The 55914-nt window shown below is 67.0% G+C and carries 57 protein-coding genes, 1 tRNA gene and 1 pseudogene (2 of these 59 only partly in view); 32 read left to right on the top strand and 27 right to left on the bottom strand.

Going from position 1 to position 55914, the window contains the following annotated elements; genetic code table 11:
• Both SJY20_RS17730 and SJY20_RS17725 read right to left on the bottom strand, forming a co-directional pair.
• Positions 1-76 carry the start of an alkaline phosphatase D family protein gene (locus tag SJY20_RS17730; protein ID WP_380788490.1) on the bottom strand. 1520 nt of this gene lie to the left of the window's left edge, so 76 of the gene's 1596 nt are visible here — the first part of the coding sequence; the start codon lies at positions 74-76; its stop codon lies off the left edge, out of view.
• 227 nt (positions 77-303) lie between these two features.
• Positions 304-1002 carry a TIGR02281 family clan AA aspartic protease gene (locus tag SJY20_RS17725; RefSeq protein WP_380788488.1) on the bottom strand — a complete coding sequence of 233 codons (699 nt, stop codon included), beginning with the start codon at positions 1000-1002 and terminating at the stop codon, positions 304-306.
• A gap of 177 nt (positions 1003-1179) precedes the next feature.
• On the opposite strand from SJY20_RS17725, the gene SJY20_RS17720 reads away from it, so the two are divergent.
• The 7 genes from SJY20_RS17720 (at position 1180) to pal (ending at position 6775) form a co-directional block, all read left to right on the top strand.
• Entirely contained in the window at positions 1180-1938 is a 759-nt protein-coding gene (locus tag SJY20_RS17720) for a hypothetical protein (RefSeq protein WP_380788487.1), read from the top strand.
• A gap of 112 nt (positions 1939-2050) precedes the next feature.
• Positions 2051-2503, top strand: coding sequence for a tol-pal system-associated acyl-CoA thioesterase (ybgC, locus tag SJY20_RS17715; RefSeq protein ID WP_380788485.1), 453 nt, complete (start codon positions 2051-2053; stop codon positions 2501-2503).
• Entirely contained in the window at positions 2500-3192 is a 693-nt protein-coding gene (gene tolQ / locus SJY20_RS17710) for a protein TolQ (protein ID WP_380788483.1), read from the top strand. The genes ybgC and tolQ overlap by 4 nt, the downstream gene beginning before the upstream one ends.
• Before the next feature lies 1 nt (position 3193).
• Positions 3194-3640, top strand: coding sequence for a protein TolR (gene tolR, locus SJY20_RS17705; protein WP_380788481.1), 447 nt, complete (start codon positions 3194-3196; stop codon positions 3638-3640).
• A 13-nt stretch (positions 3641-3653) separates the two neighbouring features.
• Positions 3654-4718, top strand: coding sequence for a cell envelope biogenesis protein TolA (locus tag SJY20_RS17700; protein ID WP_380788479.1), 1065 nt, complete (start codon positions 3654-3656; stop codon positions 4716-4718).
• Positions 4719-4793: 75 nt separating this feature from the next.
• The gene (gene tolB, locus SJY20_RS17695) at positions 4794-6197 is read left to right on the top strand and encodes a Tol-Pal system beta propeller repeat protein TolB (RefSeq protein ID WP_380788478.1); all 1404 of its coding nucleotides are present in this window, start codon (positions 4794-4796) and stop codon (positions 6195-6197) included.
• A 53-nt stretch (positions 6198-6250) separates the two neighbouring features.
• Complete coding sequence (gene pal, locus SJY20_RS17690; RefSeq protein ID WP_380788476.1) at positions 6251-6775, top strand: peptidoglycan-associated lipoprotein Pal; 525 nt, start codon at positions 6251-6253, stop codon at positions 6773-6775.
• A 94-nt stretch (positions 6776-6869) separates the two neighbouring features.
• Here the strand turns inward: pal and SJY20_RS17685 are convergent, their stop codons facing one another.
• The 4 genes from SJY20_RS17685 to SJY20_RS17670 all read right to left on the bottom strand — a co-directional run bounded on the left by SJY20_RS17685 (position 6870) and on the right by SJY20_RS17670 (position 10492).
• Positions 6870-7721: a S1/P1 nuclease gene (locus SJY20_RS17685; protein WP_380788475.1), complete on the bottom strand. Its 852-nt coding sequence runs from the start codon at positions 7719-7721 to the stop codon at positions 6870-6872.
• 116 nt (positions 7722-7837) lie between these two features.
• Entirely contained in the window at positions 7838-8749 is a 912-nt protein-coding gene (locus SJY20_RS17680) for an isoaspartyl peptidase/L-asparaginase family protein (protein WP_380788473.1), read from the bottom strand.
• A gap of 10 nt (positions 8750-8759) precedes the next feature.
• Positions 8760-9905, bottom strand: coding sequence for an acyltransferase family protein (locus tag SJY20_RS17675; protein WP_380788471.1), 1146 nt, complete (start codon positions 9903-9905; stop codon positions 8760-8762).
• Between the two features lie 65 nt (positions 9906-9970).
• The gene (locus tag SJY20_RS17670; protein WP_380788469.1) at positions 9971-10492 is read right to left on the bottom strand and encodes a DUF1993 family protein; all 522 of its coding nucleotides are present in this window, start codon (positions 10490-10492) and stop codon (positions 9971-9973) included.
• Between the two features lie 122 nt (positions 10493-10614).
• Between SJY20_RS17670 and ispG the strand changes: the two genes are divergently transcribed.
• Positions 10615-11742 carry a flavodoxin-dependent (E)-4-hydroxy-3-methylbut-2-enyl-diphosphate synthase gene (gene ispG / locus SJY20_RS17665; RefSeq protein WP_380788467.1) on the top strand — a complete coding sequence of 376 codons (1128 nt, stop codon included), beginning with the start codon at positions 10615-10617 and terminating at the stop codon, positions 11740-11742.
• Here ispG and SJY20_RS17660 read toward each other — a convergent pair whose 3' ends face one another.
• From SJY20_RS17660 to SJY20_RS17650, 3 genes and pseudogenes are all read right to left on the bottom strand, one after another.
• Positions 11743-11919 carry a hypothetical protein gene (locus SJY20_RS17660; RefSeq protein ID WP_380788465.1) on the bottom strand — a complete coding sequence of 59 codons (177 nt, stop codon included), beginning with the start codon at positions 11917-11919 and terminating at the stop codon, positions 11743-11745. It abuts the gene before it with no gap.
• A 140-nt stretch (positions 11920-12059) separates the two neighbouring features.
• Positions 12060-13490, bottom strand: a complete 1431-nt coding sequence (locus SJY20_RS17655; protein WP_380788775.1) for a phage tail protein — start codon at positions 13488-13490, stop codon at positions 12060-12062.
• Positions 13491-13526: 36 nt separating this feature from the next.
• Positions 13527-13715: pseudogene (locus SJY20_RS17650) on the bottom strand (phage tail protein); the annotation flags it as partial.
• A gap of 508 nt (positions 13716-14223) precedes the next feature.
• On the opposite strand from SJY20_RS17650, the gene SJY20_RS17645 reads away from it, so the two are divergent.
• Both SJY20_RS17645 and SJY20_RS17640 read left to right on the top strand, forming a co-directional pair.
• Positions 14224-15135 carry a DMT family transporter gene (locus SJY20_RS17645; RefSeq protein ID WP_380788463.1) on the top strand — a complete coding sequence of 304 codons (912 nt, stop codon included), beginning with the start codon at positions 14224-14226 and terminating at the stop codon, positions 15133-15135.
• Positions 15132-15602 carry a GNAT family N-acetyltransferase gene (locus tag SJY20_RS17640; protein WP_380788461.1) on the top strand — a complete coding sequence of 157 codons (471 nt, stop codon included), beginning with the start codon at positions 15132-15134 and terminating at the stop codon, positions 15600-15602. The genes SJY20_RS17645 and SJY20_RS17640 overlap by 4 nt, the downstream gene beginning before the upstream one ends.
• Before the next feature lie 142 nt (positions 15603-15744).
• On the opposite strand, the gene SJY20_RS17635 is transcribed toward SJY20_RS17640, so the two are convergent.
• The 4 genes from SJY20_RS17635 to SJY20_RS17620 form a co-directional block, all read right to left on the bottom strand.
• Positions 15745-16404, bottom strand: coding sequence for a TIGR02466 family protein (locus SJY20_RS17635; RefSeq protein WP_380788459.1), 660 nt, complete (start codon positions 16402-16404; stop codon positions 15745-15747).
• Positions 16405-16408: 4 nt separating this feature from the next.
• Positions 16409-16987 carry an inorganic diphosphatase gene (gene ppa, locus SJY20_RS17630; RefSeq protein WP_380788457.1) on the bottom strand — a complete coding sequence of 193 codons (579 nt, stop codon included), beginning with the start codon at positions 16985-16987 and terminating at the stop codon, positions 16409-16411.
• An 89-nt stretch (positions 16988-17076) separates the two neighbouring features.
• Entirely contained in the window at positions 17077-18990 is a 1914-nt protein-coding gene (locus SJY20_RS17625; RefSeq protein ID WP_380788455.1) for a M61 family metallopeptidase, read from the bottom strand.
• Positions 18991-19227: 237 nt separating this feature from the next.
• Positions 19228-19878, bottom strand: coding sequence for a DUF1345 domain-containing protein (locus SJY20_RS17620; protein ID WP_380788453.1), 651 nt, complete (start codon positions 19876-19878; stop codon positions 19228-19230).
• Positions 19879-19927: 49 nt separating this feature from the next.
• Here SJY20_RS17620 and hisS point away from each other — a divergent pair, with 49 nt between their 5' ends.
• From hisS to SJY20_RS17585, 7 genes are all read left to right on the top strand, one after another.
• A complete protein-coding gene (gene hisS / locus SJY20_RS17615) occupies positions 19928-21172 on the top strand; it encodes a histidine--tRNA ligase (protein WP_380788451.1) in 1245 nt (414 codons plus the stop codon).
• Positions 21173-21275: 103 nt separating this feature from the next.
• On the top strand, positions 21276-22349 hold the full coding sequence (gene prfA / locus SJY20_RS17610; RefSeq protein WP_380788449.1) for a peptide chain release factor 1: 1074 nt from the start codon (positions 21276-21278) through the stop codon (positions 22347-22349).
• 37 nt (positions 22350-22386) lie between these two features.
• The gene (gene prmC / locus SJY20_RS17605; RefSeq protein ID WP_380788773.1) at positions 22387-23259 is read left to right on the top strand and encodes a peptide chain release factor N(5)-glutamine methyltransferase; all 873 of its coding nucleotides are present in this window, start codon (positions 22387-22389) and stop codon (positions 23257-23259) included.
• Between the two features lie 246 nt (positions 23260-23505).
• On the top strand, positions 23506-24597 hold the full coding sequence (locus tag SJY20_RS17600; protein ID WP_380788447.1) for a DUF4167 domain-containing protein: 1092 nt from the start codon (positions 23506-23508) through the stop codon (positions 24595-24597).
• 146 nt (positions 24598-24743) lie between these two features.
• Positions 24744-25172, top strand: a complete 429-nt coding sequence (locus tag SJY20_RS17595) for a CBS domain-containing protein (RefSeq protein WP_380788445.1) — start codon at positions 24744-24746, stop codon at positions 25170-25172.
• 145 nt (positions 25173-25317) lie between these two features.
• Positions 25318-25410, top strand: a tRNA-Ser gene (locus SJY20_RS17590).
• 520 nt (positions 25411-25930) lie between these two features.
• Positions 25931-26923 (top strand): MBL fold metallo-hydrolase, encoded by a 993-nt coding sequence (locus SJY20_RS17585; protein WP_380788443.1) that lies wholly within the window; start codon positions 25931-25933, stop codon positions 26921-26923.
• A gap of 22 nt (positions 26924-26945) precedes the next feature.
• Here SJY20_RS17585 and SJY20_RS17580 read toward each other — a convergent pair whose 3' ends face one another.
• A complete protein-coding gene (locus SJY20_RS17580; protein ID WP_380788441.1) occupies positions 26946-27107 on the bottom strand; it encodes a DUF1674 domain-containing protein in 162 nt (53 codons plus the stop codon).
• Positions 27108-27202: 95 nt separating this feature from the next.
• Here SJY20_RS17580 and SJY20_RS17575 point away from each other — a divergent pair, with 95 nt between their 5' ends.
• The 4 genes from SJY20_RS17575 (at position 27203) to purH (ending at position 32744) form a co-directional block, all read left to right on the top strand.
• Entirely contained in the window at positions 27203-28480 is a 1278-nt protein-coding gene (locus SJY20_RS17575) for an RsmB/NOP family class I SAM-dependent RNA methyltransferase (RefSeq protein WP_380788439.1), read from the top strand.
• 195 nt (positions 28481-28675) lie between these two features.
• On the top strand, positions 28676-29335 hold the full coding sequence (gene rpe / locus SJY20_RS17570) for a ribulose-phosphate 3-epimerase (protein WP_380788437.1): 660 nt from the start codon (positions 28676-28678) through the stop codon (positions 29333-29335).
• Positions 29332-31071 (top strand): heparinase II/III family protein, encoded by a 1740-nt coding sequence (locus tag SJY20_RS17565; protein ID WP_380788435.1) that lies wholly within the window; start codon positions 29332-29334, stop codon positions 31069-31071. The genes rpe and SJY20_RS17565 overlap by 4 nt, the downstream gene beginning before the upstream one ends.
• 110 nt (positions 31072-31181) lie before the next feature.
• Entirely contained in the window at positions 31182-32744 is a 1563-nt protein-coding gene (purH, locus tag SJY20_RS17560) for a bifunctional phosphoribosylaminoimidazolecarboxamide formyltransferase/IMP cyclohydrolase (protein WP_380788433.1), read from the top strand.
• A gap of 34 nt (positions 32745-32778) precedes the next feature.
• On the opposite strand, the gene SJY20_RS17555 is transcribed toward purH, so the two are convergent.
• From SJY20_RS17555 to SJY20_RS17530, 6 genes are all read right to left on the bottom strand, one after another.
• Positions 32779-34293, bottom strand: a complete 1515-nt coding sequence (locus SJY20_RS17555) for a lipopolysaccharide biosynthesis protein (protein ID WP_380788431.1) — start codon at positions 34291-34293, stop codon at positions 32779-32781.
• Between the two features lie 115 nt (positions 34294-34408).
• The gene (gene polA / locus SJY20_RS17550) at positions 34409-37168 is read right to left on the bottom strand and encodes a DNA polymerase I (RefSeq protein WP_380788429.1); all 2760 of its coding nucleotides are present in this window, start codon (positions 37166-37168) and stop codon (positions 34409-34411) included.
• A gap of 200 nt (positions 37169-37368) precedes the next feature.
• Entirely contained in the window at positions 37369-38427 is a 1059-nt protein-coding gene (locus tag SJY20_RS17545) for a serine hydrolase (protein WP_380788427.1), read from the bottom strand.
• A 158-nt stretch (positions 38428-38585) separates the two neighbouring features.
• Complete coding sequence (gene nadB / locus SJY20_RS17540) at positions 38586-40163, bottom strand: L-aspartate oxidase (RefSeq protein ID WP_380788425.1); 1578 nt, start codon at positions 40161-40163, stop codon at positions 38586-38588.
• Positions 40164-40386: 223 nt separating this feature from the next.
• Positions 40387-42165 carry a putative bifunctional diguanylate cyclase/phosphodiesterase gene (locus SJY20_RS17535; protein WP_380788423.1) on the bottom strand — a complete coding sequence of 593 codons (1779 nt, stop codon included), beginning with the start codon at positions 42163-42165 and terminating at the stop codon, positions 40387-40389.
• An 83-nt stretch (positions 42166-42248) separates the two neighbouring features.
• Positions 42249-42512 carry a hypothetical protein gene (locus SJY20_RS17530; RefSeq protein ID WP_380788421.1) on the bottom strand — a complete coding sequence of 88 codons (264 nt, stop codon included), beginning with the start codon at positions 42510-42512 and terminating at the stop codon, positions 42249-42251.
• On the opposite strand from SJY20_RS17530, the gene SJY20_RS17525 reads away from it, so the two are divergent.
• Positions 42502-42870 carry a lysozyme inhibitor LprI family protein gene (locus SJY20_RS17525; protein ID WP_380788420.1) on the top strand — a complete coding sequence of 123 codons (369 nt, stop codon included), beginning with the start codon at positions 42502-42504 and terminating at the stop codon, positions 42868-42870. The two genes, SJY20_RS17530 and SJY20_RS17525, sit on opposite strands and share 11 nt — an antisense overlap.
• Before the next feature lie 60 nt (positions 42871-42930).
• Here SJY20_RS17525 and SJY20_RS17520 read toward each other — a convergent pair whose 3' ends face one another.
• Positions 42931-43854, bottom strand: a complete 924-nt coding sequence (locus SJY20_RS17520) for an ABC transporter ATP-binding protein (RefSeq protein ID WP_380788418.1) — start codon at positions 43852-43854, stop codon at positions 42931-42933.
• 238 nt (positions 43855-44092) lie between these two features.
• Between SJY20_RS17520 and SJY20_RS17515 the strand changes: the two genes are divergently transcribed.
• Both SJY20_RS17515 and tldD read left to right on the top strand, forming a co-directional pair.
• Complete coding sequence (locus tag SJY20_RS17515) at positions 44093-44326, top strand: zinc-finger domain-containing protein (RefSeq protein WP_380788416.1); 234 nt, start codon at positions 44093-44095, stop codon at positions 44324-44326.
• 18 nt (positions 44327-44344) lie between these two features.
• Complete coding sequence (gene tldD, locus SJY20_RS17510) at positions 44345-45772, top strand: metalloprotease TldD (protein WP_380788415.1); 1428 nt, start codon at positions 44345-44347, stop codon at positions 45770-45772.
• On the opposite strand, the gene SJY20_RS17505 is transcribed toward tldD, so the two are convergent.
• Both SJY20_RS17505 and SJY20_RS17500 read right to left on the bottom strand, forming a co-directional pair.
• On the bottom strand, positions 45769-46065 hold the full coding sequence (locus SJY20_RS17505; protein ID WP_380788413.1) for a CcdB family protein: 297 nt from the start codon (positions 46063-46065) through the stop codon (positions 45769-45771). The genes tldD and SJY20_RS17505 overlap by 4 nt on opposite strands.
• Positions 46065-46304 carry a type II toxin-antitoxin system CcdA family antitoxin gene (locus SJY20_RS17500; RefSeq protein ID WP_380788412.1) on the bottom strand — a complete coding sequence of 80 codons (240 nt, stop codon included), beginning with the start codon at positions 46302-46304 and terminating at the stop codon, positions 46065-46067. The genes SJY20_RS17505 and SJY20_RS17500 overlap by 1 nt, the downstream gene beginning before the upstream one ends.
• A 46-nt stretch (positions 46305-46350) precedes the next feature.
• Here SJY20_RS17500 and SJY20_RS17495 point away from each other — a divergent pair, with 46 nt between their 5' ends.
• The 4 genes from SJY20_RS17495 (at position 46351) to SJY20_RS17480 (ending at position 48975) form a co-directional block, all read left to right on the top strand.
• Positions 46351-46899, top strand: coding sequence for a pyridoxamine 5'-phosphate oxidase family protein (locus SJY20_RS17495; RefSeq protein ID WP_380788771.1), 549 nt, complete (start codon positions 46351-46353; stop codon positions 46897-46899).
• A gap of 10 nt (positions 46900-46909) precedes the next feature.
• Complete coding sequence (locus SJY20_RS17490; RefSeq protein ID WP_380788411.1) at positions 46910-47107, top strand: DUF2007 domain-containing protein; 198 nt, start codon at positions 46910-46912, stop codon at positions 47105-47107.
• Positions 47108-47248: 141 nt separating this feature from the next.
• Complete coding sequence (locus SJY20_RS17485; RefSeq protein WP_380788409.1) at positions 47249-47587, top strand: P-II family nitrogen regulator; 339 nt, start codon at positions 47249-47251, stop codon at positions 47585-47587.
• Between the two features lie 26 nt (positions 47588-47613).
• On the top strand, positions 47614-48975 hold the full coding sequence (locus SJY20_RS17480; protein ID WP_380788408.1) for an ammonium transporter: 1362 nt from the start codon (positions 47614-47616) through the stop codon (positions 48973-48975).
• Between the two features lie 292 nt (positions 48976-49267).
• Here SJY20_RS17480 and SJY20_RS17475 read toward each other — a convergent pair whose 3' ends face one another.
• Genes SJY20_RS17475 through recQ form a run of 3 tightly spaced genes read right to left on the bottom strand, consistent with a single transcriptional unit; the run spans position 49268 to position 51836 of the window.
• Positions 49268-49648, bottom strand: a complete 381-nt coding sequence (locus SJY20_RS17475; RefSeq protein WP_380788407.1) for a hypothetical protein — start codon at positions 49646-49648, stop codon at positions 49268-49270.
• A complete protein-coding gene (locus tag SJY20_RS17470; protein WP_380788405.1) occupies positions 49645-50073 on the bottom strand; it encodes a TIGR01244 family sulfur transferase in 429 nt (142 codons plus the stop codon). Before SJY20_RS17470 ends, SJY20_RS17475 begins: the two co-directional genes overlap by 4 nt.
• A complete protein-coding gene (recQ, locus tag SJY20_RS17465) occupies positions 50070-51836 on the bottom strand; it encodes a DNA helicase RecQ (protein ID WP_380788403.1) in 1767 nt (588 codons plus the stop codon). Before recQ ends, SJY20_RS17470 begins: the two co-directional genes overlap by 4 nt.
• 125 nt (positions 51837-51961) lie before the next feature.
• On the opposite strand from recQ, the gene SJY20_RS17460 reads away from it, so the two are divergent.
• The 4 genes from SJY20_RS17460 to SJY20_RS17445 all read left to right on the top strand — a co-directional run bounded on the left by SJY20_RS17460 (position 51962) and on the right by SJY20_RS17445 (position 55132).
• Positions 51962-52921 (top strand): hypothetical protein, encoded by a 960-nt coding sequence (locus SJY20_RS17460; protein ID WP_380788401.1) that lies wholly within the window; start codon positions 51962-51964, stop codon positions 52919-52921.
• Between the two features lie 102 nt (positions 52922-53023).
• Positions 53024-54097: a type I restriction endonuclease gene (locus tag SJY20_RS17455; protein WP_380788399.1), complete on the top strand. Its 1074-nt coding sequence runs from the start codon at positions 53024-53026 to the stop codon at positions 54095-54097.
• Positions 54098-54200: 103 nt separating this feature from the next.
• Complete coding sequence (locus SJY20_RS17450; protein WP_380788397.1) at positions 54201-54500, top strand: autorepressor SdpR family transcription factor; 300 nt, start codon at positions 54201-54203, stop codon at positions 54498-54500.
• On the top strand, positions 54476-55132 hold the full coding sequence (locus SJY20_RS17445) for an SdpI family protein (protein ID WP_380788395.1): 657 nt from the start codon (positions 54476-54478) through the stop codon (positions 55130-55132). Before SJY20_RS17450 ends, SJY20_RS17445 begins: the two co-directional genes overlap by 25 nt.
• A 1-nt stretch (position 55133) precedes the next feature.
• Here SJY20_RS17445 and SJY20_RS17440 read toward each other — a convergent pair whose 3' ends face one another.
• Positions 55134-55914 carry the 3' end of an ABCB family ABC transporter ATP-binding protein/permease gene (locus tag SJY20_RS17440; protein ID WP_380788393.1) on the bottom strand. It continues 1040 nt past the right edge of the window, so 781 of the gene's 1821 nt are visible here — the last part of the coding sequence; its start codon lies off the right edge, out of view — the gene reads right to left on this strand; it ends in the stop codon at positions 55134-55136.

Raw genomic sequence — 55914 nt, 5'->3', positions numbered from 1 at the left:
GCCGCCCGGGCAGCAGGCCCGCGGCGGTCAGGCTTCCCAGCGCGGACAGGAGATAGCGGCGGTCGACTTCGTACATGGTAATTCCGTTCAGCGGATCAGCGCAGCATGATGAAAGAGAGGCGCCCCAGTCACCATCGTCGACTCCGCCGACGTAGCGAAGGCTGTTGCCGACCAGGGATTTCGGCGAGTCGTTCAGTAGGGCGGTGATCTCGTATCGGCGCGGCCGTTGTCGTCCTGCACGGTCTCGCCGATGCCTTCACGTAACTGATCCCGTGCTTATGGTCGGGCGACGACGCGATCGTGTCAGTTATGCTGATCTTTTATGACAGGGGGCAGTTTCCGCGCGCGCATGCGCGTGATCATCGAGCGGATTTCGGCTCCGGCGCTTTGCTCGATGGCCGCCTGGGGGTGGTGCGGAACAAGGATCAGCGTGCGGCCTTCGACCCGCCAGGATCGCAGCTGCGACAGGAAGTTCATGCCGAGGATGTCGGTCTCGCCCAGCGCGGGCGAGGTCACGACGCGGAGGTTGCGTGCGGTGATGCTGCCGAGACGCAGCGTATCGATGCGACCGGCGTCCGCGCGGACATTGCCGTTCGCGGTCTGCAGGATCAGCGGGACGACGCCAGGTCGCCGATCGATCGCAGCGGCGCTTGCGGTCCGTTCGGACAGGGCGGTGATGGTCGCGCCGCTGTCGACGAGCATCCGCCGTTCGGATCCGTTGATCGTCGCGCGTGCCCAGAAATGACCATCGGGCGACATGCGGATGCGGACGTCCCTGCCGTTGATCGTCTGGTCGTCGATGCCGAGGTTTTCGGTCAACCGCGCCAGCCCGGGGATGAACGGCGCCTGCTGGAAGACGAGGAAAAGGCACGAGGCGAGCAGCCCGATCGAGAACAGCGCCCGCAGCGCGCCGCCGAGATAGGGGATGCGCAACAGGATCAGGAGGACGAGCGCAGCGCCGATGGCATAGATGGCGAGGTGCTGCCATTCTGGATTGGTCACGATCGGCACAGTGGGATCTCAACCCCAAGACGTACCGATTCGATCCGAAACCGCCGCCATCGCGCCGACCGGTTTCCGCGCAATCGCGGCATTCCGCGGTCCACCGCACGGCTTACTCGCTGTTAACCTTGTGCTGGCTAGACCGATGCAGGCCGGGGGGCCAGCGAGGTGAAGTCGATGAACCGTGTGTTGCTATCCGTTTCCGTCGCGTCGCTGCTGGCGGGCTGTGCGTCGCACCGCGAGGTGGCGTCGGTGACGCCGCCGACGGTGATGGTGCCGGTCGTCGCGCCGCCGATGCCCAAAGGTGCGTTTCCGGGGATGGTGATTCCCGTCGCGCTGCCCGACGGATCCTATCCGACGCCGAACCGCAACCTGACGCCGGCCGCGACGATCTGGCATCTGCGCGCCGCGCTGAACGTCGCCGCGCTGGCGTGCCGCGGTCCGCAGGAGGCGACGATCATTGCCGGCTACAATGCGCTGCTCAGCAGCCAGAAGCCGGTGCTGACCAACGCCGAGGCGGCCTATGCCAAGGAATACAAGGCGGGCGGCGGCGACTGGCAGGACCGCTACGACGATTCGATGACGCGGCTGTATAATTTCTTCTCGCAGAGCCCGGCGCGCGATGCGTTCTGTGCATCAGCGGCGGCCGTGCTGGCCGATGGCGCGATGGTCTCGCCCGACCGCATGCCCGCGTTTGCCGCCGAACGGCTGCCGGCGCTGGAGCGTCCGTTCACCGAATTCTACCGTGCGTATGACGCGTGGCGCGGTGGGACGACGCCTGCGCGTGCGCCGGCTCCGGTATTCGTTGGCCGCCAATATGCCGCGAACACGCCGACCATGACGATCACCCAGGCCCGCCTGCAGCCGATCTCGCAGCCGAGCGTGCCCGTAGCACCGCGGCCGCGGCTGGAACTGGACCTCAGCGCTATCCAGTAATCTTTCGTCATCCCGGACCTGGTCCGGATCCAGGAACGCGCCCGGCATGACGGCTATGGCCGGCGAGCACTAACGCTTTAATCCGCCGCCCGCTTCGGTTAACGGGGCGGCAATGGGACAGGACTTACCGACCGGAGGACGCTTCGACGGCCGCGAGCACCGTTTCCCGGTGCGCGTCTATTTCGAAGATACCGACCTGTCGGGCGTGGTCTATCACGCCAATTATCTGCGCTACATGGAGCGCGCGCGCTCCGACATGCTGCGCGTCGCGGGGATCGACCAGCGTGCGGCCCACGAGGCCGGCGAAGGCGCCTATGCCGTCGCCAGCCTCGATATCCGCTATGCCGCGCCGGCGAAGCTCGACGACGCGCTGGTCGTGGTATCGCGACTGACGCAGGTTCGCGCCGCGAGCGTCTCCATTCATCAACGAGTCATGCGCGAGGGGGTTGTTCTGACCCAGGCGGACGTCGTGGCGGCCATGGTCGCTCCCGGCGGCCGTCCGAAGCGACAACCGCGCGCCTGGACCGACATCTACGAACGCCTCGTCTGGCAGGGGGAATCATGAATCCGGTGCTCAACATGGACGGAGCGACCTTGTCGCCGGTCGCGCTGTTCCTCCAGGCCGACTGGGTGGTCAAGTTCGTGATGCTGGGGCTGTTGCTCGCCAGCATCTGGACCTGGGCGCTGATCATCGCGTTCTGGCGGCGGATCGGGCGGACGCGCAAGTCGATGGTGCGGTTCGAACGCGATTTCTGGAAGGCCGAGGACATCGACGCCTTCTACAAGACCGAGGGCGAGAGCGACCTGCCATCGGCGCGGGTGTTCGCCGCCGGGGTGACCGAATGGCGGCGCTCGACCGCGGGCGGGACGATCGACAAGAACGGCACGCGCGAGCGGCTGGCGACGACGATGGGTGCCGCGACCGCGGGCGAGATCGACAAGCTGTCGGATCGGCTGAACATCCTGGCCACGGTCGGGTCGGTGGCGCCGTTCGTCGGGCTGTTCGGCACGGTGTGGGGCATCATGCGCAGCTTCACGAGCATCGCGTCGGCGCAGAATACCAGTCTTGCGGTGGTCGCACCGGGCATCGCCGAGGCGCTGTTCGCGACCGCGATCGGCCTGTTCGCGGCAATCCCCGCGGTGATCGCGTACAACCGCTTCAGCCACGGCATCAACCGGATCGAGGCAGCGCTCAACCGCTTCGCCGACGGCTTCCACACCACGCTGTCGCGCCAGCTGGACGGGTCTCGATAAGGTGGCGATGAACCTTCCCTCCAGCCGTGGGCGGGGACGGCGCGCGCCGATGGCGGACATCAACGTCACGCCGCTGGTCGACGTGATGCTGGTGCTGCTGATCATCTTCATGGTCACCGCGCCGCTGATGACCGCGGGCGTGCCCGTGAACCTGCCCGACGCGCGCGCCAAGGCGCTCGACCAGGAGCAGAAGCCGGTGGAAGTCTCGCTCGACGAGACGGGCCGCGTCTTCATCGACAAGGACGAAGTCGGCGAGGACGCGCTGCCGGTCCGGCTGGCTGCGATCGCTGCCAGCCGTGCGGTCGGGCAGGGACCGCAGATCTTCCTGCGCGCCGATCGTGCGCTCGATTACGGGCGGGTGATGCGGGTGATGGGCGAGCTCAACCGCGCCGGGCTCAACCGCGTCGCGCTGGTCACCGTCGAAGGCGGCGGGAACGCCGCGAAGTAATGGCCGCGCGCTGATGGACCGCACCGAGAAGATCGGCCTGGGCGTTGCGATCGTCGGCCATGCGGTCCTGTTCGGGCTGTTGTCGGTCGGCTTCCTGGCGACGCCCGAGCCCGCCAAGCTGCAGCAACAGCCGATCGAGATCAGCCTGGTGCCCGATGTCGCGCTGGAAGCGACCGCGCCGCAGAGCGTGACGCCGCCCGCCGAATCGATCGCGCCCGATGTCGGTGCGCCCGAGGATGCGGCGCCGCCCGAGCCGCAAGAGGCGGAGCCCGAGCCGAAACCGGCGCCGCCGCCGCCCGCGCCGGCCCCGGAACCGCAGCCGAAACCCAAGCCTGCGCCGGCCAAGCCGACGCCCGCGAAACCCGAGCCGAAACCCGAGCCGAAGCCGGTTCCCAAACCGACGCCCGCGCCGAAACCGAAACCGGTGCAGAAGCCGAGTCCCGCGAAGCCGACACCGGCCAAACCGGCTCCTTCCAAGCCGGCGCCCGCGAAGACCGCTGCGCCCGCGAAGGCTGCGCCGGCCAAGTCCGCGGCGAAACCGTCGGCGTCCGCTTCCACATCCAAGTCGCCGTCGCGCACTGCCTCTGCGTCGCCGTCCAAGGCCAAGCCCGCCGCGACCAAGGGTAGCGGATCGAGCGAGACGGCGACCAAGGCGCGCCCACGCGGATCGCGGCTGGGCGACAATTTCCTAAAGGGGCTGTCCGACCAGCCTTCGCCGAGCAAGTCGGACGCGCCGCGCGCCGCGAAGATCGATGCGCGTGCGATGGCGTCGATCGTGCAGGCGATCGCGCGGCAGATCCAGCCGTGCGCCGATCGGCAGGTCAATCCGGGGCCGGGTGCGAACCAGATCGTCACCAAGCTCAACCTGCGCCTCAACGAGGACGGCACGCTGGCCGCGACTCCGCGCCAGGTCGGCCAGACCGGCGTCGACGACGAGAACCGTCGCTATGCGCAGCGCGTCGCCGATCTCGGCATCGCGGCGTTCAAGGGCTGTTCGCCGCTGAAGCTTCCCGCCGAGTTCTATTCGACGCCGAACGGTGGGTGGAACAACATCAACTACAGCTGGCAGCTGCGGTGATCTCTTCTTCGCGGTGCTAGTGCGGACGGTGGATGCCGGAACAAGTCCGGCATGACGGTGGTGTGTGATAGAGGGATGCGTATGATTCGTTTCAGCATGGTCGCCGCCCTCGCGGGTCTCTCCCTTTCGGTACCTGCCTTCGCGCAGGATGCCGCGCCGCCGCCGCTCGATCCGCAGGCCGCGGCACCGCAAGGCGCCGCAGCTCCGCAGGGTTCGGCGCCGCTGGAAGTGTCGGTTACCGGCGGTATCTCGGCGCCGATGCCGATCGCGATTCCGGCGATGCCGACCGCGGCGGTGGCGTCGACTGCGGCGGGATCGACCGACGTGCTCGGGCGCCAGCTCGCCGAGATCGTCAACAACGACCTGCGCAATTCCGGGTTGTTCACCCCGCTGTCGGCGAGCCAGTTGCGTCCGGTCAGCTTCCCCGAAGTCACCGCGCCCGGGTTCGAATATTGGGGCGGGACCGGGGCGCAGGCGTTGGTCCAGGGCTTCGTGCGGGCCAATGGCGACGGCAATCTGACCGTCGGATGCTATCTGTACGACGTGTTCTCGAAGGTCGAGCTGACCCGGCAGGGCTTCGTGGTGGCGCCGTCCGACTGGCGCCGCGCCGGGCATAAATGCGCCGACATGGTCTACACCCGGCTGACCGGCGAGGGCGCGTATTTCGACAGCCGCGTGGTCTATGTCTCGGAGACGGGTCCGAAGGGTCGGCGTATCAAGCGGTTGGCGATCATGGACCAGGACGGCGCCAACCACCGCTTCCTGACCAACGGCCAGTCGATCGTGCTGACGCCGCGGTTCGCGCCGAACCAGCAGTCGATCGTCTATATGAGCTACGTCAACAATCGCCCTGCGATCTATGTCTACGACATCGGGTCGGGCAAGCAGCGACTGGTGGTGGCGAATTCCAGCCTGACGTTTGCGCCGCGGTTCTCGCCGGACGGCCGATCGATCCTGTTCTCGATGGCGCAGGGCGGCAACACCGACATTTATCGCGTGTCGTCGCAGGGCGGTGCCCCACAACGCCTGACCAATTCGCCCGGCATCGACACCGGCGGCAGCTATTCGCCCGACGGCTCGCGCATCGTGTTCGAGAGCGATCGTTCGGGTGGCCAGCAGCTGTACGTGATGAACGCGGACGGATCGAACCAGCAGCGGATCAGCTTCGGCGGCGGCCGCTATGCGACCCCGGTATGGAGCCCGCGCGGCGACCTGATCGCGTACACCAAGCTGGGCGGCGGGTTCCGGATCGGCATCATGAGCCCGAGCGGCGGCGGCGAGAAGCTGCTGACCGACGACTGGCAGGACGAGGGTCCGAGCTGGTCGCCGAACGGCCGCGTCATCAACTTCTATCGGTCCGGCCGCGGCAGCGCGGGCAAGGCGGACCTGTGGTCGGTCGACCTGACCGGGGTCAACGAGCGCAAGATCCCGACGCCGCTCGACGGCTCCGATCCGGCCTGGGGTCCGCTGCGTCCGTAAAGCTGCTATCAGCACCCACGAACGGTACCGACATCCACTACGGGAGATTATGAATGTCCAGGTTCACCAGCATTTTGCTTGCCGCGACCGCGCTCGTCGCCGTCGCCGGTTGCGCCAAGAAGCGTCCGCCTGTCCTGCCGCCCGCACCTGCCGAGGCCGGTCCGGTGGATCAGGGTAACGGCAGCATCGATGGATCGGCCAACGGCGCGATCGTGCCGGGGTCGGATGCCGACTTCAAACGGTCGGTGCAGTCGAACACGGTCAATTTCGCGCTCGACATGTACGATATCGATTCGACCGCGCGTGCGATCCTCGACAGTCAGGCGCAGTGGCTGGCGCGCTATCCGAACGTGCGGATCACGATCGAGGGCCATGCGGACGAACGCGGCACCCGCGAATACAACCTCGCGCTCGGCGACCGTCGCGCCAATGCGGCGAAGAACTATCTCGCCGCCAAGGGCGTGCCGTCGGAGCGGATGACGACGATCAGCTATGGCAAGGAACGCCCGGTCGCGATGGGGTCGGACGACCAGAGCTGGGCGGCAAACCGCCGCGCGGTGACGGTGGTGTTGAACTAAACGGGTCACCCTGAACTTGTTTCAGGGTCCACGTCCCCGCGAGCGGTATCGCACGTGGGGATGTGGATGCTGAAACAAGTTCAGCATGACGGTGTCAGCCCAGCGCTTCGTCGAGCAGCTTCGCCAAGCGGATACCGCCACGGCGGACCTCTTCGCGCGATATCGGGGTGAGCTTTTCGATCGTCGCTTCGTCCAGCGTCGCGCGCGGCGGGACCGGGCCGCAGCCATCGCCGCCAATCGCTGCGGCATAGGCGGTATGCGCGACCTGCCAGCCTTCGCGGCTCCAGTCCGTCACATTTCCCTTGGCGACCCGCACGCGCTCTGCGGCGGGGTAGCGGCGGACCAGCGATGGCGGCGTCGAGATCGCACGCTCGGCGAGCGGGCCGTCCCAGATCGAATGAAGGTTGAACTTGGGCGGACCGTAGATGCCGTAATCCGCCTTGAGGTCGTTGCCGCCCTTGTCGTTGCGGTCGCCGGCGTGAAGCGGCTGGTGCAGGTCGCCGACGAAGTGGATCAGAAACACCAGCGCCTGGACGCGGTCCTTCGGGCTGGTCGCCCGGGCGCGCAGCAGCTTCACGTCGCGTTCGATCTGCACCGACACGCAATTGCCGTCCTTGCAGCTAGGCGTCAGGTCGAACGGCGCGCAGACATCGGCGTCCTGGTAATGCCAGCTATAGGCATAGCCGAACCGCGAGTTGCTGGCGGCGTTCTTGAGCGGCTTGACGCAATCGGCCCAGACGCTGGCGTCCTCGATCGTGCCGGCGGGGCATTCGGGGGTTTCGAGCAGCGTCTGCGTCGCCAGGATGCGGCGCACCGCGGCCTTGGTCCGCGGGGTGACATTGGCATAGGCGATCTGCGCGATCGTCTGGTGGCCATATTCCCAATAGGCGTGGGCGGGGCTGGCGGCGACCAACGCAAGAAGCGCGGCGGAAAGCTTACGAATCATGTGGCGGCCTCTAGCGCGCCGATAACTCTTCGTCATCCCGGGCTTGTCCCGGGATCCAGGGTCAGACGCGGTATCGGTCGGAACCCTGGATCCCGGGACGAGCCCGGGATGACGGATCAGTCGTCGCCGTAGATTGCGACTTCGCGCACGCCGTGCGAATCCGCGCGCCCGCGGTTCATGCCTGGCGTGGTGAAGTGCCAAGCCGCGCGCCCGTCCGGTCCTGCGACGATCACGCCGCCGGTGCCGCCCAGCGCGACGACCTCTGCCATTACCGTCTCGGCCGCGGTGGCGATGTCCTCGCCGAGCAACTTCACCCGTGCCGCGATCGCGTGGCCCACGCCGACGCGGAGGAAGAACTCGCCCGATCCGGTGCACGATACCGCGCAGGCGTCGTCGGCCCAGGTGCCCGCGCCGATCACCGGCGAATCGCCGATCCGGCCCCAGCGCTTGCCGGTCACGCCGCCGGTCGAGGTGGCCGCCGCGACGTTGCCGTCGGCATCGCACGCGACTGCGCCGACCGTGCCGTATTTCATGTTCACGTCGAAGGTGTCGCCGCTCGCCTGCAGTTCGGCGAACTGGCGGCGGCGTTCGTCGGTCGCGAACCACGACAGGTCCGCGGGTTCGACGCCCTGTTCCAGCGCGAAGGCGTCGGCGCCCTTGCCGGCGAGCAGCACGTGGCGGCCGTCGTCCATCACCGCACGCGCCAGCGCCACCGGGTTTCGCGTGGCGGTAACCGCAGCCACGGCGCCGGCCGCCCGCGTGTGCCCGTCCATGATCGCAGCGTCGAGCTCGATGGTGCCGTCGTGCGTGAACACCGCGCCGCGGCCCGAATTGAAATGGGGATCGTCCTCGAGCGCCTTCACTGCCGCTTCGACCGCATCGAGTGCACTGCCGCCGCCTGCGAGCACCGCCGATCCGGCGTCGAGCGCCCGCGCGAGTCCCTGCCGCGCGCCCGCATCCTGTGCCGGCGTCAGCGTCTCGCGTGTCAGGCGGCCGGCCCCGCCGTGAATCATCAACGTCCAGCTCATCGTAGTCCTTTCAGGGAATCGCAGCCTTGACGGGCGCACGCCCACGCAAGCCTATCAGCGGTCGCAGCAGCGGGATCGCGCGGCCGAGGCGGTAGAAGATCACGCATCCGATCGTCGTCGCGACCAGGATGACGGCGAACTCGGCCCAGCCCGGCAGCCCGGCGCGGAGCAGCGCATACATCGCCAGCACGATGATCGTCTGATGCACGATGTAGAACGGGAACACCGCTTCGGTCAGCATCGGCCGCAGCCGGTGGTCGCGGTTCCAATGGACCTCTGCGATCCCGATCAGCGCGACGATGGCGCCCCATTGCTCCAGCGCATGCGCGACGCCGTAGGGGGTATAGACCCAGCGCGGCGCCGCGACGTCGCCGGGCCAATGCGTCTCGACGGCGATGACGCTGGCATAGCCGAGCAGCGCGACGATCGCGGCAAGTTTCCACCAGCGCACGATCGCGGCCATCGCGGGCTCCGATCGCGCGAGGCCGAACCCGAACAAGAAGGCGGGGAAATAGGTGACGTGCGCGATCCAGTCGCCGAACAGCGCCTGGCTCTCGCCGACCATCCGGAACCACCAAGCATGGACGAACACCAGCCACGCGATCGGCAGCGCCAGCACCAGGCCGCCGCCGAAGATCCGGTCGAACGCGCGCTGCATCCGCGCCCCGCGCACGACCGCCACGCCAATGGTCAGGACGACGGTGTAGACCCACAGATAGACCACGAACCAGAGGTGGTTCCAGGTCGGCAGCGTGATCCCGCCAAGCGGCCCGAACCGGAAATAATCGCGCGTCCAGAAGGTCAGGTAATCGCCGGTGTAGCCGTGTTTGGTGACCAGCTCGACCCAGGGCTGCGGCGGCACGATCACCGCGATCCCGAACGCCAGCGGCACCAGCAGCCGCACGCAGCGATTGGCGAAAAAGCTGCCGACCCCGCCGGATCGCGCGAGCAGCGCGCGGCTCGCATAGCCCGACACCACGAACAGCAGCGTCAGCCGCCAGGCGTTGGTCGCGAGCATCGGCAGCGTCGCCCAATCCTCGACATGCCCCGATTTCACGTGGAAATTCCACGGCACGAAGACCATTCCGACATGATAGACGATCAGCAGCGCGAACGCGCCGATGCGCAGCCAGTCCATGCCGTAATGCCGGGTCATCGCGCGGCCCTAGGGGTAGGCGCGCGCGCCCGCAAGCGCAGGTGCCGGAGCGGCGCCCGCCGACGTTACGCCTTCATGCGCGGCACGCCCATGAAGTCGCGCTTGCCGAGCGGCATGCCGCGGGCGCGCAGGATCGCGTACGCCGTCGTCGCGTGGAAATAGAAATTGGGTTGCGAGAACGACAGCAGGAAGTTCGCGCCGGTGAACGGCATCACCAGGGTGCCGAACTGGAACGAGGTGTCGGCATCGGCGAGCAGGTCGAACTCGGCCCGGTCGATCAACTCCAGCGTCGCGATCGCATCGCGCAGGACGGTGTGGAGTCCGGCGAAATCGGTCGGCCAAGGCGACCGGTCGGGCGAAAAGCTGCCGCCGCGGACGCCGTCGATGCCACCCACGGAATGCGCCGCGCACGCCTTCAGCTGATAGCCGAACGGCAGCATGTCGTCGGCCAGCCGTGCATCGATCAGCGTTGCGGGCGCGATACCCTGTTCGGTCGCGAACGCCTCGGCCTTGTCGAGCAGCGCATCGAGCGCGCGCAGGATCTGGAGGTTCGAGGGGATCGTCGCATCGTAGAGGGACAGGGTCATCGCATCGGCTCCGATTGGGCTTCAAGTGGCGCCGCTATGGGCGCGTTGGAGGGCCCCCGCCAGCGATGTTCCGTTCGCCGCCCGCAGTCGCTATATGAGGGGCGAACTCCCGAGGAATCCTCATGTCCCTTCGTCCCTGGCGCGATATCACCCGCCGCAAGAGCCGCCAGATCATGGTCGGCAACGTCCCCGTCGGCGGCGACGCGCCGGTCACCGTGCAGACCATGACCAACACCCCGACCGACGACGTCAAGGCGACGGTCGACCAGATCCGCCGCTGCGAAGAGGCGGGCGTCGACATCATCCGGGTGTCGTGCCCCGATATCGAATCGACCGCCGCGCTGAAGCAGATCGTCCGCGCATCCCGCGTGCCGATCGTCGCCGACATCCATTTCCACTACAAGCGCGCGCTGGAAGCCGCCGACGCGGGCGCCGCCTGCCTGCGGATCAACCCGGGCAATATCGGTTCGGCGAGCCGCGTGAAGGAAGTGGTCGACGCCGCCAAGGCCAATGGCTGCGCGATCCGGATCGGCGTCAACGGCGGTTCGCTGGAGCGGCATCTGCTCGAGAAATACGGCGAGCCATGCCCCGATGCGCTGGTCGAATCGGCGATGGACCACATCAAGCTGTTGCAGGACCACGACTTCCACGAGTTCAAGGTCGCGGTGAAGGCGTCCGACCTGTTCCTCGCGGTCGCGGCGTACCAGCAGCTCGCCGAACAGGTCGATTGCCCGCTGCATCTCGGCATCACCGAGGCTGGCGGGTTCGTCGGCGGCACCGTCAAGTCGGCGATCGGGATGGGCAGCCTGCTCTGGTACGGCATCGGCGACACCATCCGGGTGTCGCTCTCGGCCGAGCCCGAGGACGAGGTCCGCGTCGGCTTCGAGATCCTGAAGGCGCTCGGCATCCGCAACCGCGGCGTCCGCGTGGTGTCGTGCCCGAGCTGCGCACGCCAGGGCTTCGACGTGATCCGCACCGTCCAGGCGCTGGAAGAGCGGCTCCAGCACATCCGCACGCCGATGAGCCTCAGCGTGCTCGGCTGCGTCGTCAACGGCCCCGGCGAAGCGCGCGAGACCGATATCGGCATCACCGGCGGCGGCGCCGCCAAGCACATGGTCTATCTGGCGGGGGTCACCGACCACCACATCGCCGACGCGGGCATGGTCGACCACATCGTCCGGCTGGTCGAGGCGAAGGCGGCGGAGATCGAAGCCGCCGACGCGGTAGCGCTGGCAGCGGTGGCTGCCTGATCAGTCCCCGGTCCGCGCCTCACGCGCGCGGACCGAGGCCCGTACCAGCACCGCGGTAGAGAGCAGGATTCCGGACACCAGCGCGCCGATCGACAGGATGCCGCCATTCGTGATCCTGACCGACGCGGCCATTTCGGCGCGACGTCCAAACCGGATCGTGGCTTTCGCGCGGTGCACAGAGGGCGGGGACGGGGGCAGGTCGTATGTCATTGTCGTGTGGCCTCTAAGTGTACGGCGTTCCGTATAAACCGTACACAACCCCCGCGACCCTGACAGCGCTGGGACCCGGTATCTTCCCCCGCCTCATGCCTTACGTCTTACTGGAATTTTATTATGTAGTAGCAAGCGACGTTGTGCGATCGCGTCTCTGCGTCGCCGCCCCCGGTGATGGTGTGCGTATGGGCTCCGTTCGTCGAGCTTGCTGTCGAATCTCCATTCCATATACTCTCGCCAGAACCACCGACCGCCGAATTCGATGAGTCATTCGGTACGTTGGGAAACTGGTGGGTATGGGCCCCGTTTTCCGTCGTGCTCATGGGATTGACGGGCGAACCCGATGCCCAGGGCTGATACGAGCCCACGGTGTTCCCGCTATTTCCGCCGGTCACGAGGGGTTGGACGACACGTGCGGACGCGTCGGGATCGTAGCCTGCGCCGACCGCGCTACCGTTCACGCCCCGTGGAAACGTGCCGACGAAATTGGGAAGATTGAAGGTCGATGTCCCATCCCCGCCGCCAAAGCTTGTTCCGATTGCCTGGAATAGCGTCGCGTATTGCGTGCGCGATACCGTGCTGCCGTCGCAATAGATAAAGTTCGATGCTGCTATCTTCGCCTGATCGAGGGGAGCCGCGTAATTCAGAATCGTTCCGACTGCGAAAGTGTCCGTCACCGGATCGGGTCCGACATCGCCCAATATCCCGAAATCGACATAGACGTTTGGCGGACGCGTTTCGGCATCACCACCGCTACCATTACCTTTTCCACACTGATGGGTATGTGCACCGGCCGAGTAGGACGTCTGCGTTTGCTGGTCCCAGCCGTAGTGACTACCGGTGATGTTGTAGTAGCTGGTATCGGATCCAGGGACGTTCGGAACATTATGGAAATGGTCGCCGGCAGTGGCGGCCTGGAACTGATTATTATTCGGCAGGCCGGTCGAGTATGTTTGGAAGTTAGCAAGAGCATTGATCCCTGGACTTACCCCCCGCACGAAAATGCCTTGCATATTGGGCAGGGAGAATGCGCCGTCACCGCTACCGGAGCCCCAGGTGCTTCCGATTGCGCCATATAAATCCGGTAATGCTGTCTGGCTTTGCGATGTGCCGTCGCAAAACAGCCAGGGGGTGGCCGGCTCGTCGACCTGCAGGGAAAAGCAGAATGCTGCTATGGCGCCGTATAAGGGGGCAACAACTGCCATGTTGTCCCCGGCCCCAGTATTAATCAAATAAATTACGTACAAATTTACTGGTCTGCTCTCATTGTCCCAGTTTTGAAGAACGTGGGTATGATTACCTTGCGAATCCGACGTTACTCCGCCGCTGTTGGCAATTGCATAGTGGCTCCCTGCCAGAGCGTATGCGTTCGATCCCTGCGGCACATTGCCGACGGTGTGGGTATGATCTCCGTTCGTCGAAAAGTTAAATTGGCTACCTGGGAGTGCGGTCGCCGAGAACTGCAAGGATCCGACCGAATTTGCGTCCGAACCACCAGCATTTATTGCCACGCGTGTGGCGGTGTCTGGATCCATGTTCGACTCGTAAGATGTTCCGCGTAAGAACCTCCCCCGCAAGTCCGGAACGTTGAAGGATCCCTTTGATCCGCCCGACCCCCCGAAATTTGTCCCGATAGCCAGCGCAAGGCTGGGAAATTTTGATTTTGGATACGACGTGCCATCGCAGACGATCCACCCAAGGCCTAGCAAGGCTTCGATCACGCTAGACTGGGATACGTCTCCCGCAAACGCAACTATCATTCCGGGTTGGACTAGATCGACTGGATTTGCCATTTCATGATCCCTCTTTTCTAATGGAAAATGTTGGCCACCGTCTATCGGGCTCCGGTAATAACGCTGTGCAGTTGTTGAACCGAATCGGTAGATATTATTGTTGTTGAACTCTGAATTTGTCGTCCGTCATGCGAACGTCGTAAAATAAATGTATCGATATTGGATCGATATGATTTATTTCCTAATGTACTGTGGCGTTTAGGTAGGCGCGCATCTACGGCGCGGCCTCATTAGTATGCGAGGAACAAACCTGATCCGGAATGCGCGAGTAACCAAGGAATGGCTGCCGTATACTATGTGACGATTGAGCCAATGGCGCGTCCTTGGCCATGATCCGTGCGCGTTGCTATGGAATCGACCGGAGCGTCGCGAAATGGGCGTGTTCGCTCGCCGGACGGCTGGGATATGTCGGCGAGCCAGTGGTTCGGGTCGTTTGCGGCTGTCCCGCGTGCCTGTAACTTGCCAGAACAGCCGGATGAATCGCCCCGCCACCGCTTCTGCAATCGCCCCCGCCACCGCCTTCGCCGTCGCTGCCGTCGGTATTGCCAGTTATTCGGCGATGGATGCGCTGATGAAGGGCATGGCGATTTCGCATGGCGCGTACAGCGCGGTGCTTTGGCGGTCGGTGGCGGGGGTGGTGGTGCTGGCGCCGGTGTTCGTCGCGCGTGGCAAGGCGTTGCCGAGCCGCGAGGCGATGATCCTGCATGTCGCGCGCGGGACGATCGCGGGGGCGTCGGTGCTGTTGTTCTTCTGGGGGCTGGTGCGCGTGACGATGGCGCAGGGCGTGGCGCTGACCTTCCTCGCGCCGCTGATCGCGCTGTTCCTGGCGGCGGTGGTGCTCGGCGAGACGATCGCGAAGGGCGCGATCCTCGGGTCGCTGGTCGCGAGCTCGGGGGTGCTCGCGATCGCCGCGGGGCAGGTTCAGGCGCAGGCGTCGACCGACACGGTGTTGGGCTCGGTCGCGATCGTCGCCGCATCGATCCTCTACGCCGGCAGCTTGATCCTGCTGCGGCGGCAGGCGCAGGTCGCCGAACCGCTGGAGGTGGCGCTGTTCACCAGCGTGGTGCTGTCGGTGCTGCTGCTGATCGGTGCGCCGTGGTTCGCCGCGGTGCCCAGTGTCGCGCGGATGCCCGAGATCTTCGGTGCGGCGGCGCTGGGGTCGATGTCGGCGGTGCTGCTCGCCTGGGCCTATGGTCGCGCCGAGGCGCAGGTGCTGGCGCCGGTCGAATATACCGCGTTCGTGTGGTCGGCGATCCTCGGCTGGCTGGTGTTCGACGAGCGCGTCTCGGCCTGGACGGTCGGCGGCGCGCTGCTCATCATCGCCGGATCGCTGGTCGCGTTGCGCGGCAAGACGGTACCGATCCCGCATACCGAGGCTGCCGCATGATCCGATCCGCTACACCCGCCGACGTGCCGACCATCCTGCGTTTCGTGCGCGAGCTGGCGGCGTTCGAGCGCGAGCCGGATGCGGTGGAGGCGACCGAGGCGATGCTGGCGGAGGCGCTGTTCGGTGCATCGCCCGCCGCCGAGGCGGTGATCGCGGACGGGCTGGCGGGACCGGTCGGGTTCGCGCTGTTCTTCCACAATTTCTCGACGTGGAAGGGGCGGCGCGGGCTGTATCTGGAGGATCTTTACGTGACCCCGGACGCGCGCGGCGGCGGCGTCGGTGCGGCGTTGCTGCGTCATCTGGCGGGGCTGGCGATCGACCGCGGCTGTGCGCGGTTCGAATGGTCGGTGCTCGACTGGAACGAAGGTGCGATCCGCTTCTATCGTACGCTCGGCGCGGTCGGTCTGGAGGACTGGACGGTGCAGCGTGTCGATGGCGCGGCGTTGCGGACGCTGGCGGGCCGGTAGAGAGGCGTGCCTTTCGACGCCGCCACCTGCGTGTCATCCGTGCCCAATTCCGTCATCCCAGCGAAGGCTGGGATCTCGTGAGGTAAGGGCGCAGCAGGCACCGCGAGAGACCCCAGCCTGCGCTGGGGTGACGGACTATAGGCTAGCCGACCACGTCGATGTTCATCGCGATCGAAATGCGGTCGCCGGTGCCGGCGTGTGGCCGCACCCCGTGGCGGACCCAGGCGGGAAACAGGACTAGGTCGCCGGCCGCGGTCGGCATCCGGTGTTCGACCGGCTGCGGCTGGCCGTCGATCCCGCGCAGGCGGAACCCCGGCATCCGCATCAACGGAATCGGAAAGCGCGGATCCTCGAAGAACAGCTCGCCACCGGTTTCGCCCGATGCCGGCGGCGCGCCCATGTCGACATAATAGACTGCCGCCCACAGCACGCCGGGATGCGCATGGCTCATGTTGAGCGCGCCGGGCGGCGAGACGTTCGCCCACATCTTGCAGGTCCATTCGAACGACGCCGCGTCGCGCCCCTCGAAATGCGAACAGCGCCGGGCCATCCGGATCGCGATGTCGGCGAGTGCAGTGGCGGCCGGGCCGCCCCAGTCGAGCATGTCGGTCGCCGAATGCCAGCCGCCGATATTGGAGCGCGACAGGCTGGGCACGGCGGCATGCCGCGCCCGGATGGCGGCTGCCAATGCCGCGGTCATCGCGTCGGCATCGGCGAGCCGGCCGTGCAGGATCGGTGTCTCGAACAGTCCGACCTGTTCCGCGCGGACGCGGATGCCGTCGAAGGCCCCAGACGCCGTCACCCGATCAGCGCCCTGCGGTATCGTCCGCGTTCATCGGTTCCTTGCCCTTGGCCTTTTCAGCCTCGTAGCGCTCGATCGCCTCGATCGTGACGCGCTTGGCCTCGTCGGCGTCGCCCCACTTGCCGACGCGGACCCACTTCTTCTTCTCGAGGTCCTTATAGTGGGTGAAGAAATGCTCGATCTGCTCGAACACGATCTCGGGCATGTCGCCGCGCTCGCCGATGTTGGCGTAGTAGGGGAATACCGAATCGACCGGCACGCAGATCAGCTTCTCGTCGCCGCCGGCCTCGTCCTCGAGGTTCAGCACCGCGATCGGGCGGGCACGAACGACGCAGCCTGGGATGAACGGCGAGCGTGCGATCACGAGCGCGTCGAGCGGATCGCCATCGGGGCTGAGCGTGTGCGGGACGAAGCCGTAGTTCGCGGGATAGCGCATCGGCGTGTGCAGGATGCGGTCGACGAACAGCGCGCCCGATGCCTTGTCGAACTCGTACTTGACGGGTTCACCACCGGTCGGAACCTCGATGATGACGTTCAGGTCTTCCGGCGGGTTCTTGCCAGTCGGGATCAGGTCGATACGCATTTACGGTCCTTCCGAATGTAACGATGCCGGCGCCCTTACACGAAGAGCGACCGGCACCGATAGACTGGCGTGATGAGTAACTGGTACGCTTAGCGCGGCGTCAGCAGCCGGTCGAGGCCACCTTCGCCAGTGCCGACCTTCTGCAGGCGCGGATAGCGCGGGCCGTCATGGTAATCGACCATGACGTCGCGGAGCCGGTCGTTGTTCTTCACGGTCAGGCGGATCGGCTCCTTGGTACCCTTCGCGGCCAGGATCGCGGCCTTGATGCGATCGGGCGAATAGACGTCGCCATTGACCGCCTCGATCTCGGTGCCGACGTCGAGGCTCGCCTTGAACGCCGGGCTGTCCCAGATCGACGACGTCACCACGCCCTCCTTGTTGATCACCAGCCCGATCGAATAGCTGACGTCGGTGCCGCGGGTCTTCTCCGCCTGCTTCATGTAGTTGGTGATCTCGGGCGTGTAGACCAGCTTGTAGCCGTTCATCGCGAAGCCGTTGATCGGCGCCGGCTTGCCGGTTTCGGTCAGGCGGGTGTTGAGGAACGTCGCCCAGTCATAGGGCACGATGCCGTTGAGCGTCGCCGCGACGTCCTGGAACGTATAGGTCAGCTCGCCGTAATCGCCGTCGCGGACGCCGAAGAACGCCTTGGCGAAATCGTCGATCGACTTGGTCCCGCCGGACTTCTGGCGGAGCATCGCGTCGACCTCCATCCAGACCATCAGGCCCTCGTTGTAGTAATCCTCGCTACGCTGCCAGCTGGTCCAGCCCTTGGGCTTCCGCGCCGAGATCACCGGATCGTTGGTGGTGTCGATCAGCGGGCGCCACTGGCGCCCCTGCGCGGTGTCGTAATTGCCGAGGATCGACGCATAGCCGTCGAGCGTGTCCTGCTTGCTGACAAGGCCCGAGCGCGCCTGCAGCACATAGCCCCAGAACTGCGTCTGACCCTCGTACACCCAGAGCAGCGAATCGCGCATCGGGGTGCGGAAGTCGGGGGTCCACAGGTCGGCGCCGCGGCGGAACTTGCCGTCCCAGCTATGCGTGTATTCGTGCGGCAGCAGGTTGCGCGCGGCGGCACCGGTTTCCCATTCGGTGAAATAGCCGGGACGGACGCCGTTTTCGGAGCTGCGGTGATGCTCGAGGCCGATGCCGCCGAGCTGGTCGGTGATCGACAGCAGGAATTCGTAATGATCGTAATGCTGCGCGCCGAAGGTCTTCACTGCCTGGTCGACTAGGCGCTTGTGCGCGTCGATCTGCTCGGGCTTGGCGGCGAGCTGGTCCATGCTGTCGGCGAAGACGTTGAGATCGACCTTCGGGCTGAGCGGCCAGACCTTGCCGTACTTGCCCGCCAGCGTCGGCGAATCGACCAGGATCTCGTAGTTGGTGGTGTCGTAGCTGTAGACCGAGCCTGCGACCTTGGCGGGCACCGCGCCGGCGGCGGTCCAGCCGGTCGGGTAGGTGACGGTCATCTTGATCGGGATTTGCCGGGTGAAATAGCCGGCCGGGTACAGGCTGACGAGGTTCGGCTCGAGGCTGACCATCGTCGGCGTCATCACGACGCGGCCCTGGTCGCCCTTGGTCGCGGAGATGAACTGGAATTCGGCGACCACCGACTTGGTGCCGGCGGGGACGTCGATGTGGAACGCGAAGACATCGACGGGGTCGCGGGTCCAGGGGAGGATCTTGCCGTTGGCGCGGATCACCAGGCCGGCGAGCTTCTCGATCTCGCCGCGCGGGGAATGCGCGCCGGGCAGCCACTTCGGATAGAGCAGCGCCATCGGGCCGGCCTTGGCGACCGGGATGGTTTCCTTGACCGTGAAGATGCCGCGTTCGGTGTCGGTCGCGTTGACGTCGAGCAGGATCGTGCCCGGATAGGGCGTGTCGACCGCGTCGGGGATGGTATCGACGAACGGCACCGGCTGCGGCGCGGTGTTGCCGGCGGGGACCTGTGCGAAGACGGGCGCGGCGGACGCGAGCAGGGTCGCGGTGAGAAGCTTGCGGATCACGGGAGGGCCTTCCGGCTGAGAGACGATGACACGAGGTGTAATCGCGATAAAGGGCAGGCGTCCAGTCCTTTGCGGGTGCGTGATTCACGTCTTTGCTCAAGCGTGGTTCGCGTCCCAGCGCTCGCCAAACCCCCTCCCGTCATCCTGACGAAAGTCAGGACCCAGAGCCACGCAGTGCAACGCCCGTAACCCTGGGTCCTGACTTTCGTCAGGATGACGGAGGGAAGAGAGAGGAGCTTAGCTGCTCCCCAGCACGTTGATCGTGAACGCCAGCACGCCGATGTTGAACACGAACGCCGCCATGCACTGGCCGAGCGCCGCCTTGCGCACCCGGCGCGAGGTGATCTGGACGTCGGAGGTCTGGAACGTCATCCCCAGCGTGAACGCGAAATAGGCGAAGTCCCAGTAATCGGGTTCGTCGCAGCTCGGGAAGTCGATGCCCTTGGCATCCTTGCCGTCCGGATCGTCGACGTAGAACAGATGCGCGTAGTGCAGCGTGTAGATCATGTTCGAGAACAGCCATGCCAGCGCCAGCGTCGTGATCGTCAGCGCGATCCCGACCGCGTCGTTCTTGCCCTGCAATTCCTTCGCGACCGCGACCAGGATGACCAGCATGATCGTCCCGCTGAAGCCGAGCAGCACCGCGCGGTTGGCGTCGTTCTCTTCCGCCGCGCGGCGCATCCGGGCGGCGGTGGCGTTGCGGAACAGCGTCGAGACCGCGATCAGGAACACCACCGCGGCGACGTCGAACGCCCCCATCGTTCCGCGCCCGAGCCCGAAGCGCGGGATCAGTGCGGCCAGTCCGACCGCGAAGACCAGCACGAACAGGATGAAGCGCGGCGGGGCGACGCGTTGGCCGAGTCCCCAAAATCTGGCTTTGTCAGTCATGCCACAGCGCTAGCGCTTCGCAGGCACGTCGCCTAGATACGCGCGCATCATGGCAAGAATAGAAACACCCCGCCGCATCCGCGGGACCCAGGACATTTTCGGCGACGAGCAGCGCCGGTTCGCGCATGTCCTGTCGACGTTCGAGCGGGTGCGGGCGCTGTATTGCTTCCAGCGGGTCGATATCCCGGTGTTCGAGTCGACCGCGGTGTTCGCGCGGTCGCTCGGCGAGACCACCGATGTGGTGTCGAAGGAGATGTACAGTTTCGAGGATCGCGGCGGGGATTCGCTGACGCTGCGGCCGGAGTTCACTGCCGGGATCGCGCGCGCGTACCTGACCGAGGGCTGGCAGCAGTTCGCGCCGCTGAAGTTGACGACGAGTGGCCCGGTGTTCCGCTACGAACGCCCGCAAAAGGGGCGGTTTCGCCAGTTCCACCAGATCGATGCCGAGGTGATCGGGGCGGCCGAGCCGGCGGCGGACGTGGAGCTGCTCGTGCTGGCGGACCAGTTGTTGCGCGAGCTCGGGATTTCCGAGGGTGTGACGCTGCAGCTCAATACGCTGGGCGACGCGGCGACGCGCGAGGCCTGGCGCGCGGCGCTGGTGGCGCATTTCGAGGCGCATCGCAGCGAGTTGTCCGAGGACAGCCTGACGCGGCTTGAGAAGAACCCGATGCGGATTCTGGATTCGAAGGACCCGCGCGACCGCCCGATCGCCGACGGCGCGCCCGATATCGATGCGTATCTGACGCCCGAGGCGCGCGCGTTCTTCGACGCGGTGACCGCCGGGCTCGATGCGGCGGGTGTCGCTTGGGAGCGCAACGCGCGGCTGGTGCGTGGGCTCGATTACTACCGCCACACCGCGTTCGAGTTCGTGACCGATCGGTTGGGCTCGCAGGGGACTGTGCTGGCGGGTGGGCGCTATGACGGGCTGATCGGAAGCCTCGGCGGGCCGGAGACGGCGGGCGTGGGTTGGGCGGCCGGCGTAGAGCGGTTGGCGATGCTGCTCGACGAACCGCAGGCGACCGGAATCGACGCCGTCGTCGTCCCGATGGGACCCGAAGCGGAAGCGCGCGCGACCGGCATCGTTGCCGACCTGCGCCGGGCAGGCGTCGCGGTCGAGATGGCGTACAAGGGCAAGATGAAGGCGCGCATGGCCAAGGCCGACGCGCTCGGCGCGCGGTTCGCGATCATCCTCGGCGACGACGAACTCGCCAAGGGCGTCGGCGCGGTGAAGGCGCTCGACACGGGCACGCAGACCGAGGTCGCGTTCGCCGATCTCGCGGAGGCGCTGCGATGACCCCCTTCGTCATCCTGACGAAAGTCAGGATCCAGGGTCACGAACGCTGCGCCCCGTCACCCTGGGTCCCGGCTTTCGCCGGGATGACGGAAAGGGTGTGCGAATGACCCAGATCTCCCCCGACCGCATCCGCGCGATCGAAGCGCGGCGCGACGAGTTGCAGGCGCAGATGGCGACCGGTGACCTCCCCTCGGACCGCTTCGTCGCGGTGTCGAAGGAATATGCCGAGCTAGAACCCGTCGCGCAGGCCGCGACCGAAGTGCGCCGCCTGCGCGCCGAGGCCGACAGCCTCGCTTACATGGCCGGGGACGCCGACGACGAGCTGCGCGCGATGGCTGCCGAGGAACTCCACGCCAACGGCCAGCTGCTCGAAGCCGCCGACCGCAAACTCGCACTCGCGCTCCTGCCGCGCGACTCCGCCGACGAGCGCTCTGCGATGCTCGAGGTTCGCGCCGGCACCGGTGGCGACGAGGCGGCGCTGTTCGCGGGCGACCTGTTCCGGATGTACCAGCGCTATGCCGAATCGCAGGGCTGGCGCGTCGAGATGATCTCGGGATCGTCGTCCGACGCCGGCGGCTTCAAGGAAGTCGTTGCCAGCGTCACCGGGCAGGGCGTGTTCGCAAAATTGAAGTTCGAGAGCGGCGTCCACCGCGTCCAGCGCGTTCCCGCGACCGAAGCCGGTGGCCGCATCCACACGTCGGCGGCGACCGTAGCGGTGCTGCCCGAGGCGGAGGAGGTCGACGTCAAGATCGACGACAAGGACCTGCGCATCGACGTCTATCGCTCGTCGGGGCCGGGTGGGCAGTCGGTCAACACGACCGACTCCGCGGTCCGGATCGTGCATATCCCGACTGGCCTGACTGTGATCCAGCAGGACGAGAAGTCGCAGCACAAGAACAAGGCCAAGGCGCTGCGTGTGTTGCGGACCCGGCTGTATGAACAGGAGCGCGACCGGCTGCATGCCGAGCGCGCGGGCGCGCGGAAGTCGATGGTGGGATCGGGCGATCGGTCGGAGCGCATCCGAACCTATAATTTCCCGCAAGGGCGCGTCACCGACCACCGCATCAACCTGACGCTCCACCGCCTCCCGGAGATCGTCGCCGGGGATATGGGCGAACTCTTGGGAGCGCTCAGCGCGCAGGACGAAGCCGATCGTCTGGCCCAGCTCGATGGCTAAACCCCCCTCCGGCGTGCGGGAGGGGCTGGGGGAGGGCATGTCCGCGAGCGATGCGCCCGATCGGACACGCCCTCCCCCGACCCCTCCCGCGAGCGGGAGGGGAGCAGTAAGTGCCGCCCTCGCTACCGCCGCGGCGCGCTTTGCCTTCTCGCCCACGGCGCGGCTCGACGCCGAGCTCCTGATGGCGCACGCGCTCGGCACGACGCGTAGCGCGATCCTGATCGACCCCGACCGCTACGCTGTCCCCGAAACCTTCGCCGCGCTGGTCGACCGTCGCGCGGGTCACGAGCCGATCGCCTACATCACCGGCACCCGCGGCTTCTGGTCGATCGACCTCGCCGTCGGCCCCGGCGCGCTGGTCCCGCGCGCCGACAGCGAGACGCTGCTCGTCGCGGCGCAGGCGCATTTCGGCAATCGCGCGCCCACCACGATACTCGACCTCGGCACTGGTCCCGGCACGCTGCTGCTCGCGGCCCTCGCCGAATGGCGGGCCCGGGGTCTCGGCATCGACCAGTCCGCCGCCGCGCTCGGCTATGCCCGCGCCAACGCCGTCGCGCTCGGCATGGCCGACCGCGCGCACTTCATCCGCGGCGACTGGGCCGGCGCGCTCGACGCCCGTTTCGACCTGGTCCTCGCCAACCCGCCCTATATCGCCACCGACGACGCGCTTCCCGCCGAAGTCCGCGACCACGAACCCCATGCCGCGCTCTACGCCGGCGACGACGGCCTCGCCGACTACCGCCTGCTCGCGCGCCAGTTGCCGCTTCTGATCGCCCCCGGCGGCGCCGCGATCGTCGAAATCGGCGCGACCCAGGGCAGCGCGGTCGCCGCGCTGTTCGCGGCGCAAGGCCTGTCGACCGCGCTCCACCACGACCTTGGCGGGAATCCGCGTGCGATCACGGCCACTTGAACAATCGAACGGATATGCCACATTTCGCTTGTGGGACGGGCATCCCGCCCGCTATCAAGCGGGCAGGGGCACGCAACATCGACAGTTCGTTGATTTTGAGCGGTGGCTCGCACCCTTCACCATGTCGTTCGAGTCCGGCGATCATGGCAGGTCCGCTGCCCTTATGGGCGCGGCATGGGTTCGCAGCGCGGCGAAACCCGAATTTGGTTTGAGGACCGAAGTTTTCTTGAGCACAGGAACACAAGCTTGATCAACAACCGGCAAGCCGGCCGCCGTCGCGGTCGTGGCAACAACAATGGCGGCGGCAATGGTGGCGGCGGTGGCGGTGGCCAGCGTCAGGGCGGCGGTGGTGGCCAGGGCAGTCGCGACACCGGCAACCGGATCGACAGCCGCGCGCGCGGTAACGCGACCCAGCTGTACGAGAAGTACAAAAACCTCGCGCGCGACGCGCAGATGCAGGGCGACCGCGTCAACATCGAATATTACCTGCAGTTCGCGGACCATTATTTCCGCGTCCTGAGCGAGCAGCGTACCCGCCTCGAGGAAAGCCAGCCGCAGCACGCGCCGCGGCCGCGCATCCAGCAGCCCTTCGACATCAACGGCGACGACGACTACGCCGATGAAGGCGAACCGATCCGCGCCGGCGAGCAGCAGGGCGACCAGGCCAACGCGCAGGGCAATAGCCAGGGCAATCCGCAGCCGCAGAATGGCGGCCAGCGCCAGGACCGCGACGACCGTCCGCGCTACGATTCGCAGCGCAGCGACAATCGCCAGCGCGACGGGCAGCGTGATGGCCAACGCGAGGATCGTCCTCGCAACGAGCAGCGCGAAGATCGTCCGCGTAACGAACAGCGCCAGAGCCGCGACGAGCGTTTTGCGCGGGACGAGCAATCGCGCCAGCCGCGTGACGAACAGGCGCAGGAGGGCCAGCCGCAGGAGGCTTCACGCGAGGTCCAGCCGCGCGCCGAGCGCAGCGACTATCGCGATGCGCCGGCCCGTACGCCCCGCGCACCGCGTGCACCTGCACCGGTCCAGGCGGACGAGGCGGCAGAGCAGCCTGCGCTGCCGCTGGCCGCGACGCTGCCCGCCAACGACCAGAGCGAGGGTGTCGAATTCGCCGCTGCAACGGAAGAAAAGCCCCGTCGCCGCGGTCGTCCGCCGCGCGATCGCAGCGCCGACGACGCGGCGCCGGTTGCTGCCACCGCAGACGCCGATCGCTTGCCGGCATCGCTGGGAATCTCCGCCGCCTCGGCGCCGGTCGTCACGGATGGCGAGTCCGAGGAAAAACCCCGCCGTCGTCGCATCCGCACCGCGGCGAGCGAAGTGCAGGTCGGCTGATCCTGCCGTCTGGATGCTGAAAAGGCCGGTACCGCGATGGGCGGTGCCGGCCTTTTTCATGGCCGCAAGCATCTTCCCATCGGCCCGCAAACATGGTCTCTTGCCGACGCGGCGCGACAGACGCCCGAGCAGAGCGGAGAGCGGACATGACGATCGCGGCGATCCTGCAGACCAAGGGCGGCGACGTGCTGTCGCTGGCGCCCGACGATACGCTGAGCCAGGCGATCGCGTTGCTCGCCGACAAGCGGATCGGCGCCGCACCGGTGATCGAAAATGGGCAGATCCTCGGCATCTTCTCGGAACGCGACGTCATCCGCTGCCTGAACGCGGATGGCGCCGCGGCGCTCGACAAACGGGTGCGCGACGCGATGACCACGCCCGTGCGCTCGGTCGACCGCAACGAACCGGTGATCGGCGCACTGTCGCTGATGACGCGGCAGCGGATCCGTCATCTCCCCGTGGTCGATGGCGGCACGATGATCGGCTTCGTCTCGATCGGCGACCTGGTCAAATACCGCATCGACCGCATCGAGGCCGACGCCGCCGCCATGCGCGAGTATATCCAGTCGGTCTGAGGCTTGCTGGGTTGTCGTCGACAGGTGCGGGACCGGGTCGCCCGATCGACAGCACCCAGCCAAACCCAGGGGATCGCCGCACCGCGCGCGTTTCACGTTGACGGATTTTTACCCAAGCCCTAGGGAAACAGCCGCTACCAGGCCTGGAGACGTGGGTGAGTGGCTGAAACCAGCGGTTTGCTAAACCGCCGTACCGGGTTTACTGGTACCGAGGGTTCGAATCCCTCCGTCTCCGCCATCATTTCATTCTCGACGTTCCGCTAAGCGTGCAGCGTCCTAAGGCGGACGACTTTAAGCATTCCGAAACGGCGTTCGTATGTGCGATCGGTACAGCACGGTTCCAACAGGGGCGGGCCGGTCAAACAATCTATAGGGGCGAGCTTAGTACTCAAATCACGAAACCGATGGTATTGGAACCGTAAAACGTCAATTTCACGCAAGCTGTTAATTAGAAATTTAGTAAATCTCATAATCGGTGCGGGATAAAGTAATAGAGCAATCCTAAAGAAGTATGCGCTGTAATGAATGGACCCGTTCGGCGGCTTCCGCAGGCGAACGTCAGTTCTAAGTGGGCAACCCGGGGAGGTAAAACGTGCATCTTGGGGCCTCGGGAGGCCAGGCCCGAAGCTGGGGACAGCAAGCGTGACAATGCCTGGAAGCGCGGCTGGCTGTACCGGCATATCATCCTAGACGCTGCGTCCACGTCGCTGCTTCCGATGCGGGTCGCTTTGATGTGTGGCAGGCGCTAGGCCGGCGCGATGGCGCGCAATCGTTATTATCAGGGACCGATGAGCGACCATTTCGATGGCGTTCGCTTCTTCAATCCGGGCCAGGCGCCGGACACGCACGGCGTAGTGGACCTGCTGCGCTGGCGGTTCACCGGCGACAAGGCGGGCTGGCCGGACGCGGTTCCGATCGTTCCCGCCAGGCCCGAACCCAGGGTCGACGGGCTCCGCATCACCATGGTGGGTCATGCGACGCTGCTGATCCAAGTCGCGGGGCTTAATATCCTGACCGATCCGGTCTGGTCGGAGCGCGCGAGTCCGTTCGCGTTCGTGGGTCCGAAGCGGGTCACGGTTCCGGGGATCTCATTCGACGACCTGCCGCCGATCGATGTCGTCCTGCTCAGCCACTGCCATTACGACCATCTCGATACCGCGACGCTGCGCCGGCTGCAGGCCGCGCACGATCCGCTGATGGCGATGCCGCTCGGCAACGATGCGATCGTCCGGGCTGCGGTGCCGGGGGCGCGGTGCGTCGCGGGGGACTGGTGGGATCGGCTGCCGCTGGCCGACGGGATCGCCACGACGCTGACGCCGGCCTATCATTGGGGCAACCGCTGGCCGTCCGATGTTCGCATGGCGCTGTGGTCCGGGCACCATCTGTCGACGCCGGCCGGTACGATCTGGTTCGTGGGGGATACCGGCTATGAGGACGGGCGTATCTTTGGCGATATCCGCGCACGACTGGGGGCGACCGATGTCGCGCTGATTCCGATCGGTGCGTACGCGCCGCGGTGGTTCATGGCGCCGCAGCATGTCGATCCGGCCGAGGCGGTGCGGATCTTCGGCGATGTGGAGGTCGGTCGCGCGCTGGGGATCCACTGGGGGACGTTCCGGCTGACCGACGAGGGGCGCGAGGCGCCGCGCGAGGCTCTCGCCCTGGCAGTAGCGGCAGCGGGGATTGCGCCCGAGCGTTTCGTCGCGGCAGAGCCGGGTCGGGTCTATGATTTCGAGTCCCACCCATCCTAGGCGCGAGCGGACCGCGAAACGCCTAGAAATCGATCGCGATGCCTTTCAGCTCCCAGTCGCCATAGCGCACCGGGTTGCGACCCATCGGGTCCTCGCGCGGCTCGGGCACGGCCTCGGGTAGCGGCACCGGCGTATTCGGCGACAGATAGACGGGGGGCTTCACATGGTCCGGGCGCTGGCCCATCGCGGGTCTCCGAGTTGCGGGTTTGCGTTCTAGCGTTCACATGGGGGCGGTCGCGCGGTTTTGCCACGCACGCGATACCGAAGCGAAGGACCTTGATGCCCGATTATACGCATGCACCCGAGCCGCTCGGCGTGCCCACCCGCCGCGCCGCGATCCGCCTGCTCGACGCGGTCCTGCGTCGCGGCGAGGCGCTCGAAGCGGCGCTGCCCGCGGCGACCCGCGCGATCCACGGACCCGATCGCGGGCTGGCGCATGCGATCGCTGCCGAAACGCTGCGCCGTCTGCCCGATCTCGACGCGCTGATCGACTCGGCGACCAAGACCAACCTGCCCGACGATGCGAAGGCGCGGATGGCGCTGCGCATCGCGCTGGTCCAGACCTTGGTGCTTGGTACGCCCAGCCACGCGGCGATCGCGACCGTGCTGCCGCTGGTCGACGGCGGTCCGCGCAAATTGGTGCACGGGGTGTTCGGGACGCTGTTCCGCGCCGGCGTGCTGCTGCCCGAGGTTCCGACGCTGCCCGCGCCGGTCGAACTGCGCTGGGATGCGGCATGGGGCGAGGAGGTGGTCGACGCGGCCTGTGTCGCGATCGCGGTGCCGCCGCCGCTCGACCTGACGATCGCCGATCCGTCCGAGACCGAAGGCTGGCGCGAGAAGCTCGGCGGGGTCAGCTTCATGCCGGGTCATCTGCGGCTCGGCGACCACGACTCGGTGCCCGACATGGACGGGTTCGCGGATGGCGCATGGTGGGTGCAGGACATCGCCGCCTCGCTACCCGCGCGGTTGATCGGCGCAGGCGCAGGCCATGTCCTCGACCTGTGCGCCGCGCCCGGTGGCAAGACGCTGCAGCTGGCGGCGGCGGGCTGGACCGTCACATCGGTCGACAATTCGCAGAGCCGGATCAAGCGGCTGCGCGAAAACCTGTTCCGCACGCATCTGAAGGCCGAGGTCATCAATGCCGACATCCTCGACTGGGCGCCGGCCGAGCCCGCCGATGCGGTGCTGATCGATGCGCCGTGCAGCGCGACCGGCATCTTCCGCCGCCATCCCGACGTGCTGCACCGCGTGCGCCCGTCGATCATCGCCGAGACCGCCGCGTTGCAGGCGCGGATCTTCGCGCGGGCGGCCGACTGGGTGAAGCCGGGCGGGACCCTGGTGTACGCGACCTGCTCGCTGGAGCCGTCGGAGGGCGAGGCGCAGCTCGATGCGTTCCTGGCGGCGCGCAGCGATTATTCGGTGGTGCCGGTGGAGCAGGTGGAGTTGCCGGACGGCATCGCGCCGACCGAAGCCGGGACGGTGCGCACCTTGCCGGGGATGCTGGCGGACCAGGGCGGCGCGGACGGGTTCTTCATCGCGCGGTTGCGGCGGAACTGACGCAACGCCATTCGTTGCAAATGCGTCGTCACCCCGGCGAAGGCTGGAGCATCCCGGTTCTGGCCGGATGCCCTCCCCACGAAGACCCCAGCCTTCGCTGGGGTGACGGGATGGTATGAGGTCGGGGTATTGCCCCGCACCAAGTCCGGGGTGACGGATACTTCCGCCCCTGCCAATCCCGCGCTAGGACACCCTATGCATCCCGTCCGCATCGCTCCGTCGATCCTCTCCGCCGACTTCTCCAAACTCGGGGAGGAGGTGCGCGCGATCGACGCGGCGGGGGCGGACTGGATCCATATCGACGTGATGGACGGGCATTTCGTCCCCAACATCTCGTTCGGTCCGGCAGTGATGAAGTCGGTGCGCGGCGTGACGACCAAGCCGTTCGACGTCCATTTGATGATCTCGCCGGTCGACGCCTATCTCGACGCGTTCGCCGAGGCCGGGGCGGACTGCATTACCGTGCACTACGAGGCGGGCCCGCACATCCACCGCTCGCTCCAGCGCATCAAGACGCTGGGCAAGCGCGCCGGCGTGGTGATCTGCCCCGGCACGCCTGCCAAGATGCTCGATTACCTGCTCGACATGGTCGACCTGGTGCTGGTGATGAGCGTCAATCCCGGCTTTGGCGGGCAGAGCTTCATCCCAAGCCAGCTCAAGAAGATTTCCGCGATTCGCAATATGATCGAGAAGAGCGGGCGCGCGATCGACCTGGAAGTCGATGGCGGTATCGACGCGGCATGGGCGAAGCGGTGCATCGAAGCGGGGGCCGATGCGCTGGTGGCCGGCACGTCGGTGTTCCGCGGCGGGCCGTCCGCATACGCCGCCAACATCGCGGCGCTGAGGGGCGATTGACCGACAACCGCACTCCGACCGAGCCGGCGCCCGACGGGATCGACGAGGGTCGGCGGCTGATCCGGCTCGGCGGCGACGCGGCACTGTCGCTCGCCGATCGGCTGGCGGAGCGTTTCCACCGGCTGACGTGGCGGACGCCGATCCATTCGATCCGGCTGAAGGGGCGTTATCCGCTGAAGCTGATCGCGGTGCCGGACGATCCGGTGATGGGCGACGTCGGGCGTGGCCTAGCGCTGCTCGAAGGCGTGATCGGGCTGCGCGGCGAGACGCGCGATATCGAGACGCTCGATCTGGCCAAGCCCGATTGGGGCAAGCCGTTCGCCGAACATCTCCACAGCTTCGCCTGGCTGCGCGACCTGTCGACCGTCGCGACGCGTGCGCGGGGCGCTCCGATCGCCGAGCATCTGATGAGCCTGTGGCTCGGTGCGCATGCCGATACCGTCGGCGGTATCGCGTGGCGACCGGACCTGTGGGGCCGGCGCATCCTGTTTTGGACGTGCCATGCGCCGCTGATCCTGTCGTCCGCCGACCTGATCTATCGCTCGAAGGTGCTGAATGCGCTCGCGCGCGGCGCTCGGCACCTCGATCGCGGTGCCGATAAGGCGCCTGCGGGTGCGCCGCGGATCGCGGCGTGGTGCGGGGTCGTCGCGGCCGGGTTGCTGATCCCTGGCGGCGAACCCCGACTGGCGTTCGGCGAGGCTGGGCTGCTCCGCGCGCTCGGTACCGGGCTGTTCGACGATGGCGGATCGGTGTCGCGCAGTCCGGCGATGCTGCTCGACACCATCCAACTGCTCAGCATGCTGCAGGAAACTTACGCGGCGCGTCGGATCGACCTGCCCGAGCCGATCGCGGCGACGTTGACCCGGATGGTCGCGGCATTGCTCGGCGTGATGCACGGCGATCGCGCGCTGTCGAGCTGGCAGGGCGGCGGGCCGTTCGCCGCGACCGAGGTCGCCGCGGTGATCGAGGCGAGCGGAGTGCGCACCCGGCCCCTGCGCCAGGCGCGCGACTGGGGGTATCAGCGGCTCGCGGCGGGGACCGCGGTGCTGATCGTCGATGCCGCGCCGCCGCCGGTCGCGCGACTGGTCGAGGGCGGCTGCGCGTCGACGCTGGCGTTCGAATTTTCGGATGGGCCGGCGCGGATCGTCGTGAATTGCGGCGGCGCGCGTGCGGGCGTGGCGCAGCTGCCGGCGACGCTGGCCGAGGGGTTGCGCTCGACCGCGGCGCATTCGACGCTGACCGTCGCGGACAGCAATTCGACCGCGATCCATGCCGATGGCACGCTGGGGCGCGGCGTCGCCGAGGTCGAGCTGAGCCGCCAGGAATCTGACGCCGCCAGCAGGATCGAGGCGAGCCACGACGGCTATGTCCGCCGCTGGGGCTTCGCGCATCGCCGCCAGCTGATGCTGACCGGCGACGGCAAGGAACTGCGCGGCGATGATGCGCTGCTGCCGCAGGGTCGCAAGCGTCGCGCCGGCCCGACGCCGTTCGCGATCCGTTTTCATCTCGGCGCAGGCGTGCAGGTGTCGATGACCGCCGACGCGCTCGGCGCGATCCTGCGGCTGCCGGGTGGTGCGCTCTGGCAGTTCCGGTGCCGCGGCGGGCTGCTCGCGGTCGAGGACAGCGTGTGGATCGATGCCGATGGCCGGCCGGTCTCGACGCAGCAGCTGGTGGTGACCGGCGAGGCTGCGGCCGGTGGGGCGAATGTCAGCTGGGCGGTGAAGAAGGCGTTGTAGCGGGTAGCTGCTCCCCTCCCTTCCAGGGAGGGGAGCAAACGCACCCCGTTCCCTCTGCGGCCAACCGAGGCTAAGGCCCGCGGCATCCCCGCTGCCGACGAAAGACACTCATGACCAGCATCCCGATCAAGCGCGCGCTCCTGTCCGTCTCCGACAAGACCGGGATCGTCGATCTCGGCAAGGCACTCGCGAGCCACGGCGTCGAGCTCGTCTCGACCGGGGGCACCGCGACCGCACTGCGTGCCGCCGGGCTCGAGGTCCGCGACGTCTCCGACCTGACCGGCTTCCCCGAGATGATGGACGGCCGCGTCAAGACGCTGCACCCGATGGTCCATGGCGGGCTGCTGGCGGTGCGCGACGATGCCGGCCACGCCGCGTCGATGCGCGAGCATGGCATCGGTGCGATCGACCTTGTCATCGTCAACCTCTACCCGTTCGAAGCCACCGTCGCGAAGGGCGCGGATCGCGACACCGTGATCGAGAACATCGACATCGGCGGCCCCAGCATGGTGCGATCGGCAGCGAAGAACCACGCCTATGTCGCGATCGTCACCGATCCGGCCGATTACGCGCTGGTAGCGGGCGGCAGCACGACGCTCGACGATCGCAAGCGGCTCGCGGCGAAGGCGTTCGCGACCACCGCCGCGTATGATTCCGCGATCGCGACCTGGTTCGGCACGGTCGACCAGGGCGAGACGTTCCCCGAGACGCTGCCGATCACGCTCAAGCGCGGCGACACGCTGCGCTACGGCGAGAACCCGCACCAGTCCGCCGCCTTCTATACCGCGACCGGCGATGTCCGCGGGATCGGCCAGGCGCGGCAGGTCCAGGGCAAGGCGCTCAGCTATAACAACCTCAACGATGCCGACGCCGCGCTGGAACTGGTCGCGGAGTTCCGCGATGCCGCGCCCTCGGTCGTCATCGTCAAGCATGCCAACCCCTGCGGCGTCGCCACCGGCGCGACGCTGGCCGAAGCCTATGCCGCGGCGTTCGCGTGCGACACCGTGTCGGCGTTCGGCGGGATCATCGCGGTCAACCGCAAGCTGGATGCCGAGACGGCACGCGCGATCACCGGTATCTTCACCGAAGTCGTCGTCGCGCCCGATGCCGACGAGGAGGCGATTGCGCTGTTCGCCGCGAAGAAGAACCTTCGCCTGCTGCTCACCGGCGAGCTGCCGGATCCGGCGCGCGGCGGGCTGTTCGCGAAGTCGATCGCCGGCGGCTGGCTCGTCCAGGGTCGCGATAACGGAACGCCCGGCGAATTGACCGTCGTCACCAAGCGTCAGCCGACCCCGCAGGAACTCGCCGACTGCCGCTTCGCCTGGACCATCGCCAAGCACACCAAGTCGAACGCGATCGTCTATGCCAAGGACGGCAGCACCGCAGGGATCGGCGCCGGGCAGATGAACCGCCTCGAATCCGCACGCATCGCAGCGTGGAAGGCAAAGGACGCGGCGGACAAGGCGGGCTGGGCGACGCCGCGCACGATCGGCTCCGCGGTGGCGTCGGACGCGTTCTTCCCGTTCGCCGATGGCCTGCTGGCGGCGGTCGAGGCGGGGGCGACCGCGGTGATCCAGCCGGGCGGTTCGATCCGCGACGCCGACGTCATCGCCGCGGCGGACGATGCCGGGCTGGCGATGGTGTTCACCGGAATGCGCCACTTCCGGCATTGATGGTCACCCGGCGTTCGCTGGGGCGAACGCCGGGTCAGCGCACCGGGGATCCCGAATGCGGCAAGGTCGCCGGTTCGATCCCCGGCGTCTTGCCGAACAGCGCACGGTCGGCCGGCCCGAACGCCCATTTCCACAGGATGAAGAGATAGGTCGCGGCGATCGCGGGCTCGCCGACCACCAGCTCGACCCATTCGAACCGCTTGGGCAGCGCGGTGAACGCCCCGCCGACGACGATCGCCGCCAGCGCGGCGATGACGAGCGGCATCCGCCACGGATTGACCGAGGCGCCGAGCAGATGGCCGAGCAGCTTGGCCTTGATAACCGAAGTCAGCGTCACCGACAGCATCAGCGCGATCGCCGGCCCCGCCGCTTGATAATTGACCGGATAGCCGAGCGCGCGGATCGCGAAGATGAGCACGAAGCTGAGACCGACCTGGAACGTCAGCATCCCGCCCGAGATCATCAGATTCCGATGCCGCGCGATATAGACCAGCGCGGATTCGCTGACCGCGCCGGTCGACGCCAGGAACTCGGCGGTCAGCAGGAAGGCGAGCGCCGCGGTGCCGGCCACGAACTGCGGCCCGACCACGCCCATCACCGCTTCGCCGGGGATCGATCCCATCAGCGCGAGCCCCCCTTGTGCCGCCATGATCCAGAACGCGACCTGCCGCACCTGGTTGGCGATCGCGAGGCGGTCGTTGACGGCCAGGCTCTGCGTGATCACCGGCCCCAGGATCGGGTCGAAGCTGGTCTTGAGCTTCTGCGGCAGCGATGCGACCTGTTGCGCCATGTAATAGATGCCGACGATCTTGGGTTCGAACATCACGCCGAGGATGAAGCGGTCGACGTTGCGGCTGCCCCATTCGAGGATGTCGGCACCGGCCAGCGGCGCGTTGGCGCGGGCCAGCGCATAGAGCGGGCGCAGCTGCGGCGACCAGCCGCGCGGGATGCCGTAGCTGCGCAGGAACGGCACCAGGCTCGCGATCAGCGCTGCCGTCATCGACGCGATATAGCTCAGCACCAGCCCGTCGCGGATCGTGTAATAGCTGAACGCCCAGGCTGCGATCGAGATCGTCCACGGTTCCACCACCGCGCGCGCCGTCACCGCCGCCTTGACGTTCAGGCGGTACGCCAGCGCGGCCAGGCTGACGTCGGACCACGCGATCGCAACGATGATCAGCGGCAGGAACCGGTCCAGCCCGGTGATCGCGCTGTTCGGGTACATGATCTCCGGGAAGGTGCAGAGCACCGCGCTCGCGATCATCGAGGCGACGAACGCGACCGCCATGCCGTCCCACACCACGCAGCCATGCGGGCGATCGGACTTGCTGAGCGCCTGCGCCAGCCCGCGCTTGAGCCCGAGCGTGGCGAGCAACGCGGCGAGCTCGACCACGACGACCGCGATCGCGAACCGTCCGACCAGGTCGGGGCCATAGATCCGACCGGCGATGAACAGGAACGGGATCCGTGCCGCCAGCCGCAGGATGAAGCCGGCGATGTTGGTGCGACCGCCCTTGGCGAGCGTGTCGATATGCGCGGTGTCGGTCACGATCGTACGACATCGTTGCGCAACGCCGCGGCAAAGCCGCGTCGGTCGGAGCCGAGGCTCCGCCGGCCGCGCTGATGCGAGTCAGCCGGACGTGGCCGGCTGCCGCCCTGCGCGCTCAATGCGCCGCGCCCCAGCTCGCGCCAGTGCCGATCTCGATCCCCAGGGGTACGTCGAGGACGACCGCCGGCTCGGCCGCGGTCGCCATCACTCGTTCGATCACCGGCTTTGCCGCCTCGACGTCGCCTTCGGGGAGTTCGAAGACGAGTTCGTCGTGCACCTGCAACAGCATCCGCACGTTCGGCAGCCCGGCCTCGAGCAGCGCGGGGCCCATCCGCACCATCGCGCGCTTGATGATGTCGGCGCTGGTGCCCTGGATCGGCGCGTTGATCGCGGCGCGCTCGGCGCCCTGGCGTTCGTGCTGCAGCTTCGATTTGATCCGCGGGAAGTGCGTCTTTCGCCCGAACAGCGTCGAGGTATAGCCCTTCTCGCGGACGAACTCGGTGGTCGCCACGATGTAGTTGCTGATGCCCGGGAAACGATCGAAATAGCGGTCGATCATCGACTGCGCCTCGTCCGCGGTCACGTCGAGCCGCCCCGCCAGACCCCAGCGCGAGATGCCGTACAGGATCGCGAAGTTGATCGTCTTGGCGCGGCCGCGGGTGTCGCGATTGACCTCGCCGAACAGCTCCTGCGCGGTCAGGCTGTGGATGTCGTCGCCGTTCGCGAACGCCGCCTTCAACGCCGGCACGTCGGCCATGTGCGCGGCCAGCCGCAGCTCGATCTGGCTATAATCGGCGGCGAGGATGACGTTGCCGGGCTCCGCCACGAACGCGTCGCGGATCTGGCGGCCGATTTCGGTGCGGATCGGGATGTTCTGGAGGTTCGGATCGGTCGACGACAGCCGCCCGGTCTGCGCGCCGGTCAGCGAATAGGACGTGTGGACGCGGCCCGTCGCGGGGTTGATCTGCGCCTGCAGCGCATCGGTATAGGTCGATTTGAGCTTCGACAGCTGGCGCCAGTCGAGCACTTGGCGGGATATCACCGCGCCGGGCGAATCCTTGTCCGCGGCGATCCGTTCGAGTTCGGTGACGTCGGTCGAATACACGCCGGACTTGCCCTTGCGGCCACCCTTGATGCCCATCTTCTCGAACAGCACGTCGCCCAGCTGCTTGGGGCTGCCGATCGTGAACGGCCCGCCGGCGAGCGCGTGGATCTCGGTTTCCAACGTCGCCATCTGCGTGGAGAACTCGCCCGACAGCCGCGCGAGGACTTCGCGGTCGACCTTGATCCCGTGCATCTCCATCTGCGCGATGACCGGGACGAGGGGGCGGTCGACCATCTCGTACACGCGCGTCGCGCCTTCGGCGGGCAGGCGGCGCTTGAACCGGCGCCAGAGGCGGAGCGTCACGTCGGCGTCCTCGGCGGCGTAGCGCGTGGCGGCCTTGAGGTCGATTTCGTTGAAGGTGCGCTGGCTCTTGCCGGTGCCGACGACGTCCTTGAACGCTATGCAGCTGTGCGAGAGGTGGGTCGCGGCGAGTTCGTCCATGCCGTGGCCGTGCAGGCCAGCATCGAGGTCGAAGCTCATCAGGATGGTGTCGTCGAACGGCGCCACGCGCAGCCCGCAACGCCCGAGCACGATCATGTCGTATTTGAGGTTGTGCCCGATCTTGAGCACCGCCGGATCCTCCAGCAGCGGCTTGAGCTTCGCCAGCACGACGTCGCGCGGCAGCTGCACCGGGTTCTCGGCGAGCAGGTCGGTGCCGCCGTGTGCGATCGGGATATAGCAGGCGAGGTTCGGGTGCAGCGCCAGGCTGACCCCGACCAGTTCGGCGCGGGTCGCGTCGATCCCGGTGGTCTCGGTATCGATCGCGACCCAGCCCTGATGCTGTGCGATCGTGATCCAACGGTCGAGCGCGGCCTCGTCGACGACGGTCTCGTAGCCGTCATGGTTGCAGGGTTCGTCGGCATCGAGATCGGCGACGACGGTCGATTGCGGGACCGGCGCATCGGCCACCGCCGACAGCTTGGCGATCAGCGACTTGAAGCCGTGATGTTCGAGGAACGCCCGCAGCGGTGCGTCGGGGATGCCCTTGAGTTCGAGGTCTTCGAGCGGCTCGGGCAGCGCGACGTCGCATTTGAGCGTGACGAGCACCTTCGACAGCCGCGCCATCTCGGCATGCTCGATCAGATTGTCGCGCAGCTTGCCCTTCTTCATGCCGTCGGCGGCGGCGAGCACGGATTCGAGATCGCCGTGCTCGAGGATCAGTTTTGCCGCGGTCTTGGGGCCGACGCCGGGGACGCCGGGGACGTTGTCGACGCTGTCGCCCATCAGCGCGAGCACGTCGCCGAGCTGCGCGGGCGTGACGCCGTGGAATTTCTCCGCGACATGCTCCGCGCCGAGGCGGCGGTTGTTCATCGTGTCGTACATGTCGAGCCCGGGCTCGATCAGCTGCATCAGGTCCTTGTCGGAACTGACGATCGTGACTTCCCAGCCCTGCGCGAGTGCGGCCTTGGAATAGCAGGCGATGATGTCGTCGGCTTCGAGGCCCTCGGTCTCGATGCACGGCAGGCTGAACGCCCGCGTCGCATCGCGGATCATCGGGAACTGCGGGACGAGATCCTCGGGCGGGGGCGGACGCTGCGCCTTGTACTTGTCGTAGAGATCGTTGCGGAAGGTCTTGCTCGACTTGTCGAGGATGACCGCCATGTGGGTCGGGCCGTCGGCGGCGTGAACCTCGTCCGCGAGCTTCCACAGCATCGTCGTATAGCCATAGACCGCGCCGACCGGCTCGCCATGCTTGTTGGTGAGCGGCGGCAGGCGATGATAGGCGCGGAAGATGTAGCCGGAGCCGTCGACGAGATAGAGATGGGGCATCGCCGGGAGATAGCGGATGCGCGGGCCGGGACCAATGCCGGAAGCGTGGCGCGGGGGGAACAGTGAGGGGGAAATCGTGTCTTGGCCAGGACGTCACCCCAACCACGCCGTCACCCCGGGCTCGTCCCGGGGTCCAGGGTCAAGCGGCGTAGCGCTCGTGGCTCTGGATGCCGGGACGAGCCCGGCATGACGGGGAAGGGTTAGTTCCGCCCACCCGCGTAGCTCGCGACCGCGGCGGCGACCGACTGGATCAGTTGCTGGCGTTCGCGGATCGGGCGGATGGTGTCGCCGACCATCACCGCAATCGCATAGCGGCGACCGTCCGGCGCGGTCAGCAGGCCGACGTCGTTGAACCCCGCGTTGCGGGCGCCGAGATCCTGGCCGGTGCCGGTCTTGTGCTGGATCGTCCAGCCGGGCGGCAGCGCGGCGCGCAGGCGGGCGCGACCGGTCACCGAGGCGCCCATCGTATCGAGCAGGATCCGCGTGGAGGTCTCGCTGAGCAGTTCGCCGCGCGCCAGCCGGGCGAGCGAATCGGCGATCGCGATCGGTGCGGCGCCATCGGGCGGGCTTGCGACATAGGCGTCGAGGGCCGCGGCGCGCACCGCGGGCGACAGCCGCGATCGCGCGATCAGGAAGCCGTTGTCGACTGCATAGGAAGGCTGCCAGGTCAGGCCGGCGGTCTTGGCCTGGAGATAGCGTTCGCCGGGGCCGAAGCGGATGTCGCCGAGCCGCTTGCGCTCGATCATCGACCGCACCGCGGTGGGACCGCCGACGAAGGTCAGCAGCCGGTCATTGGCGGTGTTGTCAGAATGGGTGAGGGCGCGGGTGAGCAGGTCGCCGACGGTGGTCTGGTATCCGGCGCCCTTGACCAGCATCGCGATCGGCTGGTGGAACAGCGTCAGGTCCTGCGGCCGGACCAGGATCGGTTCGTCGAGCCGCGCCTTGCCCTGGTCGCGCAGGTCGAGCAGCGTGATCGCGACCCACAGCTTGCTGACCGATTGCTGCGGCAGCGACAGGCGGCCACCGGCCTCGACCGTCCAGCCTTCGTCGACCGCACGGATCGCGATCCCGGCCTTGCCGGCGAAGCCGCGGTGCAGCGCGTCGATCGTCGCGACCAGTTGCGACGGCGCGGTGCGGACGGTGCGGGGCGCGGGGGGCGGCACCGGGATCGAGACGCTGATCGAGGGTTCGACGGCGGGGGCACGCGCGCTCTGCGCCGGGCGCGACGACGCGCCGCAGCTGCTAAGCGCGATGGCCATGCCGATGGCGACAAAAGAGCGCGCTACTGTCACCGAAACCATGCGTGAAAAATGCCTTACCGTGCGCCGCGATCCTTATCCTGTGATTCCCCATGGGAAACCGTGCACGGGCGATGCTGCGGTGAAGCGCGCGCCGCGCGGGTTCAACCGCAGACCGGTCATGGAACCAGCACCGTATCCACCGCCTCCGGCAGCGTCTGGGGGTAGTCGAGCGTGTAGTGGAGCCCGCGACTTTCGTGGCGGTGGAGCGCGCTGCGGACGATCAGTTCGGCGGTCTGGAGCAGGTTGCGGAGCTCGATCAGGTCGGGGGTGACGCGGAAATGCTGGTAATATTCGGCGACCTCGTCGGTCAGCAGCTTGATCCGGTGCTGTGCGCGTTCGAGCCGCTTGGTGGTGCGGACGATGCCGACGTAATTCCACATGAAGCGGCGGATCTCGGTCCAAGTCTGCTGGATCACCACCTCTTCGTCGGAGTCGGTGACGCGGCTTTCGTCCCATGGCCGGATCGGTGGCGGCAGCGGCAGGCTGTCCCACGCCGCGGCGATGCTGTCGGCCGCCGCTTCGCCGAACACGAAGCATTCGAGCAGCGAATTGCTGGCGAGTCGATTGGCGCCGTGCAGCCCGCTCTCGGTGCATTCGCCGGCCGCATAAAGACCGGGCAGGTCGGTCTTGCCGTGCTCGTCGATGACGATCCCGCCGCAGGTGTAATGCTGTGCCGGCACCACCGGGATTGGCCCCGCGGTCATGTCGATGCCCAGGCCCATCAGCTTTTCATGGATGTTCGGGAAGTGGTGGCGGACGAAGTCGGGCGGCATGTGGCTGATATCGAGATGGACATAGTCGAGCCCGTAGCGTTTGATCTCGGCGTCGATCGCGCGAGCCACCACGTCGCGCGGCGCGAGCTCCATCCGCTCGGGGTCGTAATAGGTCATGAAGCGCTTGCCGGTGGTCGGGTTGATCAGCCGCCCGCCCTCGCCGCGCACGGCTTCGGTGATCAGGAAATTCTTGACCTCCAGATTGTACAGGCAGGTCGGGTGGAACTGCATCATCTCCATGTTTGAGACGCGGCATCCCGCGCGCCACGCCATCGCGATGCCGTCGCCGGTCGCGCCGCGCGGCGCGGTCGAGAACAGATAGGTCCGGCCCGCACCACCGGTCGCGAGGATCGTCGCGCGTGCGGTGTACAAATTGACGCGCCCGGTCAGCTTGTCGACCGCATAGACGCCCCAGACATGCCCGGCGCCCGAATAGCGTTGCTCGTGCCGCCCGGTGGCCAGGTCGATCGCAACCTGGTTCGGCACCAGCGTGATGTTCGGGTGGGCCTCCGCCGCGCGTTGCAACGCCTCCTGCACCGCCCAGCCGGTGGCGTCGGCGACATGGACGATCCGCCGGTGGCTGTGGCCGCCCTCACGCGTCAAATGGAGCGCATTGCCCTCGGTCTCGAACGGGACGCCGAGATGCGTCAGCCGCTCGATCGCGGCGGGTGCGCCCTCGACCACCATCTCGACGATCGCGCGGTCGTTGAGCCCGGCGCCCGCGACCATGGTATCCTCGACATGGTTCTCGAAGGTGTCGCCGGGTTCCAGCACCGCGGCGATCCCGCCCTGCGCCCAGGCGGTCGACCCCTCGTTCATCGCGCCCTTGGCCAGCACGGTGACGGTGAAGCGATCGGCGAGGTTGAGCGCTGCGGTCAGGCCGGCGGCGCCCGATCCGACGATCAGGATGTCGCTGGTCATGCCGACCGCCCTCGTGCAGCTAGGCGAATGTTGTCAACGTTGAGACGGTAGCGCGGTTTTGCCGTGCGCCCGTGGCTCCGCGCGGGGGCGGGCAGCGCGGGCGCGCCGGATAAGCGGGGGGAGAAGCGGGGGGCGACACGATCCTGCATGCGGCCGCTCTGGCATAGAATTGGGGCTGTAGGACAGGGGGTCCGCAGCGTGCGCCGTCAGTAAATGTGTCTGGCTACCCGGCCACCGCGCGCGGCGGCGTGCCCAGCTGTTCGGTCATCCACAGTTCGAACTGCGCAGTCTCCATCGGCCGTGCGAACAGGAAGCCCTGCGCTTCCTCGCAGCCGATCTGCCGCAGCACGGCGGCGGCTTCCTCGGTCTCGACCCCCTCGGCGACGACGCGGAAACCGAGTTTGTGCGCGAGCCCGATCATCGCCTCGATCAGGACGAAATCCGAACCGTGCGCTTCGACGAGGTCGCGAACGAAGGCCTGGTCGATCTTGACGACCTGCACCGGCAACCGGTGGAGATAGGCCAGGCTGCTGTGTCCGGTGCCGAAATCGTCGACAGCAAGGCATATCCCCGCCGCGGCGAGTTCGCCCAGCATCGCCAGCGCGTCCTCCGGCTGGTCCATGATCGCGCTTTCGGTCAGTTCGATTTCCAGCAGGTCGGGCCGGATGCTCTGCTTCAGCAGCCCCAGCTGGATGCGCTGGATCAGGTCCACCTCGACCAGGTTGGCGGCAGAGATATTGACCGACAACGCGACGTCGAGGCCGTCCCGCTGCCACTGCGCGAGCTGGTCCATCGCCGCATCGAGCACCCATTGCGTGGTCGGTCGCGCAAGCGAGGTCTGTTCGATGAGCGGGATGAATTCCGCCGGCGATACCGGCCCGAGCCGCGGATGCTCCCACCGGAGGAGGGCCTCTGCACCGACGCACCGACCGTTGGCGAGGTCGATACGCGGCTGGTACACCAACCGCAACTGGTCACCCGCCTCCAGCGCAGTGCCGAAATCGCGCAACAGGGCGTATTGGCGACGGTGCGCGGTGTCCTTGTCCGGCGAGAAGACGGCGATCGATCCGTCGGCCTGACGCGCATCCTGCGCTGCGCTGGCGGCACCGCGCAGCACGTCGTCCGCCAGGTCCTGACCGAGCACGAACGGTCGAACGCCGATCGCGACGCTGGTCACGAAACGGACGGTCGACGATGCCCGTGCTGCCGCGAAGCTGGTCCGGAGCATGTCGAGATAGACATCCTGATCGATATCGGGTGGCGCCAGAAACGCGAACTGGACCGTGCCGACATGATAGCCGGTCCGTTCCGGACCCAGCGAGCGGAGCAGCGATCGGCGGGCCTCGCGGATCAGTGCATCGATCCGCGCCGCGCCCATGACGCGTGCGATCCGGCTGACCTGGTCGTCGCGGGCAAGGTCGATGACGACGGCGAGGCGCGGTTCGAGAGGATGGTCACGCGCGAGATCGATCAGGTCGTCGCGGAACTGGCTTCGGTTCGGCATCCCGCTGACCGGATCGATCCGCCCGAACGCATGCTGCAGTTCGATCTGGGCCATGACCATCGCAGCCAGATCGGCGAGCGCGGCCATTTCATCGGTAGACGCCTGCCGCGGCTCGGTGCCGAGCACGCATAGCGCGCCGAGTGCGAAGCCGTCACTGGTGACCAGCGGCGCACCGGCATAGAAGCGCGTGCCGGCCTGCCCGAGCACGCTGTCCGCGTAGTCGGGGTCTGCGCGCAGATCCTCGATGATCAGCGCGCGCCCCTCATCGGTTACCTGCGCACAGGGCGCCCCCTCGCGGGGGATGCTGGCATGATCTATCCCGACCCGCGACTTGAACCATTGGCGGTCGCGATCCGTCAACGATACTGCCGCTACCGGTAGCCCGAAGATCTGGCTGACCATCCGGGTGATGCGATCGAAGCTTTCGGCCGGCGGCGTATCCAACAGCTTCAACTGGTAAAGCGCGTCGAGCCGTGCTTCTTCCTGATATTCGATCACGCGGTACTCCTGTGTCGGGTACCGTAGACCGATAAGCCTTAATAACCTATGTTATACAGCATTGGGCGGCGATCACGCCGACGCTAACCGAGCTGTCGCAACGCGACCTGTCGTTCGCTCCCGTAACGCTTCTTCAAATAGCCAAGCCCGTTCTTGTCCACATAGGCTTCGCGGATATCGTACAGCGCGTTGACCAGATTGCGCTCATAGTCGCGCCGGTCGCCTTCGGGCGGCGGTCCGACCTGCTGCACCGCCTGCGCGACCAGCTTCGGCGCGCGACCTGCCGTCTTGAAGGAAACGCAAATGCGGTTGAGGGTTACTGGATTTCTCGCGACGATGCTGATCACCGGTTCGCTCGGGAGCGTCCCCGTCGCGGCGGCCGCGCCGCAGGACGTGACCGAAGGCTTCTCGCGCGCCTACCAGGCCTGCATCACCTATGGCGAAACCCACAACACAACTGCGATCCCCGAGGGCGAATGCGATGCGCGCGAAATGCGCGCGCAGGACGCCCGGCTAAACGCGGCGTACAAGGCGGTGGTCGCGCGGCTGTCGCCGACGCGGAAGGCCGACCTGCGCACCGACGAGCGCAACTGGATCGTCGCGCGCGACCAGAAATGCGGCAAGCTGCCCGATCCCGACCTCGTGACGGAATGCAAGATCGACCAGACGATCAAGCGCACCGCCTATCTGCGGCGCTACAAGTAAGCCGTCTGGGTTAGTTTAGGCCGCCCGTCCTGCGTTAGCGCGGGACGGGCGGCCCGACGCTCAGGCGTTGGCGGCGCGCGTCAGGCTCAGGAAGACGTCCTCGAGGTCGGGTTCCTTGGTCGAGACGTCGACGATGCCGAACCCGGCGCTCTGGACCGCGGCGAGCACTTCGCCCGCGTTGACGCGGTCCTTGGCGTAGGTGATCTCGAGCGTGCGGCTGCCCTTCAGCGCGATCTTGCGGAAGCAGGCGTTGGCGGGGACATCGGTGACGTCGCGGTCGACGGTCACCGCGACGATCTTTTCCTGCGCCTTGCCGACCAGTTCGCGGGTCGGTTCGTTGGCGATCAACTGGCCGTTGTTGATGATCGCGATGCGGTCGCACAGCTCCTCGGCTTCCTCCAGGTAGTGCGTCGTCAGCACCACGGTGACGCCGGCGGCGTTGAGGCTGCGGACATAGCTCCACAATTGCTGGCGGAGTTCGATGTCGACGCCCGCGGTCGGTTCGTCGAGCACCAGTACCGGCGGCGAATGCACCATCGCTTTTGCGACCATCAGCCGCCGCTTCATCCCGCCCGACAGCGTCCGCGCATAGGCGTGCGCCTTGTCCTCCAGATGCACCGCGCGGAGCAGCTCCATCGTGCGGCGCTTGGCTTTCGGCACGCCGTACAGCCCGGCCTGGATCTCCAGCGTCTCGAACGGCGAGAAGAACGGGTCGAACAGGATCTCCTGGTTGACGATGCCGATCGATGCCTTGGCGTTGCGCGGGTGCGCGTCGATGTCGAACCCCCAGATCGAGGCGGTCCCGCTGGTCTTGTTGACCAGGCCCGCGAGCGTGTTGATCAGCGTCGACTTGCCCGCGCCGTTGGGCCCGAGCAGCCCGAAGATCGTGCCCCGCGGGACGTCGAACGTCACCCCGTCGAGCGCGCGCTTGCCGCCCGCATAGGTCTTGCACAGATTCGAGATGGCGATCGCGGCTTCGGTCATGGCTCCGCCATAGCGGGGGCCATCGGGTAGGTCATCCCCGGAAGAAAGAAGGGGGTTCACGCGGAGGCGCGGAGACGCGGAGGGTGTATCGCCCGGAACGGGCGCTTCGTTCGAACAACGCTGGTGATAGCAAAGGTCGCTTCGCGACAGGTGCGACACCTCCGCGTCTCCGCGTCTCCGCGCCTCCGCGTGAACAAATCTTCTTCCTTCGCGCGCCGCATGCCGCTATCCGCAACCCATGCATCCGCCGCTAGAAACCACCCGCGTCTCCCAGCACCGTGTCGCCTGCGACGGGGCCAGCGATATTCCCGGTGGCGCGGCACTAGGCCATCCGCGGGTGTGGCTGCAGATCGACGAGAGCGGCTATGTCGATTGCGGCTATTGCGACCGCCGCTTCATTTTGACCGGCGGTCCTGCCGATGGCGCTGACCAGTCCAGCCTGCGCGACCATGGGGATGGCGCCGGGCGCTAAGCGTCTTATATCCGTGGCATGACGATAGCCGCAGATCCCCGCTCGTTCCTTTACCGCGACACGCTCGACCCCGAGCAGGCGCAGGCGCTAACCGCCAAGGCGCTGGCGCATGCCGATGACGGCGAACTCTATCTCCAGTACCGCAAGGCCGAGGCGTTTGGGTTCGACGACGGCCGGCTGAAGACCGCGAGCTACGACACCAATTCCGGGTTCGGCTTGCGCGCGGTGTCGGGCGAGATGACCGCGTTCGCCCACGCCAACGAGATGACGCCCGCCGCGATCCGCCGCGCGGCCGAGACGATGACGCTGATCGAGCCGAGCACGGCGCCCAAATCCGGTCCGCCGCAGGGGACCAACCGCCACCTCTACACCGCTGCCGACCCGCTCGATCTGGTGCCGTTCGCCGACAAGGTGAATTTGTGCCAGACCATCGACGCCGCCGCCCGCGCGCGCGATCCCCGGGTCGCGCAAGTCTCGGTCAGCCTGTCGGGCAGCTGGTCGGTCATCGAGATCGTCCGCGCCGACGGCTTCGTCGCAACCGATGTCCGCCCGCTGGTGCGCCTCAACGTCACGATCGTTGCGGAGCAGAATGGCCGCCGCGAGACCGGGAGCTACGGCATCGGTGGACGCTATCTGTACGACGACCTGTTCAAGCCCGAGACCTATGATCGCGCGATCGACGAGGCGTTGTCGCAGGCGTTGGTGAACCTCGACTCGATCGCCGCGCCCGCGGGTGAGATGACGGTGCTGCTCGGCAATGGCTGGCCCGGCATCCTGCTCCACGAGGCGATCGGCCACGGGCTCGAAGGCGATTTCAACCGCAAGGGCACATCCGCCTTTTCCGGCCGGATCGGCGAGCGCGTCGCGGCGCCCGGCGTCACGGTGGTCGACGATGGTTCGCTCCAGGATCGCCGCGGCTCGCTGTCGATCGACGACGAGGGTACGCCGACGCGCGAGACCGTGCTGATCGAGGACGGCATCCTCAAGGGCTATATGCAGGACCGCCTCAACGCGCGGCTGATGGGCGTCGAGGCGACCGGCAACGGCCGCCGCGAGAGCTATGCGCACGCGCCGATGCCGCGGATGACCAACACCTTCATGAAGGCCGGCAACGACGATCCCGCCGAACTGCTGTCACGCGTGAAGAAGGGCATTTTCGCGAAGGCGTTCGGCGGCGGCCAGGTCGACATCGTGTCGGGCAAGTTCGTGTTCAGCTGCACCGAGGCGTATCTGATCGAGGACGGCAAGCTGGGCGCGCCGATCAAGGGCGCGACGCTGATCGGCGACGGGCCGAGTTCGCTCACGCGCGTTCGCGGCATCGGCAACGACTTCGCGCTCGATGAAGGCATCGGGATGTGCGGCAAGGCCGGGCAGAGCGTCCCGGCGGGTGTCGGTCAACCGACGTTGCTGGTGGATGGGCTGACCGTTGGGGGCACCGCGGCCTAATAGTTGCCGATTAAAGTATCGAGCGCTGCCTCGATCCGCAGATAGTCGTTCGTAACAGAGCAGATGTTCGTACGCATCGTGTTCGCCAAGATCGTTGCGATCAGGTAGGTCATCATGATTCTGGAGACGCCGGCGACTTGAAGGATCGGCGTCAACCGGCTCTCGGGCGGCGTCTCGTTGCTTGCCATAAGCAAGGGGACGACAACTCGGGTCCTGAGATGACCGAACGCTTCGCTTTGAATATCGAGAACGACGTCACCGGTAACTAGCCGGTACACGTCGAATTGGGCCATCAGAGGATACGGAGATCGGCAAGCGGCAACCCGTGCTGCTCGATCCACGCATTATGAGCGTCCACCCATTCGCGATTGGCGGCGTAGAATTGACGACTTCGTTCGGCGCCGACCGCCCGCCGAAGCATGTCTGTGTCCATTCCTGCTACGTTCAGTCCAAGCGCATTTGCCTCGGCCGCAAAATTTCTTGGCGATCGTGGTGCGCAGGGTTCGGCAGGATGATCGATCGACGTTGCCATCTCGCCAAGATATGCTTGGTGGCTGAAGGCGTCAACGATGGAGCCCATGATGCAGTTCTTCGATGCGCTGACCGACGATCATCGCACGTTCGTGGCGCGGCAGCCGGTGTTCTTCGTCGCCACCGCGGCGGCGGATGCGCGGATCAACCTCAGTCCGAAGGGCATGGACAGTTTCCGTGTGCTCGACGCCAACACCGTCGCGTATCTCGATGTCGGTGGCTCGGGCAACGAGACGCATGCGCATCTCGCCGCGGACGGGCGCATCACGATCATGTTCTGCGCGTTCGACCGGCCCGCGCTGATCTTCCGGATTTATGGCCATGGTCGCGCGGTGCTGCCGCAGGACGCGGGCTGGGATGCGTTGTACGCGCAGTTCACGCCGTTGCCGGGGACGCGACAGATTTTCGTGATCGATATCGACGAGGTCCAGACCAGCTGCGGCTGGGGCGTGCCGTTCATGGCATTCGACCGCGAGCGGCGGACGCTGTCGAAATTCCACGCCGGCCAGTCGCGCGACGAGCGGCTGGCGGAATGGGCGGACCATACGCACAGCATCGACGGCCTGCCGATCCGCGTGTCGACGGTCGCACCATGAGCGCCGTTCGATGAGTCTCGCAGAACTCGGCCGTTTCGACCGGATGGAAGCGCACATCATCGTCGGGCGCCTGGAAAGCGAAGGCATCCCCGCGATCGCGTTCGACGGGGAAACCTCGATCGGCGATGGCAGTTGGCTGCTGATTCCGGTCCGCGTGATGGTCGACGAAGACGATCTGGCGGAGGCGAGGTCGATCATCGCTGCCTGAAAATAAGGCAGTTTCGTTACGCTGCCCGATTTTTATCTGAAACGTATGGGGTTTTGCCCCCGAAACAGCGTTCAGCGCTGTGAGCGAACTCTGGCACGCACATTGCAAAGCGTTCCCTGTGCAACTGGGGAAGGGGGCGCGATGAAACTCGTCATTGCCATCATCAAGCCGTTCAAGCTGGACGAGGTCCGCGAGGCGCTCACCGAGATCGGCGTGGCCGGTATGACGGTCACCGAGGTCAAGGGTTTCGGCCGCCAGAAGGGCCAGACCGAGATTTATCGCGGGGCCGAGTACAGCACCAACATGGTGCCCAAGATCAAGGTCGAGGTGGTCTGCGCCAGCGATCTCGCCGACCGCGTGGTCGAGACGATCCAGGCATCGGCCAACACCGGCGCGATCGGCGACGGCAAGATCTTCGTGCTCGACGTCGGACAAGCGGTGCGCATCCGCACCGGCGAAACCGATGACTCGGCCCTGTGATGACGAACGACGTGAGGGGGGACACGATGAAGCATGATTTGAAGACCGCCGCGACCGCGGTACTTGGGTTCGGCGCTGCGATGATCGCCGCCGCACCCGCCTGGGCCCAGGACGTGGCGGCACCCGCGGTGGCGCCGGTCGTCGCGCCCGTGGTTGCGACCGTGAACAAGGGCGACACCGCCTGGATGATGACGTCGACGCTGCTGGTGTTGATGATGATCGTCCCCGGCCTCGCGCTGTTCTACGGCGGCCTAACCCGCGCCAAGAACATGCTGTCGACGATGACCCAGATCGGCGCGGTCGCGTGTCTCGCGATGCTGCTGTGGGTGATGTACGGCTACACGATGGCGTTCGGCGACGGCGGCGGCGAGTATATCTCGGGCTTCGGCAAGGCGCTGCTCCGCGGCATCACGCCGGACTCCACCGCGGCCACCTTCACCGCGGGCGTGGCGATCCCCGAATACGTCTTCATCTGCTTCCAGATGACGTTCGCCGCGATTACCGTCGCGCTCGTGCTCGGCTCGGTCGTCGAGCGGATGAAATTCTCGGCCGTAATGGTGTTCGCCGCGGTGTGGCTGACGATCGTGTATTTCCCGGTCGCGCACATGGTGTGGGCATCGGGCGGCAAGTTCTTCAAGATGGGCGCACTCGATTTCGCCGGCGGCACCGTGGTCCACATCAACGCCGGTGTCTCGGCGCTGGTCGCAGCCCTCATCCTCGGCAAGCGGATCGGCTACCCTGCCGAGCGCATGGCGCCGCACTCGCTGACGATGACGGGTATCGGTACCGGGTTGCTCTGGGTCGGCTGGTTCGGCTTCAACGCCGGCTCGGCACTCGAGGCGAACGGGTCTGCCGCGCTCGCGATGCTCAACACCTTCGTCGCCACCGCGGCCGCCGGGCTTGCCTGGATGCTGATCGAGCGCGTCAACGGTCACAAGGGTTCGGCACTGGGCTTCTGCTCTGGGATCATCGCCGGTCTCGTCGCGGTGACGCCTGCTGCGGGCAACTCCGGCCCGTTCGGTGCGATCATCCTCGGCGGGGTCGCTTCGGTGGTCTGCTATTACGCGGTGACCTTCCTCAAGCCGAAGCTCGGTTATGACGATGCGCTCGACGCGTTCGGCATCCACGGCATCGGCGGCATGATCGGCGCGATCGGCACCGGCATCGTCTACGCCCCGGCGTTCGGCGGCCCCGGCAAGCCAGATTTCGCAATCGGTCATCAGCTCTTCGTCCAGATCGCGGCGGTCGCCACGACCATCGTCTGGGCGGCGGTCGGTACCGTCATCGCGATCTATGTCGCCAAGGCGCTGACCGGTTTGCGGGTCTCCGAAGAAGTCGAGCGCGAAGGCCTCGATCTCGGCGAACACGGCGAGCGCGCCTACAACTGATCGGGAGCGGGCCGCAAGCGCCCGCACCCCACCGACGTTCCTCCTGCGGACGACCTTGGCCCGGTACGGAAACGTACCGGGTCTTTTTTTGTTGATCGTCGAAGGCGACCTTCGGCCAAGTTGGGAGGGCGTCCAAACCACACCGTCATCCCGGGCTTGTCCCGGGATCCAGAGTTACCAAGGCCAACGCTCCGTTACCCTGGATCCCGGGACGAGCCCGGGATGACGATGGGTGGGGTGCTTGGATCTGCCTAGGCACGGCCCCCGCATTCGCGGAGCCTGGGGCGACGAACTAAGGCGCCAGCCGCCGGATATCGAGCACGTCGATCCCCGCCAGCGCGACGTCGCCCAGCGCCCGGTCACCGGTCTCGACCAGAATCCCGCCAGCGGTCGCGCGGACGTCGCGCCATGCGACTTCCCGTACCACCAGCTTCCGCCGCAACCGCTTCGCAGCCGCGACGCGGCCGTCGCCGCTCATCGCCAGCGCGCCCTGGCCATCGGCACCGACCACCGCGCCGCTGACCGCGAACCCGCGCAGTGCCGCTTCGGCGGCTTCCGCCACCTCTTCGGGGGTATCGATCCGCACCGGGCGCCGCACCGCGCGCCAGCCTGCGCCGACACCGCCCAGCACCACCACCGCACCAGCCACCGCGGCCGGCAGGATCCAGTTCATCGCGGGCCCGCGAGTGCGTCCAGCATCGGGCGGATCGTACCAAGATCGTAACCGGCGTCCTCGGCCTGCGCCATCAACAGGTTCGGGTTGCGCCCGGCCTTCGCCGCCGCCAGCGCCCATAGGTTGCAACTGCGCGTGCCCGACCGGCAATAGGCCAGCACCGGGCCGTCCGCGGCACTCAGCGCATCGGCCATCGCGTCGAGCTGGGGATGCGAAAAGCCCGCATGCGTCACCGGGATCGCGACGTACTTCAGCCCTGCCGCTTCCGCCGCCGCCTGGATCTCGGCGCCGCTCGGTTGGCCAGCCTCCTCTTCGTCGGGACGATTGTTGACGATCGTCTTGAACCCCGCCGCGGCGATCGTCGCGACGTCGGCGACCGAAATCTGGGGTGCGACCGAAATGCTTTCGTTGACGGTACGGATCATGCGAAGTCCCGGATCACCTGGAGGAAAGCGTCGCCATAGGCCTCGAGTTTCCGCGCGCCAATGCCCGATAGCATCGCCAGCTCGGCACCGCTCTTCGGCCGCACCCGCGCCATGTCGCGCAGCACCGAATCGTGGAAGATCACATAGGGCGGGACACCGCCGTCCTTGGCCAGATCGCGGCGGCGCAGACGCAGTTCCTCGAACAGAGGATCGTCGATCGGGTTGGGTACCGCGCCCGGCGCGGCCTTGCGGCGGCGCTCGCGTTTCGGCGGCACGATTACCGACAGCGTCGACTCGCCCTTCAGGATCGCCTTGGCCGCGGGGCCGAATTCGAGCCCGCCATGCGGGTTGGTGCGCAGCGCATCCTTGATCATCAGCGCGCGCGACACCGGCTTCAGCAGCGCCACCTCGTCGCCCTCGACGATGCCGTAGACCGACAGCGCCTCGTGCCCGTTCATCAGGCTGCGCTCGCTCGACACGCCGGTCAGGATGCCCTCGATATAGCCGACGCCGAACATCTGCCCGGTGCGGAACACCGCCGACAGGAATTTCCGCGCGGTCTCGGTGGCGTCGACCGCATCGACATTGCCGAGGCAGTTGTCGCAATTGCCGCAATCCTCGAGCCGTTCCTCTCCGAAATGCTTAAGCAGGATGCGACGGCGGCATCCCGCGGTCTCGACCAGCCCGCCCATCGCGGTGAGGCGCTGGCGCTCGCCCGCCTGCCGCTCGGGCTCCACTTCCCCAATCCGCTGGCGTGCGCGCGCGAAATCCTCGGCGCCCCAGAACAGGTGCGCGATCGCCGGATCGCCGTCGCGGCCCGCGCGGCCGGTCTCCTGGTAATAGGCCTCGATCGACTTCGGCAGCCCGGCATGCGCCACGAACCGCACGTCGGGCTTGTCGATCCCCATCCCGAACGCGACGGTGGCACAGATCACCATGTCCTCCGACGCGACGAAGTCCGCCTGATTCTTGGCGCGGACGTGCGGGTCGAGCCCGGCATGATAGGCGCGCGTCGGGCGCCCGCTGCGGCCCAGCGCCTCGGCCAGCTTCTCGGTCGCGGCGCGGGTCTGCGCATAGACGATCCCCGGCCCCGGGATCTTCTCGAGGATATCGGCGATCTGGCGGTTGACGTTGTCGCGGGCGGAAATCGCATAGCGGATGTTCGGGCGGTCGAACCCCGAGATGATCAGCCCGTCCTTGGGCAGTCCCAGCTGTTCGAGGATGTCGGCGCGGGTATGCGCGTCCGCGGTCGCGGTCAGCGCAAGCCGCGGCACGTCGGGGAAATGATCGAGCAGCGGCCGCAGCAAACGGTAGTCGGGGCGGAAATCATGGCCCCATTCGCTGACGCAGTGCGCTTCGTCGATCGCGAACAGGCTGAGTTTCGCCTGGCTTAGCAGGTTGCGGAAACTTTCGTTCGAGGCGCGCTCGGGCGCCACGTAGAGCAGGTCGAGATCGCCGGCGCGGAACCGTGCGATCGTCTCCTCGCGATTGGTGTCGACCGAGGTCAGCGTCGCCGCCTTGATCCCCACCGCGGTCGCCGCGCGCAGCTGGTCATGCATCAGCGCGATCAGCGGCGAGACCACCACGCAGGTCCCCTCCAGCATCGTCGCGGGCAGCTGATAGCAGAGCGACTTGCCCGCGCCGGTCGGCATCACCGCCAGCGTCCGCTCGCCCGCCAGCACGCGGTCGACGACGTCGCGCTGCACCCCGCGGAACTCGGGAAAACCAAAGATACGCTGCAGGTCGGGAAGGGGGTCGAGCATCCCAGCCGATCTAGGCGTCGCGCGGGGCCCCGTCGAGGGCGGGCATACATTCCTTGGCGGGCGGAAAGTCGTTGCGATCGCGGCACGATCTGCGACATCGTTCGCGATCGGCTTGGGAGAATGGCATGACGGGTTTGGTTTTGCGTGGTGCTGTCGCGGTGCTCGTCCTGGTCGGGAGCGCGGTGTCCGCCGCCGACAAGGCTGCGCCAGTCCGCGACGTGCCGGTCGGTGGCATGATCGCTGCGACCATCGACGGCAAACCGGTCACGCTGCGCGCCGATCCGGGCGCGCCCGGGCTGGTCCTACTGACCACCGCCACCGCCGAGACGCTCGCGTTGAAGACCGGCGCGCTGATGCTGGGCTATTCGGTCGGCGGGCAGGGTGCGATGCAGGCGACCACGGTGCGGCCGATGCGTTTCGGCGCCACGCAGGTGAAACGCCGGATCGGCTTTCCCAGCCGCAAGAAGGGCGAGACCAACCCGCGCTGGATCGCGCGCGCCTATGCCGATGTCGGCGATGGCAGCATCGGGCCGGGGTCGCTGCCCGAACCGGTCGTGCGGTTCGCGCTACGGACACCGCACGCCGGCGAACGGACGGTCGCGCTACCGATGGTCGATGGCGGCGGGCTGTTCGGGCGGCTGTCGGGCGAGTTCGCGCAGATCGTGATCGCCGGCCAAGCGGTGCGCGTCCGCTTCGATCCCTATCATCCGCGGACCACGGTCACCGCCAACGCCGCGACGCTGATCGCCGAGGCGCAGGGCGGCACGTTCAGCGGCGCGTCGGCCCCGGTCGAGATCGCGTTCGGCATTTCGCGGCCAGTGCGCACGATGACGCTCGCCAAGCCGCTCGCGATCGGACCGCTGGCGGTCGCGACGCTCGGCGTCCGCACCGGCGACGTCGGCAGCGCGGCCTCGATCCCCGAAGCGGACGCCGCGGCGCCCGACCCGGACGAGATCGTCGTCACCGCCAAGGGCAAGCGCGACCCCAAGCGCGACCGGCTGACGCTCGGCGCTGACGTGCTCGACCGGTGTTCCTCGATCGTGTTCGACCAGAGGGCGAAACAGGTGCGGCTGACCTGCGGGTAGACCGCAGTCGATCCAAATCCGACCAGCTTGTCCGGGCCGGACGGTGGACCGCCTTCCTTCGGCCCTGCATCCATTCTCGCCACATCCACGGGGGGAATGCGCATGGAACTCAGCATCCGGCTGGCCGAACTGCAGAAGCGGACGATCGAACATCGCGAGGTGCTGCTGACCGAGGAGGCGGCAAAGACCGCGCTGGTGATGCCGTTCCTCCAGTCGCTCGGTTACGACGTGTTCAATCCATCCGAGGTGGTCCCCGAATTCACCGCGGATATCGGCACCAAGAAGGGCGAGAAGGTCGACTATGCGATCTGCGCAGGCGGGAAAGTGTCGATCCTGATCGAGTGCAAGCCGTCCTCGGTGCAGCTCAACGTCAATCATGCCGGCCAGCTGTTCCGCTATTTCAGCGTCACCGACGCGCGGCTCGCGGTGCTGACCAACGGCGTCGTCTACCAATTCTATTCGGACATCGAACGCCCGAACAAGATGGACGACAAGCCGTTCTTCACCTTCACGATGGACGCGATCAAGCCTGCCGACATTCGCACGCTGGAGAAATTCACCAAGGCGGCGTTCGACATCGACAAGATCGTCCAGGAAGCGGGCAACCTCAAGACGCAGTCGCTGATCCGCCAGGAGCTGGAGAAGGAGTTCGCCGAACCCTCCGACGAGTTCGTCCGGATGATGGCGCAGCGCGTCCATGGCGGGCGGCTGACGCCGGCGATCAAGGACGGCTTCGCCAAGCTGCTGGCCCCCGCGATCGCCGCGCTGATCCGCGATTTCGTCACCGACCGGCTGTCGTCCGCGTTGCAGGCCTCGGCCCCGGTCGAGGACCTGCCGGACGGCGGATCCGACGATCCGTCCGACGGCGACGGCATCGTCACCACCGCGGAGGAGATTTCGGGGTTTCACATCGTGCAGGCGATCGCATCCCGGCTGGTCGACCCGAAACGCGTGATCGTCCGCGACGCCAAATCCTACTGCGCGATCCTGTTGGACGACAACAACCGCAAGACGATCGCGCGAATGCACTTCAACGGCATCACGACGAAGTATCTCGGCATGTTCGTCGGCAAGGACGAGACGCGTCACCTGCTGTCGGACCTGACGCACATCTATCAATATTCCGCGGCGATCGAGGCGCGATTGCGCGAGTTGGATGGGTCTATTCCGGCTTAGCGGGGCTCGGTCTCAACCCTTCGCGAAATGAACCAGGCGCAGATGATCCCAGGAAGAATTTAGCAGCCTTGCTAATTAGTCCTATCGCTAATAATGTCTTCGCATGGACTCGGTCTTCGACGCTCTCGCGCATCCGACGCGCCGCCGTATTCTCGAGCTGCTCAAGCGCGGCGCGATGACGGCGGGACAGTTGGCGGAGGCGTTTGCGGTGTCGAAGCCGACTATGTCGAACCACTTCGCCAAGCTGAAGGCGGCCGGGCTGATCCAGGCCGAGCAGCGCGGCACGTCGATCGTCTATTCGCTCGACCTGTCGGTGATGGAGGAGGTGGTGATGGGCTTCATGGGCCGGCTGCGGGTCGGCGATCAGGAGGGGGACACATGCGCTACCGAAACCTCGTCATAGCCTCGATGCTGACCGCGGTCGGGCTCGCCATCGTCGCTGCGGTCGCGCTGGGGCGGCTGCCCGCGGGGACGCAGTTGCCGACGCATTGGGGGCCGGACGGCACAGCCGATCGCTTCGCCGATGCGGGCACCGCGTTGTTCATGCCGGTCGGGCTGACGGTCCTGCTGTCGTTGATGATGGCATCGCTGCCATCGCTGGAGCCGTTGCAGGACAAGCTCGCGCAATCCGCGCCGCTATACCGCACTGCTTGGGCCGGGCTGCTCGGCGTGATGGTCCTCGTCGAAGCGCTGGTCGCATCGCCTGCGTTCGGGATCGCGCTGCCGACGACGACGATGCTGGCGGGCATCGGCGTCTTCCTGGCGGCGCTCGGCAACGTGCTGCCCAAGTCGCGTCCCGGGTTCTTCGTCGGGATTCGCACGCCCTGGGCGATCGTCGATCCGGACAACTGGATTGCGACTCACCGCTATGGCGGGCGGATCATGATGGCGGCGGGGCTCTCGCTCGTCGTGCTGGCCGCGTTGCCGATGCGCGGCGAGACGCGCGCATCGTTCGTCGTCGCGATCCTGCTGGTCACGGTGGCGACGCCGGTGATCTACTCGTTCTTCTATTGGCGGACGTCGCGGCGGGTGTGAGCTATTCCGCCGCCAACGCGGTCTCGTCGCGCTCCTGCGCCTGGCGCGCCCACATTTCGGCGTAGATGCCGCCGCGGCGTAGCAGGTCGGCGTGAGTGCCCTGTTCGGCGATGCGGCCGGCGTCGAGCACGACGATCTGGTCGGCCTGGACGACCGTCGACAGGCGGTGCGCGATGACGATCGTGGTGCGGCCGCGCTCGATCCGTTCGAGCGTTTCGAGGATCTCGGCCTCGGTGCGGCTGTCGAGTGCGCTGGTGGCTTCGTCGAGGATCAGGATCGGCGGGTTCTTGAGCAAAGTGCGGGCGATCGCGACGCGCTGTTTCTCGCCGCCCGACAGTTTCAGCCCGCGTTCGCCGACGCGCGTGGCATAGCCTTGCGGCTGGCGCTCGATGAACTGCGCGATCGCGGCGCCGCGTGCGGCCTCCTCGATCTCGGGGGTGTCGGCGCCCTCGCGGCCATAGGCGATGTTGTAGCCGATGGTGTCGTTGAACAGCACGGTGTCCTGCGGCACGATGCCGATCGCGGACCGCAGGCTGGCCTGCGTGACCTGCGCGATATCCTGCCCGTCGACGGTGATCCGTCCGTCCGTGAGATCGTAGAACCGGTACAGCAGCCGCGCGAGCGTCGATTTCCCCGCGCCGGATCGTCCCACCACCGCGCAGGTCGTGCCCGCCGGTACGTCGAGCGTCAGGTCGGTAAGGATCGGGCGACCCGCGTCATAGCCGAACGAGACGTGCTCGAACCGGACATGCCCAGTGGTGACCGTGAGCAACCCGGCGTTG

Origin of the sequence: Sphingomonas sp. R86521 (genome assembly GCF_042466235.1) — a bacterium.
Classification (GTDB): Bacteria; Pseudomonadota; Alphaproteobacteria; order Sphingomonadales; family Sphingomonadaceae; genus Sphingomonas.
Note: the sequence above shows the minus strand (reverse complement) of the source record. Positions and strands in the feature narration are given on the sequence as shown.

Coding starts and splice junctions, on each gene's coding strand:
- nadB (WP_380788425.1), bottom strand. CDS start 40,163: ATGACCAGCGACATCCTGATCGTCGGATCGGGCGCCGCCGGCCTGACC.
- SJY20_RS17470 (WP_380788405.1), bottom strand. CDS start 50,073: ATGATCCGTACCGTCAACGAAAGCATTTCGGTCGCACCCCAGATTTCG.
- SJY20_RS17495 (WP_380788771.1), top strand. CDS start 46,351: ATGATGCAGTTCTTCGATGCGCTGACCGACGATCATCGCACGTTCGTG.
- SJY20_RS17640 (WP_380788461.1), top strand. CDS start 15,132: ATGATCCGATCCGCTACACCCGCCGACGTGCCGACCATCCTGCGTTTC.
- polA (WP_380788429.1), bottom strand. CDS start 37,168: ATGCCCCATCTCTATCTCGTCGACGGCTCCGGCTACATCTTCCGCGCC.
- SJY20_RS17490 (WP_380788411.1), top strand. CDS start 46,910: ATGAGTCTCGCAGAACTCGGCCGTTTCGACCGGATGGAAGCGCACATC.
- hisS (WP_380788451.1), top strand. CDS start 19,928: ATGGCAAGAATAGAAACACCCCGCCGCATCCGCGGGACCCAGGACATT.
- SJY20_RS17685 (WP_380788475.1), bottom strand. CDS start 7,721: ATGATTCGTAAGCTTTCCGCCGCGCTTCTTGCGTTGGTCGCCGCCAGC.
- prfA (WP_380788449.1), top strand. CDS start 21,276: ATGACCCAGATCTCCCCCGACCGCATCCGCGCGATCGAAGCGCGGCGC.
- SJY20_RS17515 (WP_380788416.1), top strand. CDS start 44,093: ATGCATCCGCCGCTAGAAACCACCCGCGTCTCCCAGCACCGTGTCGCC.
- SJY20_RS17505 (WP_380788413.1), bottom strand. CDS start 46,065: ATGGCCCAATTCGACGTGTACCGGCTAGTTACCGGTGACGTCGTTCTC.
- tolB (WP_380788478.1), top strand. CDS start 4,794: ATGCGTATGATTCGTTTCAGCATGGTCGCCGCCCTCGCGGGTCTCTCC.
- SJY20_RS17670 (WP_380788469.1), bottom strand. CDS start 10,492: ATGACCCTGTCCCTCTACGATGCGACGATCCCCTCGAACCTCCAGATC.
- SJY20_RS17675 (WP_380788471.1), bottom strand. CDS start 9,905: ATGACCCGGCATTACGGCATGGACTGGCTGCGCATCGGCGCGTTCGCG.
- SJY20_RS17520 (WP_380788418.1), bottom strand. CDS start 43,854: ATGACCGAAGCCGCGATCGCCATCTCGAATCTGTGCAAGACCTATGCG.
- SJY20_RS17455 (WP_380788399.1), top strand. CDS start 53,024: ATGGAACTCAGCATCCGGCTGGCCGAACTGCAGAAGCGGACGATCGAA.
- SJY20_RS17485 (WP_380788409.1), top strand. CDS start 47,249: ATGAAACTCGTCATTGCCATCATCAAGCCGTTCAAGCTGGACGAGGTC.
- prmC (WP_380788773.1), top strand. CDS start 22,387: ATGTCCGCGAGCGATGCGCCCGATCGGACACGCCCTCCCCCGACCCCT.
- tolQ (WP_380788483.1), top strand. CDS start 2,500: ATGAATCCGGTGCTCAACATGGACGGAGCGACCTTGTCGCCGGTCGCG.
- SJY20_RS17575 (WP_380788439.1), top strand. CDS start 27,203: ATGCCCGATTATACGCATGCACCCGAGCCGCTCGGCGTGCCCACCCGC.
- SJY20_RS17545 (WP_380788427.1), bottom strand. CDS start 38,427: ATGGCCATCGCGCTTAGCAGCTGCGGCGCGTCGTCGCGCCCGGCGCAG.
- SJY20_RS17500 (WP_380788412.1), bottom strand. CDS start 46,304: ATGGCAACGTCGATCGATCATCCTGCCGAACCCTGCGCACCACGATCG.
- recQ (WP_380788403.1), bottom strand. CDS start 51,836: ATGCTCGACCCCCTTCCCGACCTGCAGCGTATCTTTGGTTTTCCCGAG.
- SJY20_RS17680 (WP_380788473.1), bottom strand. CDS start 8,749: ATGAGCTGGACGTTGATGATTCACGGCGGGGCCGGCCGCCTGACACGC.
- SJY20_RS17700 (WP_380788479.1), top strand. CDS start 3,654: ATGGACCGCACCGAGAAGATCGGCCTGGGCGTTGCGATCGTCGGCCAT.
- purH (WP_380788433.1), top strand. CDS start 31,182: ATGACCAGCATCCCGATCAAGCGCGCGCTCCTGTCCGTCTCCGACAAG.
- SJY20_RS17450 (WP_380788397.1), top strand. CDS start 54,201: ATGGACTCGGTCTTCGACGCTCTCGCGCATCCGACGCGCCGCCGTATT.
- SJY20_RS17480 (WP_380788408.1), top strand. CDS start 47,614: ATGAAGCATGATTTGAAGACCGCCGCGACCGCGGTACTTGGGTTCGGC.
- SJY20_RS17475 (WP_380788407.1), bottom strand. CDS start 49,648: ATGAACTGGATCCTGCCGGCCGCGGTGGCTGGTGCGGTGGTGGTGCTG.
- ppa (WP_380788457.1), bottom strand. CDS start 16,987: ATGCGTATCGACCTGATCCCGACTGGCAAGAACCCGCCGGAAGACCTG.
- SJY20_RS17460 (WP_380788401.1), top strand. CDS start 51,962: ATGACGGGTTTGGTTTTGCGTGGTGCTGTCGCGGTGCTCGTCCTGGTC.
- SJY20_RS17720 (WP_380788487.1), top strand. CDS start 1,180: ATGAACCGTGTGTTGCTATCCGTTTCCGTCGCGTCGCTGCTGGCGGGC.
- SJY20_RS17620 (WP_380788453.1), bottom strand. CDS start 19,878: ATGACTGACAAAGCCAGATTTTGGGGACTCGGCCAACGCGTCGCCCCG.
- SJY20_RS17645 (WP_380788463.1), top strand. CDS start 14,224: ATGAATCGCCCCGCCACCGCTTCTGCAATCGCCCCCGCCACCGCCTTC.
- SJY20_RS17585 (WP_380788443.1), top strand. CDS start 25,931: ATGGCGCGCAATCGTTATTATCAGGGACCGATGAGCGACCATTTCGAT.
- pal (WP_380788476.1), top strand. CDS start 6,251: ATGTCCAGGTTCACCAGCATTTTGCTTGCCGCGACCGCGCTCGTCGCC.
- SJY20_RS17655 (WP_380788775.1), bottom strand. CDS start 13,490: ATGGATCCAGACACCGCCACACGCGTGGCAATAAATGCTGGTGGTTCG.
- ybgC (WP_380788485.1), top strand. CDS start 2,051: ATGGGACAGGACTTACCGACCGGAGGACGCTTCGACGGCCGCGAGCAC.
- SJY20_RS17595 (WP_380788445.1), top strand. CDS start 24,744: ATGACGATCGCGGCGATCCTGCAGACCAAGGGCGGCGACGTGCTGTCG.
- rpe (WP_380788437.1), top strand. CDS start 28,676: ATGCATCCCGTCCGCATCGCTCCGTCGATCCTCTCCGCCGACTTCTCC.
- SJY20_RS17525 (WP_380788420.1), top strand. CDS start 42,502: ATGCTGATCACCGGTTCGCTCGGGAGCGTCCCCGTCGCGGCGGCCGCG.
- ispG (WP_380788467.1), top strand. CDS start 10,615: ATGTCCCTTCGTCCCTGGCGCGATATCACCCGCCGCAAGAGCCGCCAG.
- SJY20_RS17580 (WP_380788441.1), bottom strand. CDS start 27,107: ATGGGCCAGCGCCCGGACCATGTGAAGCCCCCCGTCTATCTGTCGCCG.
- tldD (WP_380788415.1), top strand. CDS start 44,345: ATGACGATAGCCGCAGATCCCCGCTCGTTCCTTTACCGCGACACGCTC.
- SJY20_RS17445 (WP_380788395.1), top strand. CDS start 54,476: ATGCGCTACCGAAACCTCGTCATAGCCTCGATGCTGACCGCGGTCGGG.